This window comes from Actinoplanes sp. NPDC004185 (assembly GCF_053603475.1).
The window spans coordinates 1-55,699 of the sequence record NZ_JBSGFR010000051.1 but is presented as its reverse complement, the minus strand read 5'-3'; the positions used below and the strand labels follow the sequence as shown (position 1 = coordinate 55,699).

51 protein-coding genes and 1 pseudogene (1 of these 52 cut by a window edge) are annotated in these 55,699 nt (G+C 72.4%); 19 read left to right on the top strand and 33 right to left on the bottom strand.

Features of this window, described 5'->3' with window-relative positions:
* The 7 genes from ACWEOZ_RS36725 to ACWEOZ_RS36695 form a co-directional block, all read right to left on the bottom strand.
* Window positions 1-919 carry the 5' portion of a DUF58 domain-containing protein gene (locus ACWEOZ_RS36725; protein ID WP_451915271.1) on the bottom strand. The gene continues 401 nt to the left of window position 1, outside the view, so only the first 919 of its 1,320 coding nucleotides appear in the window; the start codon lies at window positions 917-919; its stop codon lies beyond the left edge, outside the window.
* Window positions 920-926: 7 nt separating this feature from the next.
* Complete coding sequence (locus ACWEOZ_RS36720) at window positions 927-1,901, bottom strand: AAA family ATPase (protein WP_451915270.1); 975 nt, start codon at window positions 1,899-1,901, stop codon at window positions 927-929.
* Entirely contained in the window at window positions 1,898-3,235 is a 1,338-nt protein-coding gene (locus ACWEOZ_RS36715; protein WP_451915269.1) for a DUF4350 domain-containing protein, read from the bottom strand. Before ACWEOZ_RS36715 ends, ACWEOZ_RS36720 begins: the two co-directional genes overlap by 4 nt.
* Complete coding sequence (locus ACWEOZ_RS36710) at window positions 3,232-3,813, bottom strand: DUF4129 domain-containing protein (protein WP_451915268.1); 582 nt, start codon at window positions 3,811-3,813, stop codon at window positions 3,232-3,234. Before ACWEOZ_RS36710 ends, ACWEOZ_RS36715 begins: the two co-directional genes overlap by 4 nt.
* A complete protein-coding gene (locus ACWEOZ_RS36705; RefSeq protein WP_451915267.1) occupies window positions 3,810-4,646 on the bottom strand; it encodes a hypothetical protein in 837 nt (278 codons plus the stop codon). Before ACWEOZ_RS36705 ends, ACWEOZ_RS36710 begins: the two co-directional genes overlap by 4 nt.
* 55 nt (window positions 4,647-4,701) lie before the next feature.
* A complete protein-coding gene (locus ACWEOZ_RS36700) occupies window positions 4,702-7,695 on the bottom strand; it encodes an ATP-binding protein (RefSeq protein ID WP_451915266.1) in 2,994 nt (997 codons plus the stop codon).
* A gap of 119 nt (window positions 7,696-7,814) precedes the next feature.
* Complete coding sequence (locus ACWEOZ_RS36695; RefSeq protein ID WP_451915265.1) at window positions 7,815-8,468, bottom strand: hypothetical protein; 654 nt, start codon at window positions 8,466-8,468, stop codon at window positions 7,815-7,817.
* A 323-nt stretch (window positions 8,469-8,791) separates the two neighbouring features.
* Between ACWEOZ_RS36695 and ACWEOZ_RS36690 the strand changes: the two genes are divergently transcribed.
* The 3 genes from ACWEOZ_RS36690 (at window position 8,792) to ACWEOZ_RS36680 (ending at window position 14,977) form a co-directional block, all read left to right on the top strand.
* Entirely contained in the window at window positions 8,792-9,106 is a 315-nt protein-coding gene (locus ACWEOZ_RS36690) for a CU044_2847 family protein (protein ID WP_451915264.1), read from the top strand.
* Window positions 9,107-9,120: 14 nt separating this feature from the next.
* The gene (locus ACWEOZ_RS36685) at window positions 9,121-13,089 is read left to right on the top strand and encodes a trypsin-like peptidase domain-containing protein (protein ID WP_451915263.1); all 3,969 of its coding nucleotides are present in this window, start codon (window positions 9,121-9,123) and stop codon (window positions 13,087-13,089) included.
* 85 nt (window positions 13,090-13,174) lie between these two features.
* Window positions 13,175-14,977: a bifunctional metallophosphatase/5'-nucleotidase gene (locus tag ACWEOZ_RS36680; RefSeq protein ID WP_451915262.1), complete on the top strand. Its 1,803-nt coding sequence runs from the start codon at window positions 13,175-13,177 to the stop codon at window positions 14,975-14,977.
* Between the two features lie 112 nt (window positions 14,978-15,089).
* Here ACWEOZ_RS36680 and ACWEOZ_RS36675 read toward each other — a convergent pair whose 3' ends face one another.
* On the bottom strand, window positions 15,090-15,992 hold the full coding sequence (locus ACWEOZ_RS36675; RefSeq protein ID WP_451915261.1) for a hypothetical protein: 903 nt from the start codon (window positions 15,990-15,992) through the stop codon (window positions 15,090-15,092).
* Between the two features lie 170 nt (window positions 15,993-16,162).
* Here ACWEOZ_RS36675 and ACWEOZ_RS36670 point away from each other — a divergent pair, with 170 nt between their 5' ends.
* Both ACWEOZ_RS36670 and ACWEOZ_RS36665 read left to right on the top strand, forming a co-directional pair.
* Window positions 16,163-17,455 carry a vanadium-dependent haloperoxidase gene (locus ACWEOZ_RS36670; protein ID WP_451915260.1) on the top strand — a complete coding sequence of 431 codons (1,293 nt, stop codon included), beginning with the start codon at window positions 16,163-16,165 and terminating at the stop codon, window positions 17,453-17,455.
* Between the two features lie 27 nt (window positions 17,456-17,482).
* On the top strand, window positions 17,483-17,812 hold the full coding sequence (locus ACWEOZ_RS36665; RefSeq protein ID WP_451915259.1) for a nucleoside triphosphate pyrophosphohydrolase family protein: 330 nt from the start codon (window positions 17,483-17,485) through the stop codon (window positions 17,810-17,812).
* Between the two features lie 105 nt (window positions 17,813-17,917).
* On the opposite strand, the gene ACWEOZ_RS36660 is transcribed toward ACWEOZ_RS36665, so the two are convergent.
* The 4 genes from ACWEOZ_RS36660 to ACWEOZ_RS36645 all read right to left on the bottom strand — a co-directional run bounded on the left by ACWEOZ_RS36660 (window position 17,918) and on the right by ACWEOZ_RS36645 (window position 20,781).
* Window positions 17,918-19,489 (bottom strand): serine/threonine-protein kinase, encoded by a 1,572-nt coding sequence (locus ACWEOZ_RS36660; protein WP_451915258.1) that lies wholly within the window; start codon window positions 19,487-19,489, stop codon window positions 17,918-17,920.
* A 138-nt stretch (window positions 19,490-19,627) separates the two neighbouring features.
* Window positions 19,628-19,951 carry a YdeI/OmpD-associated family protein gene (locus tag ACWEOZ_RS36655; RefSeq protein ID WP_451915257.1) on the bottom strand — a complete coding sequence of 108 codons (324 nt, stop codon included), beginning with the start codon at window positions 19,949-19,951 and terminating at the stop codon, window positions 19,628-19,630.
* A complete protein-coding gene (locus tag ACWEOZ_RS36650) occupies window positions 19,930-20,202 on the bottom strand; it encodes a YdeI/OmpD-associated family protein (RefSeq protein ID WP_451915256.1) in 273 nt (90 codons plus the stop codon). The genes ACWEOZ_RS36655 and ACWEOZ_RS36650 overlap by 22 nt, the downstream gene beginning before the upstream one ends.
* A gap of 81 nt (window positions 20,203-20,283) precedes the next feature.
* A complete protein-coding gene (locus ACWEOZ_RS36645) occupies window positions 20,284-20,781 on the bottom strand; it encodes a hypothetical protein (RefSeq protein ID WP_451915255.1) in 498 nt (165 codons plus the stop codon).
* Window positions 20,782-21,125: 344 nt separating this feature from the next.
* On the opposite strand from ACWEOZ_RS36645, the gene ACWEOZ_RS36640 reads away from it, so the two are divergent.
* Window positions 21,126-21,494, top strand: coding sequence for an STAS domain-containing protein (locus ACWEOZ_RS36640; protein WP_451915254.1), 369 nt, complete (start codon window positions 21,126-21,128; stop codon window positions 21,492-21,494).
* Between the two features lie 76 nt (window positions 21,495-21,570).
* Window positions 21,571-22,704 carry a serine/threonine-protein kinase gene (locus ACWEOZ_RS36635; RefSeq protein WP_451915253.1) on the top strand — a complete coding sequence of 378 codons (1,134 nt, stop codon included), beginning with the start codon at window positions 21,571-21,573 and terminating at the stop codon, window positions 22,702-22,704.
* Between the two features lie 4 nt (window positions 22,705-22,708).
* On the opposite strand, the gene surE is transcribed toward ACWEOZ_RS36635, so the two are convergent.
* The 5 genes from surE to ACWEOZ_RS36610 form a co-directional block, all read right to left on the bottom strand.
* Entirely contained in the window at window positions 22,709-23,554 is an 846-nt protein-coding gene (surE, locus tag ACWEOZ_RS36630; RefSeq protein WP_451915252.1) for a 5'/3'-nucleotidase SurE, read from the bottom strand.
* Window positions 23,551-24,489, bottom strand: coding sequence for a 1-phosphofructokinase family hexose kinase (locus ACWEOZ_RS36625; protein ID WP_451915251.1), 939 nt, complete (start codon window positions 24,487-24,489; stop codon window positions 23,551-23,553). Before ACWEOZ_RS36625 ends, surE begins: the two co-directional genes overlap by 4 nt.
* 47 nt (window positions 24,490-24,536) lie before the next feature.
* Window positions 24,537-25,559: a methyltransferase gene (locus tag ACWEOZ_RS36620; protein WP_451915250.1), complete on the bottom strand. Its 1,023-nt coding sequence runs from the start codon at window positions 25,557-25,559 to the stop codon at window positions 24,537-24,539.
* Between the two features lie 44 nt (window positions 25,560-25,603).
* On the bottom strand, window positions 25,604-25,915 hold the full coding sequence (locus ACWEOZ_RS36615) for a hypothetical protein (RefSeq protein ID WP_451915249.1): 312 nt from the start codon (window positions 25,913-25,915) through the stop codon (window positions 25,604-25,606).
* A 76-nt stretch (window positions 25,916-25,991) separates the two neighbouring features.
* The gene (locus ACWEOZ_RS36610; protein WP_360548504.1) at window positions 25,992-26,906 is read right to left on the bottom strand and encodes a cation diffusion facilitator family transporter; all 915 of its coding nucleotides are present in this window, start codon (window positions 26,904-26,906) and stop codon (window positions 25,992-25,994) included.
* A 135-nt stretch (window positions 26,907-27,041) separates the two neighbouring features.
* On the opposite strand from ACWEOZ_RS36610, the gene ACWEOZ_RS36605 reads away from it, so the two are divergent.
* Complete coding sequence (locus tag ACWEOZ_RS36605) at window positions 27,042-27,965, top strand: superoxide dismutase (RefSeq protein WP_451915248.1); 924 nt, start codon at window positions 27,042-27,044, stop codon at window positions 27,963-27,965.
* Here the strand turns inward: ACWEOZ_RS36605 and ACWEOZ_RS36600 are convergent.
* Both ACWEOZ_RS36600 and ACWEOZ_RS36595 read right to left on the bottom strand, forming a co-directional pair.
* Window positions 27,962-30,088, bottom strand: coding sequence for a HelD family protein (locus ACWEOZ_RS36600; protein WP_451915247.1), 2,127 nt, complete (start codon window positions 30,086-30,088; stop codon window positions 27,962-27,964). The genes ACWEOZ_RS36605 and ACWEOZ_RS36600 overlap by 4 nt on opposite strands.
* Window positions 30,089-30,253: 165 nt before the next feature.
* Window positions 30,254-31,216 (bottom strand): alpha/beta fold hydrolase, encoded by a 963-nt coding sequence (locus ACWEOZ_RS36595; RefSeq protein WP_451915246.1) that lies wholly within the window; start codon window positions 31,214-31,216, stop codon window positions 30,254-30,256.
* Between the two features lie 187 nt (window positions 31,217-31,403).
* Between ACWEOZ_RS36595 and ACWEOZ_RS36590 the strand changes: the two genes are divergently transcribed.
* Window positions 31,404-32,141, top strand: a complete 738-nt coding sequence (locus ACWEOZ_RS36590) for a carbonic anhydrase (protein ID WP_451915245.1) — start codon at window positions 31,404-31,406, stop codon at window positions 32,139-32,141.
* A 297-nt stretch (window positions 32,142-32,438) separates the two neighbouring features.
* Here the strand turns inward: ACWEOZ_RS36590 and ACWEOZ_RS36585 are convergent, their stop codons facing one another.
* On the bottom strand, window positions 32,439-32,768 hold the full coding sequence (locus ACWEOZ_RS36585; RefSeq protein ID WP_451915244.1) for a hypothetical protein: 330 nt from the start codon (window positions 32,766-32,768) through the stop codon (window positions 32,439-32,441).
* A 252-nt stretch (window positions 32,769-33,020) separates the two neighbouring features.
* On the opposite strand from ACWEOZ_RS36585, the gene ACWEOZ_RS36580 reads away from it, so the two are divergent.
* Both ACWEOZ_RS36580 and ACWEOZ_RS36575 read left to right on the top strand, forming a co-directional pair.
* Window positions 33,021-33,512, top strand: a complete 492-nt coding sequence (locus tag ACWEOZ_RS36580) for a DUF3145 domain-containing protein (RefSeq protein WP_212991880.1) — start codon at window positions 33,021-33,023, stop codon at window positions 33,510-33,512.
* Between the two features lie 261 nt (window positions 33,513-33,773).
* Window positions 33,774-35,510 (top strand): glycoside hydrolase family 3 protein, encoded by a 1,737-nt coding sequence (locus tag ACWEOZ_RS36575; RefSeq protein WP_451915243.1) that lies wholly within the window; start codon window positions 33,774-33,776, stop codon window positions 35,508-35,510.
* Here the strand turns inward: ACWEOZ_RS36575 and ACWEOZ_RS36570 are convergent.
* Window positions 35,503-36,396 (bottom strand): AraC family transcriptional regulator, encoded by an 894-nt coding sequence (locus tag ACWEOZ_RS36570; protein ID WP_451915242.1) that lies wholly within the window; start codon window positions 36,394-36,396, stop codon window positions 35,503-35,505. The genes ACWEOZ_RS36575 and ACWEOZ_RS36570 overlap by 8 nt on opposite strands.
* A gap of 84 nt (window positions 36,397-36,480) precedes the next feature.
* On the opposite strand from ACWEOZ_RS36570, the gene ACWEOZ_RS36565 reads away from it, so the two are divergent.
* On the top strand, window positions 36,481-37,362 hold the full coding sequence (locus ACWEOZ_RS36565; protein ID WP_451915241.1) for an NADP-dependent oxidoreductase: 882 nt from the start codon (window positions 36,481-36,483) through the stop codon (window positions 37,360-37,362).
* A gap of 6 nt (window positions 37,363-37,368) precedes the next feature.
* Here ACWEOZ_RS36565 and ACWEOZ_RS36560 read toward each other — a convergent pair whose 3' ends face one another.
* From ACWEOZ_RS36560 to ACWEOZ_RS36535, 6 genes are all read right to left on the bottom strand, one after another.
* Window positions 37,369-38,757, bottom strand: a complete 1,389-nt coding sequence (locus ACWEOZ_RS36560) for an acyl-CoA carboxylase subunit beta (protein WP_451915276.1) — start codon at window positions 38,755-38,757, stop codon at window positions 37,369-37,371.
* A gap of 203 nt (window positions 38,758-38,960) precedes the next feature.
* Window positions 38,961-40,187: a beta-ketoacyl-ACP synthase II gene (gene fabF, locus ACWEOZ_RS36555; RefSeq protein WP_451915240.1), complete on the bottom strand. Its 1,227-nt coding sequence runs from the start codon at window positions 40,185-40,187 to the stop codon at window positions 38,961-38,963.
* A 1-nt stretch (window position 40,188) separates the two neighbouring features.
* A complete protein-coding gene (locus tag ACWEOZ_RS36550) occupies window positions 40,189-40,431 on the bottom strand; it encodes an acyl carrier protein (protein WP_023359558.1) in 243 nt (80 codons plus the stop codon).
* Window positions 40,432-40,487: 56 nt separating this feature from the next.
* Window positions 40,488-41,438: a beta-ketoacyl-ACP synthase III gene (locus tag ACWEOZ_RS36545; protein ID WP_451915239.1), complete on the bottom strand. Its 951-nt coding sequence runs from the start codon at window positions 41,436-41,438 to the stop codon at window positions 40,488-40,490.
* Between the two features lie 31 nt (window positions 41,439-41,469).
* Complete coding sequence (locus ACWEOZ_RS36540; RefSeq protein ID WP_451915238.1) at window positions 41,470-42,642, bottom strand: acyltransferase domain-containing protein; 1,173 nt, start codon at window positions 42,640-42,642, stop codon at window positions 41,470-41,472.
* Between the two features lie 165 nt (window positions 42,643-42,807).
* Window positions 42,808-43,893: a PucR family transcriptional regulator gene (locus ACWEOZ_RS36535; protein ID WP_451915275.1), complete on the bottom strand. Its 1,086-nt coding sequence runs from the start codon at window positions 43,891-43,893 to the stop codon at window positions 42,808-42,810.
* Between the two features lie 406 nt (window positions 43,894-44,299).
* On the opposite strand from ACWEOZ_RS36535, the gene ACWEOZ_RS36530 reads away from it, so the two are divergent.
* The 4 genes from ACWEOZ_RS36530 to ACWEOZ_RS36515 all read left to right on the top strand — a co-directional run bounded on the left by ACWEOZ_RS36530 (window position 44,300) and on the right by ACWEOZ_RS36515 (window position 46,530).
* Complete coding sequence (locus tag ACWEOZ_RS36530; RefSeq protein ID WP_451915237.1) at window positions 44,300-44,533, top strand: hypothetical protein; 234 nt, start codon at window positions 44,300-44,302, stop codon at window positions 44,531-44,533.
* Window positions 44,534-44,627: 94 nt separating this feature from the next.
* Window positions 44,628-45,191, top strand: a complete 564-nt coding sequence (locus tag ACWEOZ_RS36525) for a TetR/AcrR family transcriptional regulator (RefSeq protein WP_451915236.1) — start codon at window positions 44,628-44,630, stop codon at window positions 45,189-45,191.
* Between the two features lie 47 nt (window positions 45,192-45,238).
* A complete protein-coding gene (locus ACWEOZ_RS36520; protein ID WP_451915235.1) occupies window positions 45,239-45,769 on the top strand; it encodes a sigma factor-like helix-turn-helix DNA-binding protein in 531 nt (176 codons plus the stop codon).
* Window positions 45,766-46,530, top strand: coding sequence for a hypothetical protein (locus ACWEOZ_RS36515; RefSeq protein ID WP_451915234.1), 765 nt, complete (start codon window positions 45,766-45,768; stop codon window positions 46,528-46,530). The genes ACWEOZ_RS36520 and ACWEOZ_RS36515 overlap by 4 nt, the downstream gene beginning before the upstream one ends.
* 2 nt (window positions 46,531-46,532) lie before the next feature.
* On the opposite strand, the gene ACWEOZ_RS36510 is transcribed toward ACWEOZ_RS36515, so the two are convergent.
* Window positions 46,533-47,222, bottom strand: a complete 690-nt coding sequence (locus tag ACWEOZ_RS36510; protein ID WP_451915233.1) for a hypothetical protein — start codon at window positions 47,220-47,222, stop codon at window positions 46,533-46,535.
* A 361-nt stretch (window positions 47,223-47,583) separates the two neighbouring features.
* Window positions 47,584-48,993: a glutamate--tRNA ligase gene (gene gltX, locus ACWEOZ_RS36505; RefSeq protein ID WP_451915232.1), complete on the bottom strand. Its 1,410-nt coding sequence runs from the start codon at window positions 48,991-48,993 to the stop codon at window positions 47,584-47,586.
* 145 nt (window positions 48,994-49,138) lie between these two features.
* Between gltX and ACWEOZ_RS36500 the strand changes: the two genes are divergently transcribed.
* Window positions 49,139-50,506: a glycosyl hydrolase family 18 protein gene (locus tag ACWEOZ_RS36500; RefSeq protein WP_451915231.1), complete on the top strand. Its 1,368-nt coding sequence runs from the start codon at window positions 49,139-49,141 to the stop codon at window positions 50,504-50,506.
* Window positions 50,507-50,531: 25 nt separating this feature from the next.
* Here ACWEOZ_RS36500 and ACWEOZ_RS36495 read toward each other — a convergent pair whose 3' ends face one another.
* Both ACWEOZ_RS36495 and ACWEOZ_RS36490 read right to left on the bottom strand, forming a co-directional pair.
* On the bottom strand, window positions 50,532-51,785 hold the full coding sequence (locus tag ACWEOZ_RS36495; RefSeq protein ID WP_451915230.1) for an MFS transporter: 1,254 nt from the start codon (window positions 51,783-51,785) through the stop codon (window positions 50,532-50,534).
* A gap of 19 nt (window positions 51,786-51,804) precedes the next feature.
* Complete coding sequence (locus tag ACWEOZ_RS36490; protein ID WP_451915229.1) at window positions 51,805-52,830, bottom strand: winged helix DNA-binding domain-containing protein; 1,026 nt, start codon at window positions 52,828-52,830, stop codon at window positions 51,805-51,807.
* Window positions 52,831-52,921: 91 nt separating this feature from the next.
* Here ACWEOZ_RS36490 and ACWEOZ_RS36485 point away from each other — a divergent pair, with 91 nt between their 5' ends.
* Together ACWEOZ_RS36485 and ACWEOZ_RS36480 are read left to right on the top strand one after the other, a co-directional pair.
* Window positions 52,922-53,158, top strand: a complete 237-nt coding sequence (locus tag ACWEOZ_RS36485; RefSeq protein ID WP_451915228.1) for a hypothetical protein — start codon at window positions 52,922-52,924, stop codon at window positions 53,156-53,158.
* Window positions 53,159-53,178: 20 nt separating this feature from the next.
* Entirely contained in the window at window positions 53,179-53,352 is a 174-nt protein-coding gene (locus ACWEOZ_RS36480; protein WP_451915227.1) for a dihydrofolate reductase family protein, read from the top strand.
* 13 nt (window positions 53,353-53,365) lie between these two features.
* Here ACWEOZ_RS36480 and ACWEOZ_RS36475 read toward each other — a convergent pair whose 3' ends face one another.
* Both ACWEOZ_RS36475 and ACWEOZ_RS36470 read right to left on the bottom strand, forming a co-directional pair.
* The gene (locus ACWEOZ_RS36475) at window positions 53,366-55,486 is read right to left on the bottom strand and encodes a methyl-accepting chemotaxis protein (RefSeq protein ID WP_451915226.1); all 2,121 of its coding nucleotides are present in this window, start codon (window positions 55,484-55,486) and stop codon (window positions 53,366-53,368) included.
* A 93-nt stretch (window positions 55,487-55,579) separates the two neighbouring features.
* Window positions 55,580-55,699 (bottom strand): annotated as a pseudogene (locus ACWEOZ_RS36470) (IS481 family transposase); the annotation flags it as partial.

Sequence of the window (55,699 nt, the reverse complement as noted above, 5' to 3'; positions counted from 1 at the left end):
GCGCGGCCATCGAGCTGATCAGGCGGGGGAGCTTGGTGCGGTGACCGCCGCCCTCGACCTTGGCCCGGACCGCCGTGTCCAGCGCCAGCAGGTCGACCCGGTCGTCGGCCTTGGACGCGAGCACGGCCAGCAGCAGGGCCGCGTCGATGGCGGCGTCGAGGCGGGGCTCGTCGCCGATCCGGGCCGCCGACGTGCGGCCGGTGTCCAGCACGCAGATCACCCGGCGGTCGCGTTCCGGGCGCCAGGTGCGGACCACCACGTCATGGGTACGGGCACTGGCCCGCCAGTCGATCGAGCGCACGTCGTCACCGATCACGTACTCGCGCAGCACGTCGAACTCGGTGCCCTGGCCGCGCCCGCGGGTCACCACGGCGCCGTCGAAGATGCGCAGCTTGGCCAGCTTCTCCGGCAGCAACCGGCGGGACGGGAAGCGCGGCAGGACGCGCAGCGTCGACTCCGGCGTGACGGCCTCGTTCCACTTCTGCCGCCGCTGCCGGTACGCGAGCCCGAGCGGCCCGTACGAGCGCAGCGTCACCCGCACCGCCCGCCGGTCACCGTGCCGGGTCGGGGTGAGCGTGGTGGTGAGCTCCTGTTCCTCGCCGGGCAGCAGGTTGAACCGGTGCTCGGTGTTGTCGGCGCCGGCGGACGGCACCCAGCGGTCGCGCAGCCGCAGCCACATCGGCCGCCGCGCGGCGTTGCCCACGGTCAGCGCCATGGTGGTGGTCTCGCCCAGCCACACCGTCGCCTCGCCCGAGCGGCGCAGCGTGACCCCGGTGAGCGGCGCCGCGACCAGCACGTCCAGCGCTGCCGCCACGACGGCGAGCCCCAGCACGGCCGCGGTCAGCAGCCACGGGCCCGGCAGCAGCGCGGGCAGCGGGAGGCCCAGCGCCAGCAGCAGCGCGAAACGCCTGGTGATCACGGTCGGCTCAGCGGGGCGCGGGCACGGCGCCCAGCACGGTCCGCAGCACCGAGTCGGTGGAGACGCCGTCCAGCTCGGCTTCGGCGCGCAGCCGTACCCGGTGGCGCAGGGTCGGGATGGCGAACGCCTTCACGTCGTCGGGCAGCACGTAGTCGCGGCCGCTGAGCCAGGCGCGGGCCTTGGCCACCGCCAGCAGCGCGGTCGTGCCGCGCGGGGACGCACCCAGCTCCAGCGCGGGCGACTCGCGGGTGGCCCGGCACAGGTCCACTATGTACTCCAGCACCGGCTCCGCGACGGCGACCCGGCGGGCGGCCTCGCGGCCCGCGGCCAGGTCGGCGGCGGTCGCCACCGGACCGACCCCGGCGGCCTTCAGGTCCCGCGGGTCGAAGCCGCGGTGGTGCGCCCTGAGCACGCCGAGCTCCTCCTCGCGCTGCGGCAGCGGCACGGTGAGTTTCAGCAGGAACCGGTCCAGCTGCGCCTCCGGCAACGGGTACGTACCCTCGTACTCGATCGGGTTCTGGGTGGCGACCACGATGAACGGTTCGGGCAGCCGGCGGGTCTCGCCGTCGGTGCTGACCGTGCGCTCCTCCATGGCCTCCAGCAGCGCCGCCTGGGTCTTCGGCGGGGTCCGGTTGATCTCGTCGCCGAGCAGCAGGTTCGTGAAGATCGGCCCGGGCCGGAAGTTGAACGCGGCGGTCCGCGCGTCGTAGACCAGCGAGCCGGTGACGTCGCCGGGCATCAGGTCCGGGGTGAACTGCACCCGCTTGGTGTCCATGTCCAGCGCCGCGGCCATCGCCCGCACCAGCAGGGTCTTGGCCACCCCGGGTACGCCTTCGAGCAGCACGTGGCCGCCGCAGAGCAGCGCGATGACCACACCGCCGACCACCGCGTCCTGGCCGATGACCGCCTTGGCGACCTCGGCCCGGAGGCGCTGCAGCGCGTCGCGCGCCGCGATGGCCTCCACTCCTGCGGAAGACGTCACGTCAGATTCCCCTCGTCGGTTCCGTGTTGCCAGTTCTGCTGCCCCGTCACGAAGCGGACCAGGTTCTGCACGGTCGTCGCGGCCCGGGCGAGTTCCTCGTCGCTGTCCTCGACCCCGCCGCTGAGCATGTGCCGTACCTCCAGCACCGGCTGGCCGACGGTGGCCGCGACGCGCTCCGCCACCTCGTCGGCCGGGACGTCCGCGGGCAGCCCGTAGTGCTCGGCGAGCCGCACCCGGGCCGCGCCCTGCAGGGTGGCCAGCGACGTGCTGCGCGCCCCGGCCCGCTGGTAGAGCCCGCCCAGGCCGCGGACGGTCTCGGCGGCCCGGACCCGGACCGGCAGCGGCTCGGCCACGGGGGCACCGAGCCGGCGCGCGGAGGCCGCGGCCAGTGCGAGCGCGGCCAGAGCCAGCAGGGCCAGGGTGGCCCAGACCGCCGGCGGGAAGGCCCGGGCCAGCGGGCTGTCGGAGACGCCGCTGCCGCCGCCCTGGGCCGAGTCGCCCTCGCCGCCGTCCTGCGGCTCACCGGTCGGCTCCTGGTCGGGCCGGTCGCCGTCGGGGCGTTCGCCGTCGTCGCCCTGGTCGTCGCCGTCGGTGCCGGAATCCGGCTGCTCCGGCTCCGTGGGCCGGCCGGCGCCGTCGTCCGGGGCCGGCTCGCGCTCGTGCAGGTCCAGCCAGATCACCGCCGGGTCGCGGGCCAGCAGGCCGCGGGCGAACGCCCGGTTGCCGTGCTCGTCGGCCCGGTCGTTCCGGAACGGGTCGGCCGCGCCGACCAGCGTCAGCGCGACCCGCGCGCTGCGGAACTCCACCAGGCCGTTGTTGTAGCAGCGCACGGCCTGGTAGGCGGAGACGTCGTACCGCAGGCGCTGCACCGCGGCCGGGCCGGCGGCGTTCACGTAATCCGTCGAGCAGCCCGGCTGGGGCGCGGTGGCCGTCCAGCGTGGCCCGTTCACCGGAACGGAAAGACCGGCCTCGGTCAGCTGGTCCTCGCCGGGCGCGACCATGACCACGCGGACCTGCTCGGGCAGCGTGGCCAGCCGTTCCAGGTAGGACGGATGCATCAGCCCGGGGGTGGTGACGAAGAGCGTGACCGGGCCGCCCGCCTCGGCGTCGGCGATCGCGTCGAGGCTGGTGCGGTGCACGGTGATCCGTACCCCGGCGCTGGTCAGGGCGTCGGCGAGCAGCCGCGCGCCGTCGCCTTCATCGCTGGTGGGGGACAGGAAGGAGGCATCGGTCGGGTCCGGCTGCTGCACCACGTGCGCGACCCCGGTCATCGTGGCCAGCCCGGCGACGACAGCCAACGGCAGGGCGAAACGCAGCCAGCGGCGTGACTTCACGACGGGACCCCGCGCATCCGCGTACGGACGTCACCGGTCAGGGCCCGCATGCGTTCGTCGTGGGCCAGCAGGGCGGGGCGGTTGCCGTACCAGATCTCGGAGAACAGGTCGGTGGCCCCGGCGAGCGAACCGGCGACGGCCGGACGCTGCGCGGCCGCGGCCGCCGCGACCTCGGCGGCGGTGTTGCCGGGCAGTGGCGCGACCACGCCGGCGGCGGTGAGGTCGCCGACCACGTCGCGCAACCGCTGCCGGATGGCCTCGGCATAGCGGCCCTCGGCCGCGAGCCGATCGGCCAGCAGCGTGCCGTCGGCCAGCACGACGGTGGGGGCGAACACCGGCTCGACCTTGGTCTTCGCCTTCCGGGCGGCCTTCGGCTTCCGGGTACGCCGCCAGCGCGGCAGCCGCCAGCGGGGCATCCGCAGGCGCGGCATCCGGGGCAGCCGGGTCGGCACCCACGCCGGGTACCAGTACCAGAGCGCGCCGGTCAGCCCGGCGACGGCCAGCAGGAGCAGGAGCAGGACCTGCGGCGGGACGACGTCGAAGACCGCCGCCGCGAACTCGTCCCAGACCCGGGTCACCGGGCGTACACCAGGGCGGCGGAGTCGTCCTCGCCACGGCTGCGGGCCCGGCCGACGGCGATGTCCAGCCCCTCGGTGCGGATCCGCGTCTCCAGCAGCAGCACGGCGGCGACGCAGGCCAGCGCGGAGTAGGCCACGGCGTTGGCGAGCACCCAGGCGGCCGGGATGAGCCAGGTCAGCCAGGCCGGCTCGCCGCCGCTGAGCTGGGTCAGGACCCACACCCACCCGCTGCCCAGCGCGAACCGGATGACGAACCAGGTCAGGTAGGCGCTGAGCAGGGTCCAGAACCCCCGCAACGCGCCGCGCGTGGTCAGCCGGGCCGAGCGCCACAGCGCCCGGAACGGATTGCCGGCGCGGTCGATGACCAGGACCGCGGAGGTGAGACTGAACAGGCCGTACAGGATCAGCCAAGGCACGAACCCGGCGAACAGGGCGACCCCGGCCGCCACACCGAGCACGAGGGCGACACTGACGGTGGACAACGGCCGGGTGCGCGACCAGAGCTCCCGATGGCGTACCACCCGGCCGAGCAACGCCGGGGCAGCGGCGGCCGCGGCGAGGGCCCCGAGCAGCGTGAGAATGACGGTCTCGGTGGCGAACCCGAGCGCGGTGACGATCCACCACTGCCCGAAATGACCGTGCGCCGGACCGTAGTAAGGCGCGGTGACGAAGGCAGCGGCGCGCAACGGCACCAGCAGGGCCTGCTCCAGCAGCCCGAGGACGGCGGCCGTGGCGAGCAGGGGAAGGGCCCGAGCCCGCAGCAGGGCCATGGCGGCGTCCAGCAACTCACCGAGCGTCATCGGACGCAGCGGCAGTTCCGGCTGCGCAGGCATGGCGGCGATCCTACGAGATGCCCGCCGTCCGTGACATCTGCCGGGTCCGCCGGGCTCAACCGGTCCGGGCGCGTTCCAGCACCTCTTCGGCGGTCGGCGGGCTCTGCGGGTGGTACGACAGCGACCACGGCGCCTGCATCTTGACGAACTCGCCGCCCTCGATCGCCGCGTAGAACTGCCCGACCTTGAGCCGGGCGATGTCCGACACGTCGCTGCCTTTGGCCCGGGCGAGCTCGCGGGCGGTGGTGATCTGGGTCGGATGGTTGAGCAGGCCGAAGAACTGGGTGGCGGCGTTGCCGGGAATGCGATTGTGCAGGCCCTTGGGCGCCTGCGTGGCGAAGACGAGGCCGAGGCCGTACTTGCGGGCCTGGGAGGCGAGCACCAGCGTGCTGTGGGTGCAGGCCGTCATCGGCCCCGACGGGGCCAGGGTCTGGGCCTCGTCCATCACCAGCAGCCCGCCGAGCGGACGGTCGCCGGCTGGATTCCGCTTGATCCAGGCGAACAGGGCCAACTGGAGCTGATTGACGAAGCTCTGCCGTTGCGTGTCGTCGGGCAGCCCGACAAAGCTGATCACGGAGACGCGCGCCCGGTGTCCCGGCGAGGGACTGAGCAGCAGACCCGGGTCGACCGGCTCGCCGCCGCCACCGAACAGCGGGTCGTTGATCGCGGTCGCGGTCAGCAGCTGAGCCATCCCGAAGCCGATCTTCTCCGCCTCGGGAATCTGGCTCATGCCCTCGGGCAGCGCACCGAGCAACCCGATGAAACCCCGCAGATCACTGGCCCCGGTACGGGCATAGCCCCGCAACGCCTCCCGCAGCACCGCCTGCCCGAGCTGAGCCTTCGCGGTGGAGCCGTCAACCTTCGCCCGGGGCGCCAGCGCGGCGACCGCCCCGTCGATGCCCGCGGTGAACGCGTCCGCGTCGTCGAGCATCTCCGCGAAGTCGGGCAGCGGCTGGAAGCTGAGGGGCCGTCCGCTCTCCCGGCGGGGCGTCCACACCACGACCTCGGTGGAGCGCAGATACTCGGCGGAACGGGCGGTGTCGGCCGCGTTCCAGCCCGGTGGCGCTGCCGGCCACGGATCACCGAGGCGGGACAGGTCGTTGTTGGGGTCGAGCACGATGGCGGAGACGCCCTGCAGGGCGCACTCCTCGACGAGCCGGCGGATCAGCACGGTCTTGCCCGATCCCGACCCGGCGAAGATGGCGGTGTGCTTGCGCAGGGCCGCGAGGTCGACCCCGACCGGATGCCCGTCATCGAGCGCCGACCCCAGCACCACCCGGCCCGTCGGCTCGGTGGTCGGCTCGGGGGTGGTGGCTTCCCTCACCAGCGGGACGGCGGACTCCTCGTCGGATCCGGCGAACGCCTCCTGGAGGAACTGGATCGAGTCGGCCGGGCGGCGCTCGCGGAACCACTGGCTGAGCTTGTCGTAGCCGAATGCGTCAATGAGCGAGCGCAGGCCGATGAGCTGGCGGACATCCGACTCGGGAAACTCGATGCGCCGGCCGCCCGCTGCCTCCAGCGCCTCGACCACTTCCTTGGTGCGGGCGCCCTTCGACCACTCAGCGTTGCGGAGCAGGAACAATTGGCGTTTGCGCTGGCCACTCACGAGGCCGGCAGCGGTCTGTGCGTTCCGGATGCGGTTGAGCACCGCGATGTGGTGCGAGGCGCTGATCGCGCGGAAAGCCCAGTGCGCCTCATCGTCGGTCGATTCGTCGAGGCTGCGGCGGAGCCGGGCATGCAGCGGCGGCTTGACGCCCGGAGGCGGATCGATGCCGAAAGTGCCCTCCGGTTCGTCGCGGGCACCGATCCAGGCCTGCAGACCGGCGTGCACCAGGGCGGGCACGACCATGTCCTCGGTCGCAGGGGTCAACGCCTGTGCCGGGTCGGCGGCCTTCACCAGCTCGTCGTACCGATTGTTGAAGATGGTGAGCTGGTCGTCCGGGAGCGGGACCCGGTCGACGGGCTTGCCCAGCAAGCCGAGGTCCCGGCGCTGCAGGTGGGACAACTCGTCGACCTTCTCCTCAGCGAGGCACTCCCGGACATGGGCGTCCACGGTGCGCAGCAGCTGACGGGGAGTCATCGACACAGCCTCGGCGAAGGCGGCGGGCGCGATCGGCCAGGTGGGATGCGGGGCAGAAAAACCGACCTCGGCGAACTCGACCGCGAAGCGCTTCGCCACCAGCTCGTATCCGAGATCGGCGGAGGGAATCTGCTTAAGGTTGACCGCTTCCCGGAAGCGGTCCTGGACGGTGCTGGTGGCCTGCGATTTCACCATGCCCCAGACGGTGGGCAGGCAACTGACGACCGACAGCGTGCGGCGAGTGGTCTCGCGCAGCGACATCAGCCCGCCCGCGATGTGCTCCAGCAGCAGCGATCCGCCCCAGTCGGGCTGGTCGCCGCTCTCGCTCGATCTCGCGGACTGGGTGACGAGCGGGTCGATCTGATCGACGGCCATCACGGTCGGACCGGTGAGCGCCAGCAGCCGGGAGACGTCTCGGACCACCTCCTGCGCGGACCGCCGCCCGCGCCGCATGCCCCAGCCCGCCCGCTCACCGGGCTCCACCTCGTCGTTAGAGCACAGGAACTCATAGCCGATGTCCTGTGCCCGGGGATCGTCGGAGGCGTGCAGCACCAGCGCGCGTGCCGTGTCCTGAGCCTCGACGCCGACCTGTCGGTTCAGCTTGCGCACCTGGTCGACAAAGGCGTCCAGCGACGCCCGGGACAGCGACGTGTCGCCGACGACGGCGCGTCGCACACTTCGCGGGGCTCCGCTCTGGTCGGCGAGCCGGCGTAGGAACACCGTCAGCTGGCTGGGCTGATCCTCAGGCGTGCGGGTGAGACCCTCCACTATCGACAACGCCGTGCTGCGCCAGAATGCGCTGGCGTCCAGCAGGCTGATCAGAAAGAAATAGCCGTCGCGGGCCTGGACCTCTTCGCGGACGGAGCCCAGCAGGTGGGTTTTCCCGGTGCCCCGCTCACCGAGTAGGGCGACGCCGACCGGACTCGATTCCCGGTGCTCGGCTGCCTCCGCGAAACCCTGCAGAACCATCTGGAGAGCTGTTTTGTGCAGGCCGGCAACGTGATAAGGGGAATGCCGCCATACGTCATCCGCTGTGGGCGCCCAATTGAACCGCAGTGCCAGCAGCGCTTTTCGCTCGTCGTCGCTGATCATTTGATGACGATGAGATGCTTGTCCTGATCTCCGATGCTGACCGCCGCGGCTCTGTCCGCGTCGGTGAGGGTCTTCTGGTTGTCCTCGGCGAAGATCTGCACGTCGGCGGCGAAGTTCATCTCGCGCAGGGCGTCGTCGACCCGGGCCGTGCTGATGTCGCGGGGCAGTGCCGCGCGGATCCGGACGAGCTTGACCGCGTCACCGGCCGCCCGGGCGACGCTCTCGTAGGCCTTGCGGATCTGCGCGACGACATCATCGCTGGTCAGCTCGGGAGCGGGTGCTGTCGGCGGCTCCACCTGGCCCTGCGGAGCGTAGAAATCGGAAAGTGCCAGTTCGGAGGCCTGCAGATAGTGACGCAGCGCGTCCACCTGGGCGTAGATGGTGGCGCCGGCGAAGCCTGACCGGGGCGGCGGTTCGCTGCCGATGACCTCCAGCGCCCGGTGCCATCCCTTGTCGCTGAGGCTGAGGTGGAGCCGCTGCCCCTCCTTGCGGACGTCGAGGAGGCCGAGCTTGACCAGGCGTTCGCGGCTCTCGCGCTTGAGCTCCAGGCCCCGTTCCTTCTTGAGGTCCGCGTTGGCGATCTCCTGCCCTTCTTTCAGCAGGATCAGCAGCGCGCACGTCTCGACGAGTTTGAGCTTGTCGTCCGACATTCCGGCGCTCCTCAGGTGTACGGCGGCGGTGTCCGGGCGCCATTACGGGCGCCCATGATCACAATGGACCTGGCGATGGGTGCGATTCTGCCGACGCCGGGCACCGCTCGCAAGGTCGACTGTGGTGATTCTTATATCCGACACCGGACGGTATTTTCGATCTTCGGAAATCCAGCCGGGGTGCGGTGTTGGAACGGGTGTTCGGATCGGGTTGTTGCGATCTTGAAAAAGGTGTATTGCTCTTGTCCGCGACGCGTGCGACATTGCCTGCGGCGCCTTTCCCGGCGTTCATGAATGATCTTCACCTGGGGAGGCCGGCGCCGATGTCGTCCGAGGTTGTCCGATATCGCGTCGATGACGAGACGGTGGCCCAGTTCGAGATCGAACCGGTGGAGGGCTTCCGCCCGGCCGGTGCCGGGGACATCGCCGGATCGATCAAGGACTCTGCCGGGCCGGCCCTGGCCGCCGCCCGGGAGCTGCTGGAACAGGTCCGGGAGATGGCCCCGGACGCCGTCGAGGTGAAGTTCGGCATCAAGGTCACCGGAACGGCGAACTGGGTGGTCGCCAAGGCTGCCACCGAGGCCAACTTCGAGGTCACGATGATCTGGCAGCCGCGCGGCCTGGAGCGCCGGAGCTGACCGGGGGCCTGCTCATGATCAAAGCGCCCGCCGACTCCTGGACGGTGGCGATCCATGCCACCGAGACCGACGCCACGCCCCTGGGCACCGGCGTCGTCATCGATCGCAGTCAGGTGCTGACCTGCGCACATGTGCTGCGCGCGGACGGGTCGATGCGGCCCGAGGTCTGGGTGGCGTTCCCCAAGGCACCCGGCGTGGGCTACGCGGTCCGCCGCCATGCCCGGTTGATCGTCGACGGCACTGCGGACAGGAACGTCGACATCGCGCTGCTGGAGCTGGCTGAGCCCGTACCGTCGCCGGTCCGGCCCGCCCGGCTGCGTTGCACCCCGCCGGACCAGCTCGCCGGCCGCTCCTGGTGGGCGTTCGGCTTTCCCGGCGGCAACGAGCACGGCGGCTCCGCCGACGGCACCGTCGGCGATCCCCTCGGCTACGGCCTGATTCACCTGGACACCTCGTCGTCACCCGGGCTGAAGACCGGCTACAGCGGTGGCGCGCTCTGGTCGCACGAGTACGAAGCCGTGGTCGGCCTGATCGTGGCCGCGGGCGACGGCAACGGACACGCCCTGACGCTGCACCACGCCGACCACCAGCTCCCCGAGTTGAAGCTCTCGATGCTGGCCGAATGGCAGGTGGGGGACTCGGACGACGCCGCGCTGGCCGCCTGGGGCTGGACCCTGGCCGGTGACGACGAAGCCGACCGGCATTGGCTGCCCCGGGCCCGGGGCGTGGCCGTGCACACCGAGCGCGGATCCCGGTTCCGGGGGCGCACCGCGGCCCTGACCACGATCAAGACGTGGCTGGACGCGCCCGCGGCGCCGGGCCGGACGCTGGTGGTGACCGGCTCACCGGGGGTGGGCAAGTCCGCGGTGCTCGGCCGGATCGTCACCACCTCCGACCGGGCTGTGCACGCGGCCCTGCCCGAGTCGGACGGGGCGCAGGCCGCGACCGTGGGCTCGGTCTCCTGCGCCGTGCACGCCAAGGGCAAGAGCGCCCTGGAGATCGCCGTCGAGATCGCCCGGGCCGCGGCGGTCGCCCTGCCGGCCGATCCCGCCGACGTGATGCCCGCGCTGCGCAACCGGCTGACCCGGCGTCCCGCCCGGTTCAATCTCGTCATCGACGCGCTGGACGAGGCGGTCTCCCCGGGGCAGGCGCGCAAGCTGATCAACGACGTCGTGCTGCCGCTGACCCGCAACCTCGCCCCGCTCGGCGTACAGGTGGTGGTGGGCACCCGGCGTGCCGACGACAAGGGTGATCTGCTCGCCGAGTTCGGCTCGGCCGCCGAGGTCATCGACCTCGACGGGCCGGAGTACTTCGCCGAGTCGGACCTGGCCGACTACGCGCTCGCGACGCTGACCGGCGCCGAGCGGCCGGACAACCCGTACGCCGACGAACGCGTTGCCGCCCCCGTAGCCCGCCGCATCGCGGCCCTCTCCCACCGGAACTTCCTGGTCGCGGGCCTGGTCGCCCGGGCCCGGGGCCTGCAGGACGCGCACCCCGTGCACCCGGAGGACGTGACCTTCGCGGCCACGGTGGCCGACGCCCTGGACCGTTATGTCGACGGACTGCCGTCCGCCGGCTGGACGCCGGCGCGGCTGGCGCTCACCGCGCTGGCCCACGCGGCGACTCCGGGCCTGCCCATCTCCCTCTGGCGGGTGGCCGTGGAGGCGCTCGGCGGCCAGGTCACCGAGGAGGAACTGGGCTTCTTCGCCCGTACGTCGGCGGCCAACTTCCTGGTGGAGAGCAGCGCCACCACCACCCCGACCTACCGGCTCTTCCACCAGGCGCTCAACGAGGCGCTGCTGATCGGGCGCGGGGACGACGAGCGGTCACTGTTCACTGCCTGGCTCGCGTACGCCCGCCGGACGGGCTGGCCGGCCGCCCCGGAATATCTCCTGAGGTCTCTGCCCCAGCACGCCGTCCGGGTGGGCCTGGTCGACGAGCTGCTCGCCGAGGACGACTACCTGCTGTACGCCCACCTCGACCGGTTGCTGCCCGCCGCCGACGCTGCGGGCACCGAGCTCGGCATCGCCCGTGCCCAGCTCCTGCAGCGGACCCCGCAGGCGTTGCAGGCACCGGCGCTCGAGCGGGCCGCGCTGTTCTCGGTCGTGGAGAAGCTCGACGGCCTGGCCAGCCGCTTGCGCCCGGGGCCCGTGCCGCCGTACGCCGCACGCTGGGCGCGGACGCCGAGGCGGCTGGAACGCACAGTCCTGGAGGGCCACTCCGACGCGGTCTTCGACGTCGCCGCCGTACCGGTGGACGGGCGAAGCCTGCTGGCCTCGGCCGGCGAGGACGGCACCGCGCGCCTGTGGGACCCGCTGACCAGCCAGACCGAGCACGTCATCGACTGCCACGCCGACTGCATCCAGGGGCTGTCCGCGGTGCGGGCCGGCGGAGTCTCGCTGCTGGCCACCGCCAGCCACGACACCACGGTCAAGCTCTGGGATCCGCGCACCTGCCAGTTGGTGCACACGCTGAGCGGTCATCAGGACTGGGTCCGCAACCTGTGCGCGGTGCCGTTGCCCGACGGGCGGGAGCTGTTGGCCTCGGCGAGCGACGACCGGACCGTACGGCTCTGGGATCCGGTCTCCGGCGCACTTGTCCACATCCTGCGCGGACACACCGGCTGGGTCACCGCGGTCTGCCGGATCGGTGAATTCGTCGCCTCCACCGGCTACGACGGCACGGTCCGGCTGTGGCACCCGATCACCGGCGAAGCCCTCGCCGTGTTCACCGGGCATGCCGGTTGGGTGTCCACACTGTGCCCGGTGAACGGCATGGTCGCTTCCGCCGGTTACGACGGCACAGTGCGGCTGTGGGACCCGCGGTCGCGGCAGGAGGTGGCGGTCTTCGACACCGGTGCCGGTCCGCTGACCGACCTCTGCACGCTCGACGTGGACGGCGGGGTGCTGCTCGCGGCGACCGCCGAGGATGGCGTCATCCGGCTCTGGGACATGAGCACCGGGGCGCCACGGCCGCCGATCGAGGGTCACGCGAGCTGGATCAGGGCGATCTGCGAACTGCCGGTCGGTGAGCGCAACCTGCTGGCCACCGCGGGCGACGACGGCACGGTACGGCTGTGGGACGCGTCCACCGGCCGCGCCGAGACAGTGATGGACGGCGGTCGGCTCGGCGCGGTGGCGGCCCTGGCCGAGATCCCCTCCGCGGCCGGCACCCTGCTGGCCACCACGGGCAGCGACGGTACGGTCCGGCTCTGGGACCCCGCGACCGGCGAGCAACGTCTCGAACTCTCCACGCACGGCACCACCGTCACCGACGTCTGCGCGTTGCCGGACGAGGAGACGCACCTGCTCGCGGTGTCCAGCGAGGACCGCGCGGTCCGGGTCTGGGACGTGGACAGCGGGGAGCTGTTCAAGGAGCTCAAGGAGCACCACGAGCGGGTCAACGCCGTATGCCGGGCCGGCCCGCTGCTGGTCTCGGGGGCCGACGACCTCATCGTCCGGGTGTGGGACATCCACAAGGACGCCGCCCGGCCGTTGCTCGGGCACGCGAACTGGGTGACTGCCCTGACCGCGTTCCGGCGCGACGACCGTGACCTGCTGGTCTCCGCGGACAAGAACGGCACCATGCGGCTCTGGGACCCCGCCGGCGAGCTGCTCTGGGAACGGCACGGCCACCATGACGCGGTCAACGCCCTGACCGGACTCTCGGCCGGCGGGCGGGACGTGCTCGTCTCGGCCGGCGCCGACCGCACGATCCGGCTGTGGAACGTGGACGACGGCGCGCCCGCGGGGGTGCTGACCGGGCACACCGCACCGGTGACGGGCGTGTGCCCGGTGACGGTGGGTGGTCGGCCTCTGCTCGCGTCGGCGAGCCTCGACCGCACGGTGCGGCTGTGGGATCCGGCGACCGGCCGGGCGCTTCGGTCCATCCCGGTGCATCACCGGGCGCTGGCCTGCCGGTACGTCGACGGCGTCCTGATGGTGGGCCTCGACCGGGGTCTGCTCGCGCTCGACCTGCGGTGACCTCTCGCCTGGAAATGCATCGGCGGTTATGGTGCCTCGTGGGCGCCCACGAGGCGCGTGCATTTTTCCCCTTGAAAGGTTCCTGATGACCCTTCCCGCAGGCGTCTCGCGGCGTGGCGTTCTCGCCGCCGCAGCTGCCGGTGCCGCCGTCCCGCTCGTGCTCGGTGATGCGGCCGGCGCCGCTCCCGCGACGCGTCCCGGTCACGGCCACCACCCGAAGACGTACGACCTGACCGTGCTCGGTACCTCCGACACCCACGGCAACGTCTACAACTGGGACTACTACAAGGACCTGGAGTACGACGACAGCGCGCACAACGACGTCGGGGTGGCCAAGCTCGCCGCCCTGGTCAACCAGATCCGGGCCGAGCGCCGGGGCAAGGCCACCCTGGTGCTGGACGCCGGCGACACGATCCAGGGCACGCCGCTGGCCACGTACTACGCCAAGCAGGAGCCGATCACCTCGACCGGTGAGAAGCACCCGATGGCCAAGGCCATGAACGTGCTGCACTACGACGCGGTGACGCTGGGCAACCACGAGTTCAACTACGGCCTGCCGCTGCTGAACCTGTGGATCCGCCAGCTGGGCTTCCCCGCGCTGGCCGCCAACGCGCTCGACGCGACGACCAAGCGGCCGGCCTTCACGCCGTACGTGATCAAGAAGGTCTCCCTCGGGCACGGCGCACCGACGCTGCGCGTCGGGATCCTCGGCCTGACCAACCCCGGCGTGGCCATCTGGGACAAGGGCAACGTCGAGGGCAAGCTGGTCTTCGCCGACATGATCGCCACGGCCGCGAAGTGGGTGCCGGTCATGCGGGCCCGCGGCGCCGACATCGTGCTGATCTCCGCGCACGGCGGCGACAGCGGCACGTCGAGCTACGGTCCCGAGCTGCCGAACGAGAACCCCAGCGCGCTCATCGCCGAGCAGGTCCCGGGCATCGACGCGATCCTGTTCGGGCACGCGCACGCCAACGTCCCGCAGCGTTTCGTCACCAACAAGCAGACCGGTGCCCAGGTGCTGCTGTCGGAGCCGTCGAAGTGGGGCCAGCGGCTGAGCCGGATGGACTTCACGCTGACCCGCGACCGCGGCCGGTGGACCATCACCGAGAAGAAGTCCGACCTGCTCAACACCAACACGGTCACCGAGGACCCGCGGGTGCTGGCCGTGGTCAAGGCCCAGCACGCCAAGACCGTCGCGTACGTCAACCAGGTCGTCGCCACCTCCACGGTGGAGCTGACCACGGTCGAGTCGCGGTACAAGGACACGCCGATCCTGGACTTCATCAACAAGGTGCAGACCGAGACGGTGACCGCGGCGCTGGCCGGCACCCCGTACGCGTCCCTGCCGGTGCTCTCGCTCGCCGCGCCGTTCAGCCGGACGGCGGTGTTCCCGCAGGGCGACGTCAAGATCCGCGACGTGGCCGGCCTGTACGTCTTCGACAACACGCTCGAGGCCGTGGTGCTGACCGGGGCCGAGGTGAAGGCTTACCTGGAGTATTCGGCCAAGTACTTCGTGACGCTGCCGGTGGGCGCCACGCCCGACCCGGCGACGATCAGCGACCCGGCGGTGCCGGACTACAACTACGACGTGTTCTCCGGCGTCGACTACGACATCGACATCAGCCGGCCGGTCGGTGACCGGATCACCCGGCTGGAGATCGCCGGTGCCGCGGTCGCACCGGACGCCCAGTTCGTGGTCGCGGTGAACAACTACCGGCGCAGCGGTGGCGGCAACTTCCCCGGCATCGTCAAGACCCAGGTCTACAACGCCCAGCAGGAGATCCGGCAGCTGCTGATCGACTGGGCACAGGCCAAGGGCGAGATCGACCCGGCTGACTTCTTCGTCGCCAACTGGCGCCTGGTCCGCGCGGGCGTCCCGGTCTTCTGACGGAGGTCCGCCACGACAGGGGGCCGTCGTGATCTTCCCCCCGGAACATCACGACGGCCCACCCACCCCATCCCGGCCGGCCACTTCTGCGGCCGGGAATCTCATTCCGGGCTCAGCGACCCGGCCCCGAGTGCCACTGGCCGGCCTCGTCGGCCGTCAGGGTCAGCGTGGCGGTGTGCCCGTCGTCGAGGGTCAGCCGGCACAGGTAGTCACGCATGCCTTCGACGTCACGCTCGCCCACGGGCCGGCACTGCGCCGCGGTGGCGTTGATCCGGGCGTTCTTGAGCTGGCCGTCCCCGACGACGTTGCGCTGCACAGCCTCCAGCCGCTGGTTCTCCTGGAGCTCGGTGATGAGCGGGCCGACCAGCACCGCTGAGGCCACGAAGGAGCAGAAGGCGCCGGCCACGAGGGCGATGACGAACGTGATCCAGTACGGGGCGGTGCTGTTGCGGGTCCGCCGCGCCTGATCGGCGCGGCGCTTGGCCGAGATGGCCCCGAGGATGCCGAACAGCATCGTGAAGACGGCCACCGGCCACACGGCGGGCGCCTCGGCCCGGGAGGCGTGCCTTATCTCGTCGGGGAACGGGACCAGCAGGCCGCCGTACTGCGGCAGCGGCTGCTCCGGCGCGCTCGGACCGGCCTGAGCGGGGGCCTGCCCGGCGACCGCCCACGGCGCGGCCGGCTGTCCGGCGACCGCCCACGGCGCGGTCGGTGCGGCCGCCTGCTCGGCGGTGGCCCGGGGCGCCGGCGGGGCGGGCGCCTGTCCGGCGGTGGCCCACGGCGGTGCGGTCGGATAGGCCGAGGGCGGGGGAGAGGCGGCGGCTTGCGCCGGACCGCCGGGCTGCGGATACGGTACGGGCTCCGGGTAGCCGGCCGCGCCCTCCTGCGGGTACGAGACGGCCGGGTAGCCGCCGGTCGGCTGCTGCGGCGGATATTGCGCGTAGCCCGTTGTGAACTGGGGATAGTCCTGGGGCGCGACCGAGTTCTCGGGGCCGGGGGGAACCTGAGTGGTCATGCGGGGCCTTTCCGGGGGCGGCTCGGGAGCAGTGCCGTGCCAGAGCCCTACCCATCGGCCCACCGCCGCCGGACTTGAGAACACTCGCCCGCGCCGCGTCGTGTTCCCGACTCATTCGATGGACATCGATGGGGGGAGGAGGAAGGTCGAGCGGTATCGGGAGGCGCATCATGCGAAAATTCTTGGTCGCGGCGACAGCCGGCCTGCTCTGCGCGGGCCTGACCACCCCGGCCCGGGCCGACAGCGGCCCGGCGGCCGGATTGGACGGGGTGCGAGCCTGGAACGAGGCGGCATTCCAGGCGGTACGCACGACCCGGGCGAGCGACGCCGACGCCGCCCGCTGGTACGCGATGCTCAACGTGGCGATGTACGACGCGGTCAACGGCATCGTGGCCGGCCGTGGGGAGCCGGCCCGCCACTCCGCGCTGATCCCCGGCCCGGGTCCGCGCGCCGCCGACCCGTACGCGGCGGCGGTGTCCGCGGCGCACGCGGTGCTGGTCGCGGTCGACCCGGCCCGGACCACGGCGTACGACACCCAGCGGGACGCCGACCTGACGCGCGTTCATCCCGGACCCCGCCGCACGGCGGGCGCCCGGTGGGGTGACGAGGTCGGCCGGGCGGTCGTGCAGGCGCGGGCCGACGACGGCTCATCACCGGTACGCACCCAGCCGGCCGGGACCGGACCGGGGGTGTTCCGGGCGGAGTGGTCCGGGGTGCAGTACAGCCACGTGCGCCCGTTCGCCGTCCGGGACCCGGCCGCGTACGTGCCCGACCCGCCACCGCCCCTGGCAAGCGTCGAGTATGCGGCCGCGTTCGCCGAGGTGGCAGTGCTGGGCGACGCCGCCGTGCCGGCACCGGAGTTGCTGGCGACATACCAGTTCTGGTCGGTCCCGACCGGCTCCGACCAGCCACCGGGCGAATGGTTGCGGATCGCGCTGACGGTCGGCGGCGATCTGTCACTGGCCCAGGGCACCAGGATGACGGCGCTGGTGAGTATGGCGCTGGCGGACTCCACCGTGACGACCGTGCGGACCAAGGAGACGTACCGGCACTGGCGGCCCACGACGGCCATCCGCGAGGCGGACACCGACGGCAACCCGCTGACCACGGCGAACCCGACGTGGTCGGCGCGGGCGGGTTCCGTGGGAGGCAGCCCGGAGTGGACGTCGGGGCACAGCTCGTACAGCAACGCGGCGGCTGTGGTGCTGGCCGGCTTCTTCTGCTCGGACAATGTGCGCTTCACGCACGTGAGCGACACAGCGCCGGGTGGGCAGGCGCGCAGCTATCCGAGCTTCTCGGCGGCCGCGGCGGAGGCTGGACGGTCGCGGGTGTTCGGCGGGCAGCATTTCGCGTTCAGTGACCGGGCCGGCCAGGGGATCGGCCGAGGAGTCGGTGATGAGGTGCTCGCCACCCGGCTGCTGCGGGTCCATGGGGCCACCCACGTCGGCTCCTGTCCGCGCTGATCACCGGCGTGGCCATAATGACCCACCATGGACCTGGACGAGTACCAGCGCGGTGCCCTCCGCACCGCCGCTCCCCGTGACAAGAAGAACGAGCTGCTCCACCTGGTCCTGGGCCTGGTCGGCGAGTCCGGGGAGATCGCCGAGAAGTTCAAGAAGTGGATCCGCGACCTGGACAGCGACGAGTCCAGGATCGACCGGGCCGACCTCACCAAGGAACTTGGTGACGTGCTCTGGTACGTCGCGGTGCTGGCCGACTACCTCGACCTGTCGCTGGGGGACATCGCGACGGCCAACCTGGCCAAACTGGCCGACCGGCAGGATCGCGGCGTGCTGAGCGGCAGCGGCGACGACCGCTGAACCAGGATCCACCCGCGATCGGCTGCCGGTCTGCTTCGCCTGCCTGCGTCGCCGGTCACCCGGTGGGCGGGCGGCCGGGAAGCCGTGGTGGCCCCGGCGGAAGCGTCAGTTGTTGCCGCTGCCCGTGCCGCCGCCGTCCTCGCCGCCGCCGCCACCTTCCGGTGGTGGCGGCGTGGTCGTGGGCGCCGCCGGGGTGGTGGTGGCCGGCTCGGTCTGGGGCGGCGTTGTCGTCTTGTCCGGAGTCGGTGAGGTGGACGTCGAGGCCGACGTCGACACCGACTTGCTGGGGGACGGCTTCACGGTGGGCTTCTGGGTGTTGGCCGGCGGGTTCACCGGGCGGGGGCCCCGGGTCGTCTCGGTCGGCTCGACCGGCGCTTCGGTCTCGTCCTCGGCTGTGGTCGTCTCGGACGGCACGATGGTGTTCGGCTTCTGGTCCGCGCCGGCGTCGTCGCTCTGCAGGGCGATGGCCAGGGCCAGGCCACCGGCCAGGATGAACAGCCCGATCACGGTGAGCAGGACGGCGAGCTCGTTCCTCGTCCGGCCGCGTCTGCGGGGCGGGGCCTGCACCGGCGGCGCGGCTTCGAGCAGATTGCGCTGGCCCGGCATGGTGCGGCGGGGCGCGGCCGGACTCATCGGCCTGGTCAGCGAGGTGCCGCTCATCGACGTGCCGGTCTGTCCCAGGCCGGTGCCGGTCAGGCCCGCACCGCCGAGTGCCGCACCGCCCAGTCCCGCTCCGGCCAGGCCGGCACCACCCAGAGTCGTGCCGGTGGTCGCCGGGCCGTGCATCGTCGGGCGGCGCAGGGCCGTGCCCGTCATGGAGGTGCCGGTCTGGGAGCGCCAGTCGAGCGCGCCGGCGGCGGCCAGGGCGGCCGCGGCGAACTCGGCGGCGTCGGCGAACCGGTCCTCCGGGTGCTTGGCCATCGCGCGGCTGATCAGCTCGCGGACGGCCGGCGGCACGGTGGTCTCCGGCAGCGGCTCGGGGTCGTCCTCCAGATGGCGCAGCGCCACCTGCAGAGCGTTGTCACCGTCGAACGGCGGGTGACCGGCCAGGCAGTGGTAGGCGACGGCGCCCAGGGCGTACACGTCGGTGGCGGGGGTGACGTTGCCCTTGGCGACCTGCTCGGGCGCCATGTACAGCGCCGTGCCGACGATGGCGTTGAGGCCGGTCACGCTGGTCACGGCGGCGGAGCGGGCCACGCCGAAGTCGACCAGGATCACCGTGCCGTTGGGCTTGACGATCAGGTTGCCCGGCTTGACGTCGCGGTGCACGGTGCCGTTCTCGTGGGCGGCGTGCAGGGCCTCGGCCGCCTGCGCCACGATCGACATGGTCTCGGCGACGCCCAGGCGGCCCTGCTCCTTGAGCCGGGCCGACAGAGGCTCGCCGTCGACGTACGCCATCACGAGGTACGCGCAGTTGTCCTCGTCGTTGGCGTCACCGGCGCTGTAGTCGTACACCTCGACGACGCCGGGGTGCCGGAAGGCGGCCATCATCCGCGCCTCGCCGTAGAAGCGGGCGGCGAACTCCGGGTCGGACAGCATGGCGCTGCGCAGCACCTTGACGGCGATCGTGCGGCCGAGCACCACGTCGGTGCCGCGCCACACGTCACCCATGCCACCCGTGGCGATGCGCTCGTCCAACCGGTAGCGGTTGTCCAGGAGACTTCCCGAACTGAGCACCAGCGGACCTATCTACTCGGGTGTCGCCACGGACGGATGACGCGGAACGGGGGCCCGGCTGCGAGCCGGGGCCAACTGTACAGATTCACGTCACCTCCAGGCGAGGTCGGTCGGTTGCCGGCGCGGGGCGGAGCCGGCTCATCGGCGGGTCAGCGGTGGCACCGTCCGGCCCGCCGCGGAGTCGGTGATCAGCTGGTCGAGGCGCCGCTGCCGGGTTTCCTCCCGTTTGGCGCTGACCACCCAGTGCACGGCGGCCCGGCGGTAGGACGCGGACTGCGCCGAGAACCACTTCCATGCCGCCTCCTCGCCCTCGAACCGGGCAGTCTGCTCAGCGTCGGGCACCGCGTCGGCGGGCTGCTCGTACGAATACACCGCCACCCGTTCGGGCTTGCGGGACTCGAAGGCGTGCAGCCCGGCCGGATGCATCAGCCCCGCCGCGGTCAGCTCGGCGATCTTGGCCACGTTGATCGCGCTCCACACGCTGCCCTTGCGCCGGGGGTGAACCGGACCTGGTAACGCTCGTCGTCGATGCGGCGCCCGATGCTGTCGATCCAGCCGAAGCACAGCGCCTGCTCGATCGCCTCGGTGTGCTGCACCGTAGGCCGGCCGGTGTGCTTCTTGTGGTAGCCCACCAGCAGCTCGGGCGCGTCGGCGTGGTGCTCGAGGAACCAGGCACGCAGCTCGGCGGCATCGGCGAAGAACACGGGCTCCATGGCGAAGAGCCTAGGCGCGGGGTCCGACAGAAAACAGCGACCGCCGGGCGGCAAAGGGCTCCGTCCGGCGGCCGCCGCCGGTCAGTTGTCGTAGGTCGGTGTGACGACTACCACCGCGTCGGGCTCGGACTCGGCCAGCTCCAGCTGTTCGTTCTCCGCCTGGCGCTCCAGCGCGGCCCGGGCGGTGGTCGCGGCGGCCCAGCCCAGCGCGACGCCGAGCAGGCCGGCGCCGATCAGCAGGCCCCAGGGCAGGCCCGGCTTGCGGCCGGCCAGCGCGTTCGCGGCCAGGTTGGCGCGCTCGTAGGCCTCGTCGCTCACCTCGGCGAGCTTGGCGGCGGCCTTGTCAGCGAGCTTGCTGCTCTTCTTGCCGGCCTTGCCGGCGAGCTTGCCGCTCTGCTTGCTCGCCTTGTCGGCGAGCTTGGTGGCGGTGGCCGCGGCGACCGCCGCCTTGGCGCTCGCCAGGTCAGCGGTGTGCTTGCCGGCGTCCTTGGCGCTCTCGCCGGCGCCCGCCATCGCGGACGACAAGTAGTCCCAGGCCTGCGCGGCTGTGCGCTCGGCAGTGTTCTTACGAGAGAGCATCTCCTCGGTACCTCCTGCGATCGCCGGTGCCGGCGGGTGGGTCGTCGACTTGTCGAACGTGCCCAAGCGCCAAGAAAAGCAAACGTACCGGTGAACGGGCGACGTCAGTCGGATGTGGACAGCGTCACGTCGGTTAAAACGGTGGACATCGCTGGGTACGCTTGCGTCGGTTCACACGGGGCACACACAGGTGCCTGCCAGGTTCACGCACTACGGTTCGAGCAGTTTCACCGAACCCGACGGGGGTAGTCATCGCCGCCCCCGACGACAGCGGCATCAGGTACGGCCGCCGTCGTGCAGAGGAGAAGACGCTCGGGGCAACCCGGGCGGGTGGAGGTAGTGGCGTGACGCTGTCGATAACGACGTCGACACTCCCCGCGGGGGTGGTGGATATCTCCCCAGCGGGTGAGATCGACGTCGAGAACGCGTACGAGATCAAGGACGCCGTGGCGAGTCAGCTCGCCGCCGGGCGTCCCGAGCGCATCGAGCTCGACATGCACGGCGTGACCTTCATCGATTCCGTCGGCATCAGTGCCCTGGTCGCGGCGTTCCAACTGGCCAGCGTCAGCGGCGTCAAGCTGGTCGTCACGCGTCCCAGCCGGTTCGCGCACCGCCAGCTCTGGGTCACCGGCCTGCTCGGCCTGTTCGGCGCACCGCAGCCGTGCGCGGAATGTGACGAGCCTTCTCATCAGCCCCTCGTGTCCGGCGCCTGACCGCGAGTGATCATGGAAGTTAAGCCTTCCTGAGGCGGCTTGTCCGGGTGCTCCGCGGTAGGGGATAGTGCCCTGCGTGGCGAAACTTCCGATGGGCACCGCCATCCTCCGGCGATATGTGCTGATCGGTGCCATCGGCCAGGGCGGTGTCTCGACCGTCTACTCGGCCGTCGACGCCCGCCAGGGCCGCAAGCTGGCGGTCAAAGTGCTGGCCCCGAGCCTGGCCGACGACGTGCAGGCCCGCGAGGACGTCCGGCGCGAGGCCCTGATCACCGACCGGCTGCGGCACCCGAGCGTGCCGCGGGTCTTCGAGTACGGCGAGGCGCCGCTGCCCGACGGCAGCGTGGTGCCGTACGTGGTGCTGGAGTTGCTGGCCGGGGTGCCGCTGACCGAGCGGCTGGCCCGGGGGCGACTGGAGTGGCCGGAGGCCGTCCGGATCGCTGCCACCGCCGCTGACGTGCTGGCCGTGGCCCACCGGCGGGGCGTGGTGCACCGGGACCTGACCGCTCGCAACATCATGGTCAGCCCGGCCGGGATCAAGATCATCGACTTCGGGCTGGCCACGGCCGCGCTGCGCAACCCCGACTCGGGCGCGCACCCGGTGGTGCTCCGCCGAGGCGGCCCGCGCGGAGACGGCATCCGTAGCTCTCCCAGCGCCGTTGTGCATGGCGGCCTCCAGCGCGGTGCGGCCCGCCACGCCGAGCCTGACCGCCGAGCGGCAAGGCACGGCGCGGGCCTGGATCACGGCGCGCAGCGGCCCGAAGGCCCCAAGCACGGCGCCCGGCCAGAAGGCCCCAAGCACGGCGCGCGGCCAGAAGGGCCCAAGCACGGCGCGCAGCGGCCCGGCGGCCCCAAGCACAGCAGCCCGGAGCACAGCGACGACCACGCGGCCCTGCCCTCGCATCCCAAGACGGCGTTCGCCCGCCCCGCCGATGACGTCTACACCCTCGGCGTGCTGCTCTACGAGATGCTCACCGGCCGGTCCCCGTACCCTCCGGCGGTCGCGGCCATGATCGTGGCCGCCGGCCGGGCCGGTCACCTCGCGCCGACGCCTGTCCTGGCCATCCCCGGCCTGCCGCCGCCGCTGCGGGACCTGGTCCGCGCCTGCATGGCGAAGCGCCCCGAGGACCGCCCGGCGAGCGTCGACGTCGCGCTGGACCTCTGGCGGATCCTCGACGGCGCCGGACTGCCCGAGCCGTCGGTCAACTGAGGCGTCAGATCGCCGGCGTCTGCACGACGATCGACTCGAGGTTGAACTTCACGTCGGTGGCCTCGGCCGGTGACCGGATCGGGGTGACCACCGCGAAGCCCTCGGCCAGTGCGGCCAGGTCGGTGCCCGGTTCCAGCGGCTCGTCGGCGGCCTGCACCGCGGTGCGGACGAAGCCCTCGCCGGCCTCCGCGATGCTCATCTGCACCTGACCGAATCTGGCCAGCGTGGCCCGGCGCAGCCCGCGGATGCCGTCCACGTGCAGGTCCGGCACGTTGAGGTTGAGCACCGTGCCCGGCGGGGTGTGGGTCAGGGTGGGCAGCAGTTTCATCGCCAGGCCGGCGGCGCTGTCCCAGTGCCGGTTCTCGTCGTCGGCGTGCTCCAGGTCGGCGATGGCCTGGCCGCCGCTGGCCGCGGTGCCGTTGGCGGGGGAGAGCACGTCCAGGGAGACGGCGAGGCCGTGCAGTCCCGCGTGCGAGGCCGTCAGCGTGGCGCCGACCGTGCCGGAGTGCACGACCGCCGCGCCCGCGTTCGCGCCGCGGTTGATGCCGGACAGGACGATCTGCGGCGGCGGGCCGAAGGCGTCGCGCAGGGCGAGCAGCACGATGAAGGCGGGGGAGGCCGCCACCGCGTACGCGGGCACGTTGCGCACCCCGGGCAGCTCCCGTTGCGACACCACGATCTTGCCGTTCTTCTCCACCGCGGTCATGGCGGCGCTGGTGCCGCTGGCCTCGGTCAGCGGGGCCGCGACCACGATGTCAAGGCCCTGACGGGCGGCGGCCCGGGCCAGGTGCCGCAGCCCGGGCGCGTCGATCCCGTCGTCGTTGGTGATGAGGATCCGTGGCGTCGTCATACCGGCACCTTCGTGTCGACGGGCGTCAGTCTCACCCGCTCGGTCAGCACCTGGACGGCGTCGATGCGCCCGGTGCCGAGCCCGTGGCGGGTCACGTTGAGGGCGCCGGCCGCGGCGCCCGTGCGTACGGCGTCACACAGCGTGCCGCCCTGGGCGAGCACCGCCGCCACGCCGGCGGTCATCGAGTCGCCGGCCCCGCGGGACTCGGCGGCCACCATCTTCGGCATGTCGACCTCGTACACCTGGTCCTCGATCAGCGCCAGCGCGCCCTCGTCGGCCCGCGAGACCAGGGCCGTCTCGGCCCCGTCGTCGTGCAGCTTGTGCAGCGCCCGGGTCAGCGACTCGGTGGAGCCGTCCTTGACCATGCCGTCGCGGATCAGCTCCTCGTGGCTGACCTTGACCACGTGCGGGCGTGCTTCGAGCGCGGCGGCGAGGTGGGCCGCGGACAGGTCGACGATGACCTTGCAGCCGTTCGCGCCCAGGTCGGTGGCGAGCCGCCGGTAGATGTCGGCGGGCACGACGGACGGGTGGGCGGGCCCGCTGAGCACGGCGATGCCCGCCCGCAGCCCTTCGGCGAGCGCGAGGCTGTACAGCTCGTCCATCTCGTGCCGCGACAACGGCTGGCCCGGGTCCTCGGCCAGCTCCTCGCGCTTCCCGCTGCGCCGGTCGTGGACGTACCAGCCGGTGCCGGAGTCGCGCTTGATCGTCTTCAGCGTCACGCCGTGGAACTTGAGCAGGGGCTCCAGCACCCGTCCGACCTCGCCGCCGGTGGCCGAGCAGAGAGTGACCTGCGCCCCCAGCAGCGTGATCATCCGGGCCTGCCAGACGCCCTGCCCGCCCGGGTGCACGTGCAGCTCCGCCTTGTCGTGCTGCTGCTCGAGCGTCACGGTCAGCTGGGGCGCAGGCACGAACACCATGACGCCTTTGTGGCTCATGGGCACAGTCTTACGGACGGGCCCGCGCCGCGGGCGTGATCGCTGATTTAGGCGGCCGGCTTGATCCCCAGCACGGCGCCGTTGGCTCCCGGTGCGTCGAAGGGGACCGTGCGGACCTGGCCGAAGCCCGCGCCGGTCAGCCAGCCGGCATACTCCGCGTCCGAGTAATTGCGCCCGCCCACGGTCTCGACCAGCATGTTCATCCCCATCAGGGCAGCCGGGGCGGGTCCGGTGCGGTCCGCGTCCAGCAGCAGCTCGGAGATGATCACCAGGCCGCCGGCCGGCAGGGCGGCGTAGGCCTTGGCCAGCAGCTCCCGGTTGGTCGCCTCGTCCCAGTCGTGCAGGATCATGCTGAACAGCACTGTGTCGTGGCCGCCCGGCAGTGCGGCGTCGGTGAGGAAGTCGCCGGCCCGGGTGGTGATCCGGTCGGCCAGCCCGGCCAGCTCGATCTTGCCGGCGGCGATCTCGACGACATGCGGGAGATCCAGCACGGTGGCGGTCAGGTCCGGCTGCTGCCGGCAGAGCTCGATCGGGTACGCCCCGGAGCCGCCACCCACGTCCAGCAGCCGCCGCCGCCCGGCCAGGTCCACCGCACCGCCCAGCGCCCGGGCGGTGAAGATCGACGTGGAGTACATCGCCTCCCAGAACGTCGCCAGCAGCTGCGGGTCGGCGGTGGTGAACATCGACTCCTGGGTGTCCGGATCCCAGGTCAGCGGCCGGTCGGTGCGCAGCGCCTCGCCGATGCGATGCCACGGCAGATAGGTGCGGCGGTCGCAGTAGGTGACCTGCCCGCCGAAGTAGTACGGCTTGCCGCGGACCAGGAACTCCTCGGCCAGGGCGGTGTTGCGGTAGCCCGCGCCGGCGCGTTCCAGCAGCCCGAGCGAGGCGCAGGCGGTGAGCAGCAGGTCGGCGGGGCGTTCCGGCAGTCCCAGCTCCGGTCCGGCGCCGGCGACGGTCAGGGTGCGACCACCGGCCAGCCGGGTGAACAGGTCGAGTTCGACGGCGGCGGCGAAGGTCTTGAAACTCCAGAAGCCGGTGACGAGGTCCATCAGCGGTGTCGGCGTCAGCATGACGCAGATCATGGCAAAGGGGTGCTCGTCGCGCTCCCGGGCAGTTATCGGGCGGCGGCCTCGGTCAGCTCGCGTAGCGGCGTGACCAGCGTCGGATCGTTGCGCAGCAGATCCTCCATACGGACCCGCCACTTACCGGCCTCGACGTCGACGGTGAACCGGTCGTCGTCGCTGCTCTGCACCGACGCTTCGAGCAGGCGCTGGCGGGTGTTGGCGAGTTCGCCGTACACCTCGGTGCCGAGGCGGCTGAGCACCCGGCCGGCGTACGCGTCGTAGCCCGGCCCGGCGGCCATCCGGACGAAGGCGCGAGCGGCATCCCAGGCCACCCGGGGCTGGTGGATGACGGATTGCGTCATGGCGATCCCCTCTGTGGTTGGCGTCACAAAGAGTGTAGGGAGCCCGGCGCCTTTCCGGGGTGCTTCGAACGGCTTGCTACCAACCCGCCGGGGTGCACGGGCCGCCCGCGCCGACCGGTTCCACCTGCAATGTCGCGTGATCGATGGCGAAGTCGTGGTGGAGAGCCTCGCGGGCGGTGGCCAGCACCGTGCCGAGCTCGGCGGTGGGCTCCAGACTCAGGTGGGCCGAGGCCACGTCCATGCCCGAGGTCAGTGTCCAGACGTGCAGATCGTGAACGTCGCAGACGCCCGGCACGGCGGCCAGCCGGGACCGCACGTCGCCCACGTCCAGGCGTTCGGGGGCGGCCTGCACCAGGATGCGGACCGCGGCGCGACCCAGGGCGAAGGTGCGGGGCAGGATCGACAAAGCCACGACCACGGCGACGATCGGGTCCGCGTACGACCAGCCGGTGACCGCGATGATCGCGGCCGCGACGATGACGCCCGCCGAGCCCAGCAGGTCGCCCAGCACCTCCAGATAGGCCCCGCGGACGTTGAGGCTCTCCTTGGCGCCGGCCCGCAGCAGCAGGAAGGCAACGATGTTGATCAGCAGACCGCCGGTCGCCACGATCAGCATCGCGCCCGCCGGCACGTGCGGGGGATCGGAGAAGCGTCGCACGGCCTCGATGAGCACATAGATCGCGACGCCGGTCAGCAGGAGAGCATTGGCCAGGGCAGCCAGCACTTCGAGGCGGTAGAGCCCGAAGGTGCGCTGCGAATCGGTGGCGGCCCGGCCGGCGGCGTGGATCGCGGCCAGGGCCATCGCGATGCCGAGCACGTCGGTGAACATGTGGCCGGCGTCGGAGAGCAGAGCCAGCGAACCCGTGGACAGGGCGGCTGCCGCCTCGACCAGCATGAACGCGGCCAGCAGCCCGGCCGCCCACCACAGGCGGGCGCGGTGCCGCTCGCCGGCGCGCAAGGCCTGGCCTCCGTGGTCGTGCCCGGCTCCCATGAGCCCTACCTTCCGTCGCCGCGCTGGGCCTCGGCCAATATATGTTCACATCGCTATGTATGCAACTTGAACGTGAATGCCATTCCGCGGGTACAGAGGGGTGCCAGAAAGTTCCCACCTGGAAGGAATCACCCCTTGTCCAGAGGCACTCTCGCACTCGTCACCACGGCAGCCCTGGCCGTGGTGCTCGGCGCCGCTCCCGCCGAGGCCGCTCACCGCGGCGGCTCCCTGCAGTCCACCATCCAGCTGCCGAACGGCTTCCAGCCGGAGGGCATCGCGATCGGTAAGGCCCCGTACGCGTACTTCGGCTCCCGGGTCGACGGCGACATCTACCGGGCCAGCCTGCGCACCGGCCGCGGTGAGGTCATCAGCCAGGGCCCGGGCACGCAGTCGCTCGGTCTCAAGATCGACAATCGCGGGCGGCTCTTCGTCTCCGGCGGCAGCGGCGGCGACGCCCGCGTGATCAACGCCGCCACCGGGGCGGTGCTCAAGTCCTACACGCTGCAGACCGTCCCGTCGTTCATCAACGACGTGACCCTGACCGGTGGCGCGGCCTGGTACACCGACTCCACCAACCCGGTGCTGTTCAAGCTGCCGCTGGGCCGGCACGGCAAGCTGCCCGCCGAGGTGGTCCGCGTGCCGCTGACCGGCGACATCGCCTACCAGACGGGCAACAACGCCAACGGCATCGCGCCGACCCCCGACCGGCGGGGGCTGATCATCGTGCAGTCCAACACCGGCAAGCTCTTCCGTACGTCGTACAGCGGGCGCACCACGGAGATCGACCTGGGTGACGAGTCCGTGCCCAACGGTGACGGCCTGTGGCTGCGTGGCAGCACCCTCTACGTGGTGCAGAACAGGCTCAACGTGATCGCCCGGATCCAGCTCGACAAGCGCGCCACCAAGGGCACGGTGGTCAGCCGCACCACCGACCCGCGCTTCGACGTGCCCACCACCATCGCGGAGTACGGCAAGTACTTCTACCTGCCGAACGCCCGCTTCACCACGCCGGCCACGCCGGACACCGCATACACCGCGGTCGGGGTCGAGCGCCCCTAACGAGCCGCGCCGTGCCAGTCGCGGGTCCCCACCGTCGTGAGGCGCTGGGTGGCCCGCGACAGGGCCACGTACAGGGTCCGGGTGCCGCTGGCGTCGACCGCGATCTCGGCCGGCTCGACCAGCACCACCGCGTCGTACTCCATGCCCTTGGCCTGCAACGCGGTGACCACCTGGATCCGCTCGGGCAGCCCGGCCACCCACCCGGCCATCTCGTCGCGGCGCAGCACCGGCGTGATCACGCCGATCGTGCCGTCGACGTCGGAGAGGTGCTTCTCGGCCGCCTCGCGGACCGCCTCCGGCAGCTGCGCGGCCCCCACGAGCAGGTCCACCGGCTCCACCCCGGTGCTGCGCACCGCCGACGGCAGCGGCAGGTCCGGCATGATCGTGCGGATGACCCGGGCGGCGACCGCGAAGATCTCCGACGAGTTGCGGTAGTTGGTGGTCAGCGAGTACGTGTTGCGGCGCCGCGAGCCCAGCGCCCGGTCGCGGGCCCGGTCCAGCTCCTCGGCGTCGCCGGACCAGGCGGTCTGCGCCGGGTCACCGACGATCGTCCAGGACGCGTACGCGCCCCGCCGGCCGATCATCCGCCACTGCATCGGGGTCACGTCCTGCGCCTCGTCCACCACCACGTGGGCGTAGTCGCGGTAGTCCTCGTCGCGGACCACCTGCGCGCGGCTCAGGGCCTGGCGGTCGGCGTACGTGCTGACCTCCTGCACCCCGTCGCGTACGTGGAAGGGGTTGTTGCTCCGCTTCTTCGACGGCTGCCGCGGGCGGCCCATCAGCTCGTCCAGCTCGTCCAGCAGCGCCACGTCGGCGATCGTCGGCCCGTGCTCGGCCAGCCCGTCGAACGAGCCCTGCAGCAGCGCGATCTCCTCCCGGGACAGCAGCCCGTTGGCGTACCCCCGCAGCCGGGCCGGCTCGGCCAGCCAGCGCAGCACCCGCATCGGGGTGAACCGCGGCCACCACGCCCGCAGGAAGTCCCGGAAGTCGGTGCGGTCGGCCAGCTCCGCCTCGAACTCCTGCTTCTCCGGCAACGTCTTGACCGAGCCCTTGGCCTGCGTCCACAGCGCGTCGAAGATCCGGTCGAAGCCGGTGCCGCGGACCTCGTTGCGGCGGGCGCCCCGCGGCAGCGCCTTGCGCCGGATCCGCTCCAGATCGCCGGCGTCCAGGCGCAGCAGGGCACCACGATAGAGCAGCCGCAGCTCGGTCGGGGCGCCCGGCACCGCGTCGTGGGAGGCGCGCTCCAGCACGCGGCGCATCCGCAGCGAGCCCTTGAGCGCGGCCACCGCGGTCGGGTCGGTGCGGGTGGCGTCGTACCCCGCGACCAGCGAACCGAGCGAGCGCAGCGTCGCGGTGTCCTCGCCCAGCGACGGCAGCACCGTGGCGATGTAGTCGACGAACACCCCGGACGGGCCGACCACGAGGATGCCGCCGCCGGCGAACCGGCTCCGGTCGGAATAGAGCAGGTACGCCGCCCGGTGCAGCGCCACGGCGGTCTTGCCCGTGCCCGGACCGCCGGTGACGATCGTCACACCGGACGCGGGGGAGCGGATCGCGTCGTCCTGCTCACGCTGGATGGTGGCGACGATGTCGCGCATGCCCCGGCCGGTGGCCTTGGAGAGACTGGCCAGCAGGGCGCCGTCACCGACCACCCGCATGTCGGCGGGGGCGGCCTCCGGATCGAGCAGGTCGTCCTCGATGTTGGTGACCCGCTCGCGCGTCGACTGGATCATCCGGCGCCGCACCACACCCAGCGGGTCGGCCGGGGTGGCGCGGTAGAACGCCGCCGCGGCGGGCGCACGCCAGTCCACGACCAGCGACTGCGACTCCTCGTCGCGGATGCCCATCCGGCCCACGTAGTGCACGGCGCCGCTGGTCAGGTCCAGGCGGCCGAAGACCAGGCCCTCGTACTCGGCGTCCAGGGCGTGCCGCCGGCGGGCCCGGTGGAACACCATGGCGTCCCGCTCGACCAGAGCGCCGAAGGTGCCGACGCCGGCGAGCTGATAGCCCTCCTTCTCGGCCCGGGACGCGTCCTGGCGCAGGTCGGCGAGCCGGGCGTACACCCGGTCGACGTGCTGCTGCTCGACGGCGATCTCCTGCTGCAGGACGGTGGCGTCGCTCAAGTCCGTTGTGCTCCCCGCTGGTGCTCCGCGTGCTCTTGCCGCCGCCCGGCACCGGCGCCAGGGGGCAATCGAACTTACTCCTGTTGCGGCACCCGCGTCGACGGCGGCACGCCCTTCCGCGCCCGGGACCGTCGGCTTCGCGTCGGAGCGGCTCGACCGGCCGGGTCACGCCGCCTGGTCGTAGCCGGTGCGGCGGGCGCGGACCGGAGCGCGCCTCCGGGTTTTCCGGGCCGCGCGGGTGCTCCTGGCCGCGCGGTCGACGACGGCGAGCAGGGCGGCCGAGACCTCGGCCGGGCGTTCCATCATGAGCATGTGGCCGGCGCCCTCGAACACGGTCAGCTCGGTGCCGTCCAGCGCCCCGGCGATCGACTCGGCGCACGGCGGCGGGGTGAGCCGGTCCCGGTCGCCGACCAGGGCGGCGGCCGGCACGTCACCGAGCGCGGCCAGGGTGTCCAGCCGGTGCTGGGCGCCGACCGAGGCCCGGAAACCGCCGATCGACCGCAGCGAGGCCCGCCCGAACGCCGACATGGTGACCTCCAGGTCGCCCGGCTCGAAGTCGTCGCCGAAGAGCAGCCAGCGCACGGTCGGGCGCAGCACGGGCAGCATCGCGTTGTGCGGCCGCCACGCACCGAGCCGGGCCAGCAGACCGGCGCCCGCCTCCTCGGCGGCCCGCAGCACCGGTGTGATGGTCGTGGGCAGGCCGTAGCAGGTGTGGGTGGCGCCCTCGGCGGTGGTCGAGACGAAAACCAGCCCGGCCACCCGCCCGGCGAACTCCTGCGGGTACGAGTCGGCGAACTCCATGATCGTCATGCCGCCCAGCGAGTGCCCGACCAGCACGATCGGCCCGGCCGGGGCGTACTCCCGGAGCACCTCGGCGAGATCGTCACCGAGCTGGGCCAGCGTGGCCGAACGCAGCCGGGTCGGGGAGGAACGGCCGTGCCCCCGCGCGTCGTACGCGACCACCCGGGCGTCGACCTGCTCCAGCGCCTTGCTCTGGTGATGCCAGGTCCGCCGATCGAGACACCAGCCGTGCAGCAGCACCACGGTCACCGGTGCGTCGGCCCGGCCACTGGTCTCGACATGCAGCCGTACGCCATCGGCGAGGGTGAGCTCCGACCGCTCGGACATGGGCACCTCCGTGATTCGCACGGCCCCGTTGTACCCACGGGTAATAAGCATCACGCGCGAAAGAGTGAAATGCCAGACCTATGGAAGATCGTGCGCCGGGCCCGGCTCGTCCCAGCCGGTGGTCGGAGCGACGTGATCTGCCTCGCACAGGCTGTCCCCGGCTGGTGACTCGTAGAGAATCAGACCCATGACGGCTTCCTCACCTGCGGAACAGGCAGCGCCGGTGCACCCGGCCGCCCCGAGTGCATCGACCATGGCCGGAGCGGTCCCGGCCGCGGGACCCGAGCCGGCGGGCTCGGACACCCTCCTCGGCAGCGACGCGCTGGAAGCGCCTGCGCGGATCGCGCGGCCTGACGACGCGCTCGCGGAGCTGATCGCCGGCAACCGCCGGTTCGTCAGCGGCCGGCCACTGCACGGCCATGACGTGTCGGCGGCGGCCGCGGCGTCCGGTGGGCAGCTCCCACACGCTGTGGTCCTGGGCTGCATCGACTCCCGGGTGCCGTTGGAAGCGATCTTCGACCAGACGTTCGGCTCGATCTGCGTGGTCCGCTCCGGCGGCCACGTGGTGGACCGCGCGGTGCTCGGCTCGATCGGCTTCGCCGTGACGGCGCTCAACGTGCCGTTGATCATGGTGCTGGGTCACGTCAGGTGCGGTGCCGTGGACGCCACGGTGACCGCCCTGCGGGCGGGAGACCGCCCGGACGGTGACGTGGGCTATCTGGTGGACGAGATCGAGCCTGCGGTGCGGGCGGTCGGGCTGGACGACCCCGACGTGGCGGCCAAGGCGATGCGCGCCCACGTGGCGCGGACGGTGCAGCGGATGCAGGAGCTGGCGGGGGTGTCGGGGGCGATCGCAGCGGGCAAGGTCGGGGTCGCGGGGGCGGTCTACGACCTGGATACCGGTCGGGTGGAGCTGCTCGGCTGATCCAGGCGGTCCGGGCGGCGTCCGGGGCTTCTGGGCGGCTTGGCGCTGTTTCGCCCAGAGATGCCGGACCCGGTGTCTGCGTCGCTCGCTTGGCTGCGCTGCCCTGTTCGGCTGCGCCGCCGTGCGTCGTGCTGGTCCATGATCGTGGCCGCGTGGTGTCCCGGCCGCCGGAGAAGCGGCTTCAGTCCGCCCACTCTGACCGCCCACCCGCTGATCAACTTGTCTTGATCTTCAGCAGACGCAAAAAGGCGCTCCCCGGACCACCCGGTCCGCGGAGCGCCTTTGAAACGGCGTTGCTCAGCTCTCGAAGACGCCGGCGTCCACGAGGCGCTTCTCGGTCGCGCCCCAGCCGTGCTGCGGGAACGAGGCGTCCAGGCCCTCGATCTCGGCGCGGATCTTGGCGCCGTGCCCGGCCGCCGCGAGGGAGCGGATCTCCTCGACGAAGGCGTCCGAGTCGGTGCGGAGGTGGTTGGTCTTGCCGTTGGTCAGGTTACGCACGTAGGCGAAGCGCCCTTCGGCGAGCGGGATGAGGTACTTGAACTCACCCAGCACGCTCAGGGCCCCGCCCTGACCGGCCTGGCCGGCGCGGACTGATGCGCGGGCGGTCTTTGAGGTGTTGCTGGCCACGGCGGTACTCCTAGCTAGGTATTCCTCGGCAAAGTTGTCGGCAGAAAATGCCGCAGCCAGCCTACACGAACCCGGCATGGCCGTGCCGCCGGACGGGGTTCGGCCGTTAGGTCAGGTGTGCCTCGACGGCCATTCACATGTCGATATTGCGGTTTCTCTGGCGCACCATCCGTACCACCCGGCATCATGGAGCACGATCAACCGCGGTCGAGGTCGTAGGGGAAGACGCACCTCGGTCTCCGGGAGGTCACCGTGCCAACGTGTGGCGTCGTATACGTCCACTCGACCCCACTCGCCGTGTGCCAGCACGTCGAGTGGGCGATCGCGCGCGTCCTGACCGCGCCGGTCAATCTGCACTGGACGGCGCAGCCGGTAGACCCCGGCATGCGGCGTTCCGAGTGCAGCTGGACCGGACGGCCCGGGACTGGCGCCGAGCTGGCTGCTGCCCTCCGGCAGTGGCCCATGATCCGTTTCGAGGTCACCGAGGAACCGAGCCCCGGCGTCGACGGGGAGCGTTTCATGCACGTCCCGGGCCGCGGACTGTTCCGCGGCACCATCGGGGCGTCCGGTGACATCCAGATCGGTGAGGATCGGCTGCGGGCCATCATGGCCGCGGCCAAGGCTCCGGAGGCGCTTTCGCATGCCCTGGAGAAGGCGCTGGGGACGGCGTGGGACGCCGAGCTCGAGCCGTACCGCTACGCCGGGGACGGTGCGCCGGTCACCCTGCTCACCCGGGTGGGCTGACCCGACGCCCGGTGACGGCCCTGCGTCACCTGGCTGAACCATGGGCAGGGGGAACCGCGGCAAACGCCGTTCCGTGCTGGCCTGACCGGCGGGCCGCGCAGTCCGATCGCAGCGACTGCTCGTGCGCCCGGGACGAGACCCGGCCGGAACCTCCCCGGACGGCACGTCGTCGGTGGGGTCCACCCGCGCGTTGTCAAGGGGGTGAGCCTGCGCCCGTTCCTGGGGTGGACCGGTTTGTCTCCGCGCTCGGGAGCTGATCGAATGACAGCCGTGAAGAGGGCGTTTCGCGTTGCTGTGGCCGTACCCGTGGCTTTGTTACTGCTGGCCGGGTGCGGCCGCAGTGATGCGCCACAGCAGCCGCGACCCGCTCCGGGCTCCGCGTCACCGGCCGCTTCGGTGCCTTCCCTCAGTGCCGCCCCGACCGGCGATCCCGCTGCCCGGGCGCGCGAATCCGTCAAGACCTTCACCGACGCCCAGCTGGCCGGCCAGGTGCTGATGCCCTACGCCTACGGCGACACCGCCGACCGGGTCGACGAGACGGCCGCCGCCGGCAATCAGCGGATCGCCGGCGTGAACACTCCGGCCGAGATGGTCACCAAGTTCGGCCTCGGCGGGCTGATCCTGGTCGCGTTCACCCCGGACGACCCGACCGGCGCCACCAATCCGGCCACCAATGTCGACGATCCGAAGCAGGTCCGGGCGCTGACCGACGGCCTGCAGCGGGCGGCGACCGGTCTGCCCGGTGGGGCGCCGCTGCTGATCGGCACCGATCAGGAGTACGGCGTGGTCACCCGGGTCAAGACCGGCGTGACGCTGCTGCCGTCCGCGATGGCGTTCGGGGCGGCGGGCAAGCCTGAGCTGACCGAGGGGGCCTGGCGGGCGGCCGGCACGGAGCTGGCCGCGATGGGGATCAACCTCGACTTCGCCCCGGTCGCCGACACGCTGGGACCGCAGGGCAGTTCGGTGATCGGCTCGCGCTCGTTCGGCGCCGATCCGACGGCGAATGCCGCCCAGGTCGAGGCTGCTGTGCGCGGGATCCAGGGTGCCGGGGTGACCGCGGCGCTCAAGCATTTCCCTGGTCACGGGCACACCACCGGGGACAGCCACGACGACCTGCCGGTGGTCGCGCAGAGCCGGCCGAAGTGGGAGAGCGAGGACCGGCCGCCGTTCGCCGCCGGGATCGCCGCGGGCGCCGGCGTGGTCATGTCCGGGCATCTGGACGTCGAGGGCCTGGACAAGGGGGTCGCCGCGACGTTCTCCCGCAAGATCATGACTGAGGTCCTGCGGGGTGAGCTGAAGTTCGGCGGGGTGGCGATCACCGACGCCATGAACATGCCGCCCGCGATGAAGTGGCCGGCGGGCGAAGCGGCGGTCCGTGCGCTGAACGCCGGGAACGACATCCTGCTCATGCCGCCGGATCTGGCCGGTGCGCGGGACGGCATCCTGGCCGCGCTCAAGGATGGCAGCCTCAAGCGGGAGCGGCTCGTCGAGGCGGTCACCCGCGTCCTCACGCTCAAGTTCCGTACCGCCGCGCAGGTGCGGCCGGAGCTGTCCGCGCTCGGTTCGGCCGAGCACGTGCGGGCGGTCGGCGCCGCCGACGCGGCCGCGATCACTCTGCTCAAGGGCCCGTGTTCCGGGCCGCTGGTGTCCGGGCCGGTCACGGTCACCGCGTCCGGCGGCCGGGAGGCCGCCCGGGTCACCCTGGTCAAGGCGTTGCAGGACGCCGGCGTCAAGGTCCAGGCCGCGGGGGGCACGGTCGTGCACCTCGTCGGGTACGGCGACCGGCAGACCGACCTGAGTCCGGACGCGACGATCACCGTCATCATGGACACTCCCCAGCTGCTGGCCGGGTCGCGATCACCGACGCTGCTCGCCACCTACTCGTCCAGCCCGCTCGCGCTGACGGCCCTGGCCACGGTCCTGGCCGGCCAAGCGCCGGCGCCGGGCAGGTCCCCGGTGGCGGTCGGCAAGCTGGCCCGCAGCGCCTGCGTCAAGTGAGCCGTCGGAAGCGTCCCGGAGCTGACCCGTGCCGGCGCCGGAACGCGGTGGCGAAGGCGAACTCGGAGGCGTAGCCGACCCTGTGCGCGATGGTGGCCACCGTGGCATCCGAGTCGCGCAGCAGCCGGGCCGCCACGGTCATTCGCCACCAGGTCAGGTAGGCCAGCGGTGGCCGGCCGACCAGGGCGTTGAAGCGACGGGCGAAGGGCGCTCGGGACAGGCCGGCGTGTGCCGCGAGGGTGGCCACCGTCCAGGGACGGCCGGGTTCCTCGTGCATGGCGTGCAGGGCGGCCGCGGTCACCGGGTCGCGCAGGGCCGCCGCCCAGCCGGTCGGTGCGGCGGGCTGTGCGGCGTACCAGCGGCGCAGCAGGAAGAGCAGGAGCATCTCCAGCAGCGCGGGGACGACGGCGTCCGTGCCGAGGCGGGGTTGTTCCAGCTCGGCGGTGAGCAGTCCGACGGCGGCATGCAGTTCGTCGGTCGGGCTCAGGTGGATCACTTCCGGCAGCTCGTGGACCAGCGGGTGCACCTGGGCCGGGTCGATCTCGTACGCGCCGCAGAGGGTGACCACCTCCTGCCCGTGCGGCTGCGACCGGGGTTCCGCGGAGGGTGTGCCGGGATCCGTGCACGGGGCGGGCACGGCGTCCGGCCTGTCGGCGAGAGCATGCGCCCGACCGTGCGGCCTGAACACGACATCCCCGGCGTGCAGCCGAACCGGCGCGGCGCCGCCGGGCGGAAGCAGCCACGGCGACCCCCGCAGGACCACCTGAAATCCCATCGCCCCGGGCACCTCGGCGAATTCCTGCGCCCACGGCGCATCCCACCCCAGCAGCATCGACCGGGGCCGCCCGGTCCGCTGCACGGCGAGCACATCACTGAGCACATCCACTGCCGCACCCCCGAGACGATCGCGAAGGTTTCCAGGACTGGAAAGCATAGGTCGTCCTCACCGTCCCACCTATGGTCGGTGGTCATGAGAGCTGCGCGCATCCACGAGTACGGCGGCCCGGACGTCATCCGCGTCGAGGACATCCCCCAGCCGCTCCCGGGACCCGGCGAGGTGCTGATCCGCGTGGCCGCCACGTCCCTGAACCCGACCGAGGCCGCACTGCGTTCCGGCCGGCTCGCAACGATGCTGCCGGTCGTCCTGCCGGTGACCCTGGGCTGGGACGTCGCCGGGACCGTCGACGGCGACCCGGTCCTCGGGATGCTCGACATCGGCGCGGCCGCCGAGTTCGCGGTGGCGCCGGCCGCGTCCCTGGTCCGGGCCCCGGCCACCGTGCCGCTGGCCGACGCGGCCGCCCTGCCGCTGGCCGGGATGACCGCCTGGCAGACCGTCACCGAGCACGCCGCCGTCACCCCGGGCGAACGCGTCCTGGTCAACGGCGCCGGCGGCGGCATCGGCGGCTTCACGGTCCAACTCGCCAAGCACGCGGGCGCGTACGTGCTGGCCACCGCCAGCCCGCGCAGCGCCGCGACGGTCCGGAGCCTCGGGGCCGATGAGGTGCTCGACTACACCGCCGGCCCGTTGACGGTCGGGGAGCCGGTCGACGCCGTGCTGAACTGCGCGGCGATCGACCCCGCCGCCGCGGCCGCACTCGTGCCCCTGGTCCGGCGGGGCGGCCGGATCGTCACCGTCGCCACGCCGATCGAGTCGTCCGCGTCCGTGACCGCCCGGCACATGGTCACCCGCAACGATCCGGCCGACCTGGCCACGCTGGTGCGGCTGGTCGACGAAGGTGTGCTGCGGCTGGTGATCACTGACCGCCGTACGCTCGGCGACCTGCCGGAGCTGCACCGGCGCGCGGAATCAGGGGGCATCCACGGCAAGATCATTGTGACGCCGTCGCGCTGAACGGGGTCAGAGCGGGATGTTGCCGTGCGCCCCGCGGGCCGCCGGGGCCGCGGCCAGGGCTTCCGCGATGCGACGGCGGGTCTGGTCCGGCGTGATCACGTCGTCCACCACGCCGATCTCCAGGGCCCGGTTGACCCCGCCGGCCGTGTGCAGCTGCTCCTCGACCAGCGTCTCCCGGAGCGCCTCGCGCTGCTCGTGCGGGGCCGCCGCCAGCCGCTTGCGGTGCAGGATGTTCACCGCCGCGCTCGCGCCCATGACCGCGATCTCGGCGGTCGGCCAGGCGAACACGGCCGTGGCGCCCAGCGCGCGGGAGTTCATCGCGATGTACGCGCCGCCGTACGCCTTGCGGGTCACCAGCGTCACCCGCGGCACGACGGCCTCGGCGAACGCGTGCAGCAGCTTCGCGCCGCGGCGCACCACGCCGTCCCACTCCTGGCCGAGGCCGGGCAGATACCCGGGCACGTCCACCAGCACGATCAGCGGTACGCCCAGCGAGTCGCACATCCGCACGAACCGCGCCGCCTTCTCGGCGCTCGACGCGTCCAGGCAGCCGCCGAGGCGCAGCGGATTGTTGGCGATGACGCCGACCGTACGGCCACCGAAGCGGCCCAGCGTCGTCGACACGTTCGGCGCCCACTTGGCGTGCAACTCCACGCCGGGCTCGTCGAGCAGGGCCCGGACCACCGGCTTCACGTCGTACGCCCGGTTGGCCTGGGCCGGCATGGCCTGGGCCAGGTCGTGGCCCGGCGTGCTGCCCGCCGCGACGTCCGCCGGGGTGAGCCGGCCCTGCCGGCCGAGGAGGACGGTCAGCTTGCGTGCCTCGCCCAGCGCGCTCTCGTCGTCCTTGGTGGTGATGTGCACGACGCCGGAGCGGCGGCCGTGCGGCTCGGGACCGCCGAGGCGTTCCATGTCGACCTGCTCGCCGGTGACGCTGCGGACCACCTCGGGCCCGGTCACGAAGATCCGGCCGGCCTTGCTCATGATCACGACGTCGGTCAGCGCCGGGCCGTAGGCCGCGCCGCCGGCGGCCGGCCCGAGGACCACAGAGATCTGCGGTACGCGCCCAGAAGCGCGCACCATCGCCGCGAAGATCTGCCCCACCCCGTCCAGCGCGACTACGCCCTCGGCCAGCCGCGCCCCGCCGGAGTGCCAGAGCCCCAGCACCGGCACCCGCTCGCGGACCGCGGTGTCGATCGCATCGACCACATGCCGGCAACCCTCGACACCCATCGCACCGCCCATCCGGGTGGCGTCGGTGGCGAAGGCGATCGCCGGCGTGCCGTCAACCTCACCCCGGGCCCACAGCACGCCCGAGTCGTCCGCCGGGGCGAGCAACCGCAGGGAGCCGCTGTCGAACAGCGCCCGCAGGCGAACCTGCGGATCACGGGTGTCGATGGTGGGATCGGCGGGCGAGGAAGTCGTGGTCACAGCGCGTCTCCTTACGGTTCACCGCGCGGGGTGAGGAACCGGACCGGTCACCGCGTGGATACGAGCCAGACTGCGCGGCGCGAGACGAGACCGGGTCGCCGCGCGGAATGAGAACCGGCCGGTCACCGCGCGGCGTGCAAACCCGACCGCGCGGTGACCAGCCGGATCGGTCAGGCGCGGGTGAAGACCAGGGCCACGTTGTGCCCGCCGAAGCCGAACGAGTTGTTCAGCGCCGCCGGGATGTCGAGCTGGCGGGCCTTGTGGGCGGCCACGTCGAGCGCCAGCTTGTCGTCCGGGTCGTCCAGGTTGATCGTCGGGGGGACGACGCTGTCGCGGATCGCCAGGATCGTGGCGATCGACTCCAGGGCGCCGGCCGCGCCGAGCAGGTGCCCGGACATCGACTTGGTGGAGGTGAGGACCGGGTGGTCGCCCACCGCCGTGAGCAGCGCCGCGATCTCCGTCATGTCCCCGGCCGGGGTGGAGGTCGCGTGCGCGTTGACGTGCACGATGTCGGCCTTGGTCAGGCCCGCGTCCTCGATCGCCCGACGGATCGCCCGGATCGCGCCGGCGCCCTCGGGGTGCGGCTGCACGATGTCGTAGCCGTCCGAGGTGATGCCGGCCCCGGCCAGCCGTGCGTAGATCGTCGCGCCGCGGGCGATGGCGTGGTCGGCGCGTTCGAGGACGAGCGCTCCCGCGCCCTCGCCGAGCACGAAGCCGTCGCGGCCCTTGTCCCACGGCCGGGAGGCCTTCTCCGGCTCGTCGTTGCGGGTCGACATGGCCCGCATCGAGGCGAAACCGGCGATCGGCAGCGGGTGGATCACGGCCTCGGTGCCGCCGGCCATGACCACGTCGGCCCGGCCGGACCGGATGATGTCCAGGCCCAGCGACAGCGCCTCGGCGCCGGTCGCGCAGGCGCTGGCCATCGAGTGGACGCCCGCCTGGGCGCCGAGCTCGAGACCGACCCAGGCGGCGGGGCCGTTGGGCATCAGCATCGGCACGGTGTGCGGGCTGACCCGGCGCGGCCCGGAGGCCTCCAGGATGTCGTCCTGGTTGAGCAGGGTCTGCGCACCGCCTATGCCGCTGCCGAAGCTCACGGCGAAGCGCTCCGGGTCGAGCCCGGAGTCCTTCAGGCCGGCGTCGGCCCAGGCCTGGTGGGCGGCGATCAGCGCGATCGCCTCGGAGCGGTCCAGCCGGCGCAGCTTGACCCGTTCCATCACCTCGGACGGGTCGACGGCGAGCTCCGCGGCGATGCGGACGGGCAACTGCGCGGCCCACTCCTGGGTGAGGGCTCTCACCCCGGAGCGGCCGGCGAGCATGGCGTCCCAGGTGGACGCGACGTCCCCGCCGAGCGGGGTCGTCGCGCCGAGCCCGGTGACGACGACGTCAGTGGTGCTCATGTCAGTGGTTCGCCTCGATGAAGGAGACGGCGTCGCCGACGGTCTTGAGGTTCTGCACCTCGTTGTCGGGGATCTTGACGCCGAACTTCTCCTCGGCGGCCACCACGACCTCGACCATGGACAGCGAGTCGACGTCCAGGTCGTCGGTGAAGGACTTCTCCTCGGCGACGTCGTCCGGGTTCACCCCGGCGACCTCCTCGAGGATCTCGGCGAGGCCGGAAGTGATCTCAGCGCGGGTTGCCATGTTCGGTGGTTCCTCTCGATGGTGGGGAAAACTCGCGGGCCGGACTGCTGCCGGTCTTACGGGCAGCGGATGACCTGACCCGCGTACGTGAGGCCGCCGCCGAAGCCGAAGAGCAGGACCGGGGCGCCCGAGGGCACCTCGCGGCGCTCGACCAGCTTGGACAGGGCCAGCGGCACACTCGCCGCGGAGGTGTTGCCGGACTCGACCAGGTCCTTGGCGACGACGACGTCCGGGCCGAGGCCCAGGCGCTTGACGATGCCGTCGATGATGCGGGTGTTGGCCTGGTGCGGCACGAAGGCGGCGAGCTCCTCCGGCCGGACGCCGGCCCGCTCGCACGCCTGCAGGGCGAACGGCGCCAGCGCGGTGGTGGCCCAGCGGAAAACGATCTGGCCCTCCTGCTGGATGTACGGCTGCCAGCCCTCGATGCGCAGCACGTCGCCCTTCTCCGGGGCCGAGCCCCAGAGCACCGGGCCGACGCCGGGCTGCTCGCCGTCGGGGACCGCGGAGACCACCGCCGCGCCGGCGCCGTCACCGAAGAGCACGGCGGTGGTGCGGTCGGTCCAGTCGGTGACGTCGGAGAGCTTCTCCGCGCCGATGACGATGGCGTTGCGGCTGGCGCCCGCCCGGATCGCGTGGTCGGCGGTGCCGAGGGCGTACGAGAAGCCGGAGCAGGCGGTGTTCAGGTCCATCGCCGCCGGGGCGGTGATGCCCAGCCGGGCGGCGACGCGGGTCGCGACGTTGGGGCAGCGGTCGATGGAGGAGCAGGTGGCCACGACCACCATGTCGATGTCGGCGGCGCTCAGCCCCGAGCCCGCCAGGGCCTTCTCCGCGGCGAAGGTGGCCATGTCGGCGACCGACTCGGCGTCGGCGACCCGACGCTCGGCGATGCCGACCCGGTCCCTGATCCACGCGTCGTTGGTGTTGACGATCTTGGCGAGGTCGTCGTTGGTGACGATGCGCGAGGGCTGGTAGTGGCCCATCGCGACGATGCGGGAACCCGCGGTCATCGTGTTGCTCCTTCGTTCGCGACGGACGTGGTCACTGCTGGTGCCCGCCGATGCGGGCCACCGGCTGGCCGGGGGCCACCGGGTCGTCGTGGTGGGCGAGCCACTCGGTGAGGACCCCGGCGGCGTGCGCGGCGACCTCGACCGGCCCCTGCCGGGTGGTCACCCGGCCGATGACCTGGCCCTGCCGCAGGTCCACGCCCTCGGCCAGGCCCTCGGCGGGCTGGAACAGCCCGGCGCTGGGGGCGACCACGACCCGGAAGAGCGGGGCGGGCTCGTGGGTGGAGGCGGTGCCGTGCCGGGCGATGAGGTCGCGGGCGGCGGGCAGGTCGTCCGGGGTGTTGAGGGTGACGATCTCGGGGGCGTTCTCGCCCTTGAGCTCACGCTTGGCCAGCCCGGCCAGGGTGCCCGCCGGGGGCAGCTCGATGATGCCGGTGACGCCCAGGTCACGCAGGTTGCGCAGCACCAGGTCCCAGCGGACCGGGGCGGTGACCTGGCGGACCAGGCGCCGCAGCATCTCGCGGCCGTGGTTGACGGCGGCGCCGTCCAGGTCGGACAGCAGGATCCGGACCGGGTCGGCGACCGGTACGCCGGCGGCGACGGCTCCGAGGGCCTGCTCGGCGGGCGCCATGTACGGCGTGTGGAAAGCCCCCGCGACCTGCAGCGCGATGACCCGGGCCCGGGCCGGCGGCTCGGCGGCGAACTTGGCCAGCGCGTCCAGGGCGCCGGCGGCGACGATCTGACCGGCCCCGTTGCGGTTGGCCGGGTAGAGCCCGTGGCGCTCGATCGCGGCGACCACCTCGTCGGCGTCGCCGCCCAGCACGGCGCTCATGCCGGTGGCCTCCAGCGCGCAGGCGGCGGCCATCTCGCGGCCGCGGACCCCGGCGAGGGTGATGGCGGACTCGGCGGACAGCACCCCGGCGAGGGCGGCGGCGCCGAGCTCACCGACGCTGTGCCCGGCGACCAAGGCGACGTCGTGCAGCGGCAGGTGTTCGGCGGCCAGCAGGGCGGCCGCGACGAGCAGCGGCTGGGTGCGGGCGGTGTCCTTGATGGCGTCCGCATCGGCCTCGGTGCCGAGGTGGATCAGGTCGACCCCGGAGAGTGCGGACCACCAGGTCAGCCGGGCCTCGGCGCCGGGCAGGGCGAGCCATCCGGAGAGGAAGCCGGGCTTCTGGGAACCCTGGCCGGGCGAGAGTACGGCGAGCACGGAGTCGACTCTTCCGGATGCGAGGTCGTTCCGGGGTTGCTGCACGGGACCAAACCCTACGACCGGCGTTGTAGCTTTCCTACAAACACCCCCGTGTTTCGCCCAGATTGGGCATGATATCGGGGCTCTTCAGGCGGTGCGCGAAGGACCGCGCAACCCGGTGATTTAGCTCGCAGGATCGAGGCGCCCGATGGTCAGGGCCATCCGCAGCGCGAACGCGTCCCGGCCGTCCAGCGGCGACAGGCTGGTCACCTCGGCGACCCTTTTGAGGCGGTACCGCACGGTGTTCGGGTGCACGAAGAGCTCGCGGGCGGCACTTTCCAGCACGCCGCCGGCGGCGAAGAAGGCGTCGAGCGTCTCCAGCAGCCCGCCGCCCGCGCGCGACAGTGCGCCGTACACGTCGTGCCGCAGCGCCCGCCGGGCCTCGGAGTCCCCGGCCATGGCCCGTTCGGGCAGCAGGTCGTCGGCGGCCACCGGGTTCGGGGCGCCGGGCCAGGCGCGCGCCGACCGGAAGCCGGCCAGGGCGGCCCGGGCCGACTCGGTGGCCTGGTCCAGCGAGGGGACGGCCGGGCCGACCACGATCGGTCCCTCGCCGAAGCTCGCGGCCAGGTGCCCGGCGGCGACCAGCGGGTCGGCGACGCCGCCGAGCACGACCACCAGCCGGTCGCCGTGCACGCCGCCGATGACCTCGACCCGGGCCCGCCGGGCGGCCCGGTAGACGGAGTGCAGCACCGCGGTGATGTCCCCGCCGGGGGTGCGTCCCACCACGACGGCCACCGGTGGCGCGTCAGCCCAGCCCAGGGCGGCGGCCCGGCTGGCCAGCACGTCGGAGGAGTCGCCGCGGAGCAGGGCGTCGACCAGCAACGCCTGCAGCCGGGCGTCCCAGGCTCCGCGGGACTCGGCGGCGCGGGCGTAGACCCGGGCGGCCGAGAAGGCGATCTCGCGGGAGAACTTGAGGATGGCGACCGCGAGGGCCTCCTCCTCGCCGGCTGCGGCCAGGCTGGTCACCTCGGCCTCGGCCACGTCGATGGTGACCTTGATGAGGGCGACGGTCTGGGTCAGCGTGATCGAGCGGGCCAGGGCGCGCGGGGCGGCGGCGAAGACCTCGTCGGAGATCTCCTGGGTGCCGGCCGCGGTGCCGCCCGAGCGCAGCCACTCGACCAGCGAGCGGACGCCGGCCTGGGCGACCAGCATGACCCACGAGCGCTGGTCGGCCGGCAGGGCCCGGAACCAGGGCAGGGTCTCGTCCATCCGGGCGACGCTGGCGCTGGCCAGAGCCCCGGCGCGGCGCTCGACCCGGCGCAGGGTCGCGGCCAGCGGGGGGCGTTTCGCCGTACCGCCGGGTTTCGCCTCCTCTGCCACCCGGCCAGCCTGTCACGACCGGGCTCGCGGGCGGGCGCCGGTGCCTGGCATGTCTTTCCATGGCCGTGACCTGCCTGCTGGCTGTACCGTTCCGCGCGGCTGCCGAGCTTTCTTCATGTGAACCCTTTGGGTTATTTGTCCGATATAGCGGTGCGCCTTCACCGCGATTTCGGTCGGTGACCTGGCAGGGTGTCCTCCTAGCACCGCACGACTCGTGCGTGCGAGGTCTCATGACGGGCGGCGCGGTGCCGATGAGACCGGGTGGTCCGAACGGCGGGCAGGAGAGGGGGCAGGGATGACGGAACGCGAGGACGGCCAGCTGTACGCCGAGGCGGAGCAGGTCGCCGCGGAGGAGCCGTTTCCCTCGGTCGCGTCTTCACAGGCCACCGAGGAGCCGGTCGACGACATCCCGCACCGGGTCGGCTGCCGCACCGAGCTGCGCGGCTGGGCCGGTGCCCACCTGCACGGCGCGGTCCGGCCCCGGCGCCGGGCCGTGAGCCGGGGGCGTCCGCCCGGCCGCTGGTGCTGAGGAAGGGTCCCGCTCACCCTCGTGGGTGACTGACTGCGGTGTGGCGGGCTGGTTCCGGCCCATCGCCCGGCTGGTCTCGGCACCGTGTGTGTCCGTGGACGACAAGAGACGACTCATCCTCGACCAGGCCCTGGCCCTCGTCGACGAACACGGCCTCGGTGCCATGTCCATGCGCGCCGTCGCCGAACGGGTCGGGCTCACCTCCATGGCCCTCTACCCGTACGTCGGTGGCAAGGACGCCCTGCTGGACGGGCTCGTCGACCTGCTGCACCTGGAGCTGGGCACCGAGTACGGCGAGGACCCCGCCGACATCGACTGGCGGCAGCGCCTGCGGGCCCTGGGCCGGGCGGTACGGGCGTTGTCCCGGGCGCACCCCGGCGCGTACCCGTTGCTGCTGAACCGCCGCTCGGCCGGCGCCTCCGCCTCCTGGCTGACCGCGGCGCTGCGCGGCTGCCTGCACGACGCCGGCGTGCCGGGGGAGCAGGTGCCGCGGCTGACCCGGATGATCTGCGCGTTCCTGCTCGGCTACACCGTCGGTGAGGTGACCGGGGGCCTGCCCGCGGACGAGGCGGCCTGTCACGAGGACGCCGCGGGGGAGTTCGACGCCGACCTCGACGACCTGGTCCGGCTGGTGGAGGTCACCGTTAGCGGCACGTGAGGCCGTTCCGCATCGCCGCCCGGGTGGTGTGGCCTATAAAGAGGCTTATGTCCGACGGGTACGTTCTGGAGCGGTACATCCAGCTGCGCCGCGCCGCGTTCCTGATGTGCGGCGACTGGGCGCTCGCCGACGAGCTGGCCCGCACCACGCTGGCCCGGGTGCTGGCCGATCCCGACATCACCGAGCCCGACCTGTGGGCGTACGCCGATCTGATGGCCGCCTTCAAGAAGCCCCGCGGCCGGCGTGAGCACGTCTTCGTCGCCCCGGAACCCCCGGAACCGGCCCTGCTCACCGAACCGGTCCCGGCCGACCGGGGCCCGGGAGGCGGTCAGCTGCAGCTGGCCACCGCGCCCGCCGAGGTCGACGCCGTGCACACCGTGCTGGTGCTGGACGCGCTGCACGGCCTCAGCCCACGCTGCCGGGCCGTGCTGGTGCTGCGGCACTTCTGCGGGCTGGCCATCGACGAGACCGCCGACGCCCTCGACCTGGACGACAGCAGGGTGCTCGCCTTCGAGACGGAAGGGCTGGGCGCCTTCGCGGGCCTGCTGGCCGCCGCCCGGCCGGTGGACGCCCGATGAGTGCGCTGCTCACGGCCGTGCTGGAGAAGGCCTGCGAGAGCGAGCCGCCGCCCGGCGACGCGGTTCCGGACATCAACCGGCGGGCCGGCCGGCTGCGCCGCCGCCGGGCCTGGCGCGTGGTGCTGGCCGGCCTGGTCGCGGTGGCCCTGGTCGTGCTGCTGGGCTTCGTCCTCACCAACGTCCTGCTGCCCGGGCACAAGGCCCGCTCGACCGCCGCGGTGCCCGTCCCGCAGCCCCGCCCGTCCGCCGTCCTCGACCCGGTCCTGAGCGTGCTGGCACCGCCGGTGGACGCGAAGGGCTACCGGATCGTGCCGCGCCCGCCCAGCACCGGCAACGGCTGGCGGCAGTACGCGGTGCTGAACGCCGACGGGGAGCCGCGGGGCCTGGTCGAGGTCGCCGTCTACGACGCGCCGGCCGGGCTCTGCCTGCCCGTGCAGGCCGAGCCGGAGGCTTGCGCGCTGCCCGACCGGACCCGGGGCGGCATCGAGTACGCGCGCTACGCCGAGACCGGCGACGTCGACTGGCAGGTGCACGAGGTGATCGCCCGCCGGGTCGTCGACGGCCGCACGGTGGCGGTGATGGCCACCGGGGAACGGGGCACCGGCAGTGCCGAGCTGGGCGAGCCCCCGCTGACCACGGTGGAGGTGGCTCAAGCGGCCACGAACCGGCGCCTGCCGGACGCCTTCGGGGTGGGCGAGCGCTGCAACGCGCCCGCCCCCGCCTGCCCGATCCTGCGGGTCCCGGTGCGTCCGGCCGGTTGAGGTCAGACCCGGCGGCGGATCAGGTACGCGATGCCGCCCAGGCCGAGCAGGATCGTGAGCAGGACCGCGCCGTTGAGCAGGTACAGCCGGCGCATGTCGGCCAGCACGTCGTTGACGCCCTCGACCGGGTCCAGCTCCTCGGCCTGCACCTCCTCGCCGATGCCGCCACCGATGCCGCCGCTGACCACGTCCGGCTTCTCCTTGAGCGGCACGCCGCTCAGGCGCAGCGACTCGGACATGGTCAGCCGCCCGTAGAACCAGCCGGGCGTCTTCTTGCCGGACGGCTGCTTCGCCGGCCGGAACGCCCGCGGGCCGCCGGCGGCGTTCGGGTAGAGCTCGTAGATCTGGTGGGGCTTGTCCTTGATCAGCACGGTGACCGTGAACTTGGGGCCGAGCTTCTTCGCCTCCGGCTTGGAGGTGGTCGGCGGCGTGGTCGCCAGCCAGCTGACCTCGCTGAGCAGCTGCTTGAACAGGTCCGGCCGCTCACTCTGCTGCACCGTCACGGTGTCGCCGGGGAACTTGCCGGCGATCTGCACCGCCGTGGGCTTGGCCGGCGCCTTGGGCGCGGCGAGCGCGGCCCCGGCGGTGAGCCGGTCCGGCGCGGCCTGCGCGGCGCTGGGTGCGGCAACTCCCGCGCTCAGCGCGACACCCGCCGCAAGAACTCCGGTCGCCGACAGCAATCGGGCGATCACCCCTTGAACCACCGTCCGGCCTCCCCGCCCCGTGGATGACATACGTGCGCCGATCGGAACGGCGCGCCCGGAAGGGACCCGTCGCCGGCACGGCCCAGTCCTCACAGCCTCCCCGCAGATCGTCTCGGCCGCATCTCGGAACGGGACGAATTGGAGCTATCTGGGATCGACTGCATCGGTGGACCTTGGCCGCTGATCAGCGGGCGAATAGTACCCAGCGAGGGCAAGCCGAGGGGGTTCCGGTCACCCGTGCTGCTGACGTTCATACCCCTTTGACGGGCTGAACTGGCCAGGACGTTGCCTGGTGAGGTACGCGCGCGCCGTCATCGGAGCGCGCGCGTACCGAAATGGTCACGAAACCTCAGGCCAGGCGGGACCGGGCCGCCGCCAGCCGGGCCAGGGTCCGCTCGCGGCCCAGCACCTCCAGCGACTCGAACAGCGGCAGACCGATCGTGCGGCCGGTCGTCGCGACGCGTACGGGTGCCTGGGTCTTGCCCAGCTTGAGCCCCCGCTCCTCGCCGACCCGCTCGAGGGCGGCCTTCAGCGGCTCGGCCGACCACGTCTCCAGCGCGCCGAACGCCGTGACGGCGGCGTCCAGGATGTCGCCCGCGCCCTCCTTCATCGCCTTGTTCCACGACTGCTCGTCGCGGACCGGCTCGGCCAGGAAGAGGAAGTCGACGTAGTCGACGATCTCGCTGAGCACGGCGATGCGGGTCTGCGCCAGCGGCGCCACCGCGGCGAAGACGTTGGAGTCGAACGCCGACGGCTCCCACGGCGGGGCCGGGATCGTGTCGGTGCCGCCCAGCCAGGGCGCGCACACCGCGGCGAACTCCTCGCTGTCCAGGGCCCGGATGTAGTCCCCGTTGAACGCCCGCAGCTTCTTCACGTCGAAGAACGCGGGGGAGTGGCTGACTTCCTCGAGCCGGAACTCCTCCTCGACGACCGACCACGGCACGATCTCGCGGTCGCCGGAGGGCGCCCAGCCGAGCAGCATCAGGTAGTTGCGCATGGCGGCGGCGAGATAGCCCTCGTCACGGTACGACTCCAGGGCCACCTTGTCCCGCCGCTTGGAGAGCTTCTGCCGCTTCTCGTTGACGATGACCGGCACATGGCCCCACACCGGGGGCTTGACCCCGAGCGCCTCCCAGAGCAGCTGCTGCTTCGGGGTGTTGGGCAGGTGCTCCTCGGCCCGGATGACGTGGGTGATCCCCATCGTCATGTCGTCCACGACGTTGGCCAGCAGGAAGACCGCCGAGCCGTCGCTGCGGGCGATGACGAAGTCCTCGAGCAGTTTGTTCTCGAAGGTGGGCTCGCCGCGGACCAGGTCGACGACCACGGTCTCGCCCTCGTCGGGCGTGCGGAAGCGCAGTGCCCGTCCCTCGCCGGGGCCCAGCGCCCGGTCGCGGCAGAAGCCGTCGTAGCCGGTGTGCGTGTTGCCGGTGCGGGCGATCACGTCGTCGCGGGTGCAGTCGCAGTAGTAGGCGCGACCCTCGCCGTAGAGGCGGGTCGCGGCGGCGGTGTGCTCGGCGGCGTACGTCGACTGGTAGTAGGGGCCCTCGTAGGAGCCGCGTTCGATGCCGATCCAGTCGAGCGCCGAGAGGATGCCCTCCGTCCATTCCGGACGGTTACGGGCGGCGTCGGTGTCCTCGATCCGCAGGACGAAGACGCCACCGTTCTGCTGGGCGAAGATCCAGTTCTGCAGCGCCGAGCGGGCACCGCCGACGTGGAACATTCCGGTCGGAGAAGGGGCGAAGCGTACGCGTACTGTCACCCGACCAGCCTACGGCGCTTGTCGAGCCCCTTGTCGGCGACCTTTTATCACGTCTTATATTGACGACTATTAGTTAACCTTCTTAAACTTCAGCCGCCCGATGTCACCCCCGACGGCGCCCCCACGCCGGACAGAGAGGTCCCTGATGAAGAGAAGACTGGCTGCCGCAGCCGCCGCGGTCGCCGTGGTGGCCGCCAGCGCGATCGCCATGCAAGGCACGTCCGAGGCCGCTGTGCTGCCCAACAACTTCAAGAGCGTCGGCTACATGCCGTCCTGGGCCGGCAGCGTCACCAGCATCCAGTACAGCAAGCTCACCCACATCAACTACGCCTTCGTGCTGCCGAACGCCAACGGCACCCTGCAGGCCGTCCCGGACCCGGCCAAGCTGCAGTCGCTGGTCTCGCTCGGACACCAGAACAACGTCAAGGTCGGGCTGGCCCTCGGCGGCTGGAACGACGGCAACGACTCGGCCTTCGAGGCGCTGGCCGGCAACTCCGGCGCCCGCACCACCTTCGTCAACGCCGTCATGGGCCTGGTCGGCCAGTACAACCTGGACGGCATCGACATCGACTGGGAATACCCCGACCCGGGCACCTCGGGCACCAACTACACGGCCCTGATGCAGCAGCTCAGCACCGCCCTGCACGGCCAGGGCAAGCTGCTCACCGCGGCGGTCGTCTCCGAGGGCGGCACGGCCAACGGCGTGCAGCCGGCGGTGTTCGGCCTGGTCGACTGGCTCAACATCATGGCGTACGACGGGGGCAGCCCGCACGCCAACTACGACTGGTCGATCGCCAGCGTCAACTTCTGGAAGGGCCGCGGCCTGCCGGCGAGCAAGGCGGTGCTCGGCGTGCCGTTCTACAGCCGTCCCGGCTACAAGACGTACGCGCAGATCGTCGCCACCAACCCGGCCTACGCCAACCAGGACTGCGCCACGATCGCCGGCGTGCAGGAGTGCTACAACGGCCTGCCGACGATCCGCCGCAAGACCCAGTGGGCCATGGCCAACGCCGGCGGCATCATGAACTGGGAGCTCTCGCAGGACGCGACGGGCGCCAACTCGCTGGTCAGCGCCATCTACTCGACGGCGACCGGCGGTGGCACGCCGACCACCCCGCCGCCCTCGGGGCGCACCGGCCGGATCACCGGCATCGGCGGCAAGTGCGTCGACATCGCCGCGGCGTCGTCGGCCAACGGCACCGCCGTGCAGCTCTACGACTGCAACGGCAGCGCCGCGCAGAACTGGACCGTCGCGACCGACGGCACGCTGCGCGGGCTGGGCAAGTGCCTGGACGTGGCGGCGGCCGGCACCGCGAACGGCTCGCTGGTGCAGATCTACGACTGCAACGGCACCGGCGCCCAGCAGTGGCAGGCGCAGAGCAACGGCACGCTGCGCAACCCGGTCAGCAACAAGTGCCTGGACGCGTCGAACAACAGCTCGGCCAACGGCACCCGGCTGCAGATCTGGGAGTGCTTCGCCGGTACGAACCAGCGCTGGACCCTGCCGGCGTGACAGGTGATCCGCGCGGTCCGCTGAGTCAGGGGACCGCGCGGATCCGTACCACCAGGACCGCGCCGAGCAGGGTGACCGCCGCGGTCAGCGCGTACAGCGTGGAATAGCCGCCCAGGTGGGTGACCAGCGGCGCCGCGATGGCCGGCCCGAGCACCTGCGGCGCGGCCGTCGCGATGTTGATCACCCCGAGGTCCTTGGCCCGGTCCACCGCGGCCGGCAGCACCTGGGTGATCAAGGCCGTGTCCACCGCCAGATAGACGCCGTAGCCCGCCCCCAGCAGCACCGAGGCGACCAGGGCCACCGGCCAGGTCGGCCAGAGCGCCAGCAGCAGGGCCGCGATCGCGATGACCACCCCGGACCACACCACGAAGATCTTGCGACGCCCCGACCGGTCGGAGAGCCGGCCGCCGACCACCGCCGTCGCGACCATGCCCGCCGTGTAGAGCAGGATCATGACCAGCAGCCCGGTGTCCGGGTCGGCCAGCCGGAGCTGGTCGGTGAGGAAGTACAGCAGGTAGAGCGTGCCCAGGGCGTTGCCGAGCTGGACCAGGAACCGGGTGCCCCAGGCCCAGCCGAAGTCGGGATGCTCCCGCAGGACCCGCCACAGCCCGGTCCGCGAGCGCGGCCGGCCCGGCCCGGCGGGCAGCGGATCGTCCGGGGTGAGCAGCGCGAACGGTACGGCCAGCAGCAGCAGAACGCCGGCCATCACCAGGTAACCGGAGGCGACGCCGGTGACCACGGCGGTGACCAGCACCGCGCCGAGCACCAGGCCGAGCGCCTGCGGCATACCGATCCAGCCGGAGACCATGCCCCGCTGCCGCACCGGCACCCGGTCCGGGACCGCCGCGGTCAGCGTGGCCAGCATGATGTTGAGCCCGAGCTGGACGCCGGCCCAGCCCAGCGCGACCCCCGCGAGGTGCCGCTGACCGGCCAGAGCCACCAGCGACAGGGCGGCGATCAGGGCGCCGGCCAGCGTCCAGACGTGCCGGCGACCGTACGACCGGCCGCCGAGCCGCAGCCGGGTCCGGTCGGAGTACAGGCCGGCCAGCGGGTTCACGATGATCGCGACCAGCGCGCCCAGGGCGGTGACCCAGCCCAGCGCGGCTTCCTTGCCGACGATGCCCAGCTCGCTGATCTGTTCCGGGAGCAGCACCTGCACCGGCGTGAAGAAGGCCATCCACAGGCCCAGGTTCGCGGCGGACAGCAGGGCGACCCACGAGCGGTGGACCGGCCGTACGGGCTCGGCCAGCGCGGCGGGCGCGTCCTGCGTGACGCTCATCGGACCCCCGGAGCGGGCTTCAGCGGATGACGGACCCCTCGGGCAGGGACCGCCGGGTCGCGGCGGACAGCGGAGCGAACGGCGTGACGACCGGGTGGCCGTCGGTGAGCTCCCACACCCCCTCGATGCGGCCGTTCACCACCAGCGTGGGGGAGATCCAGCCCTGCGGCCGGGAAACCGCCGACTTCGGCCCGCTGCTCACCGTTTCGAGGCGGCGCAGGCTGCCCACCACGTACGGGTCGAAGGCCGGCAGCAGCAGCACCGTGTCCTCGCCACCCGCGTCCGGCGCGTCGACCGGCAGGAAGCCCTCGTCCCCGACGGGCCGCAGCCGGTCGGCCAGCCGGGCGAAGGACTTCTTGGCCAGTGGCGGCTTGAGGTCGAACCAGCGGGCGAACTCGGCGGCGTCGGCCGGCCCGTACGCGTCCAGGTGACGCAGCACCAGCTGGTCGATCGCGTCCTCGGCGGGCACCGGCTCCCAGTCGCCCAGCCAGGCCCGCGGCGCCACGAAGGTCACGTGCCGGCCCCGGGGCGGACCCGAGCAGAGCAGTCCGCGGAAGGCCAGGGGCTTGAGGATCGCCCCGAAGCCCTGGATCAGCGGCCCGCGCAGGTCCTCGTGCCCGGTGGCCTCGATGATCGCGCCGGCCAGTTCCTCCCGGGTCAGCGGCGTGGCCCCCAGCAGGCCGGGCAGCGCGGCGATGATGTCGCTCATCTGCTCCGCCGTCACGCCGTGGAACTTGAGCCACGAGCCGGTGGTCTCGCGGGTCCGGGTGCTCATCGCGGCCACCCAGAGCGGCAGGTCGGCCGCGGGCAGCAGGTGCAGCGTGCCCCGCGCGGCCCACGTCCGGACCAGCGACTTCTCCTGGTACAGCGCGCCTTCCAGATCCGGCTCGGGGCCCAGCCGCAGGGTCGCCGAGGCCAGCGCCGAGGAGGCGACCTGGGCGTGCAGGCCGCCGACCCGCCGGGCCGCCGCGACCACGTCGCCGGCCTTGGTGCTGCCGAGGTGGTGCCGGTCGATCCGGCGCCGCAGGATCTCGTCGGGCTTCATGCGCTGCAGCGTCGCATGGTGAGGTGGCGCGGCGGGACCCGCTGAGGCAGGCTCAGCTGTTCGATCGCCACAACACGGGAGGCCGGCAGGCATGGGAAAGATCATCGCGGTGGAGTACGTGACCCTGGACGGCGTCTTCGAGGAGCCGGCCTGGAGCGGGCCCTACTTCAACGACGAGCTCGGCAGCTGGCAGAACAGCAACCTGATGGAGGCCGACGCGCTGCTGCTGGGCCGGCGGACGTACGAAGGTTTCAAGGCTGCCTGGCCGCAGATGGAGGAAGCGACCGGCGACTTCGGCAAGTCAAGACCGACCCCGCTTCGCTGCTGATCAACGGCAGCGCCTCGCTGGTGAACCTGCTGACCCGGCACAACCTGATCGACGAGTACCGGATCATGGTCTACCCGGTGGTCGTGGGCGAGGGCCGCAAGCTGTGGGATGAGGGCACCAAAGTCGCGCTGAAGCTGAGCAGCACGTTCACCACCACGACCGGCGTCCAGGTGCTCACCTACCTGCCGGCCTGACCGCTGCTCGCGTTCAGACGGTGAAGCGTCCCACCAGGCCGGTCAGCCGCCGGGCGGTCGCGTTCAGCTCGTCGGCCGCCTGGTGGGAGACCGCCACCGTCGATCGGGTGCTGTCCACCGCGCCGCTGACCGCGGTGATGCCGACCGCGATGTCCCGGCTGCCGGTGGCCACCTCGCTGATGTTGCGGGCCATCTCCGCGGTCGTCGCGGCCTGCTCCTCGACCGCTGCCGCGATCGCCGTCTGATAGTCGTTGACCTGGGCGATGGTGGCGGTGATGGCGTTGATCGCCTCGACCGCGCGGGCGGTGTCCCCCTCGATCGCGGCGACCCGGGCCGTCACGTCGTCGGTGGCCCGGGCCGTCTCCTGGGCCAGCTCCTTGACCTCGCCGGCCACCACCGCGAAGCCCTTGCCGAGGTCGCCGGCCCGGGCCGCCTCGATGGTGGCGTTCAGGGCGAGCAGGTTGGTCTGCTCGGCGATGCTGGCGATCAGCCGGACCACGTCGGCGATCTTGGTGGTGGAGACCCGCAGCTCGTCGATCACGCCGCTGGCCGTCTCGGTCAGCCCGACGCCGTCGCGCCCGGCCCGGGCCGCGTCCTGGGCGTTGCCGGAGATCTCGCCGATCGAGGCGCCCATCTCCTCCGCGCCGGCCGCGACCGTCTGCACGACGTGGCTGATGCCCTCGGCGGCCACGCTGGCCGCGCCGGCCTGGCCGGACGCGTCCTCGGCCGAGGCGGTCAGCTCGCTGCCGGTGGCGGCGACCTGCCCGGCGGACCGCGAGACGCCGTCGGAGGCCCTGGTGACCTCGACCATCACCTCGCGCAGCTCGGCCACGGCGGTGTTCAGGGCCGTACCGGCCCGGCCGATCTCGTCCTGGGTGCTGGGCGGCACGGAGGCGGTCAGGTCCCGCTGGGCCAGCCGGGCCAGGGCGGCGGTCAGGCCGCCGAGCCGGCCGGAGATGCGGCGCGCCTGCCAGGCGGCGAAGAGGCCGCCGGCCAGGGCCAGCAGCAGGGCGGCGATGAGGAACGCGGTCAGCATGGCGCGCCGCCCGTCGCGGACCGCGTCCACCGCGCCGGAGGCGTCGGCGTCGAAGCCACCGACGGCGATCGCCCACGAGTACGGCGCGTAGTAGGCGACCGTCGTCGTCGTGGGACCCGCGGCCGCGCCCCCGGAACCCGGCAGCCGGTAGGTCCTGCGCCAGGTCGCTCCGCCTTCGAGCTGGGGCGCCTGGGCGACGATCTCCTTGACGTACTCGGTGCCGGCGGCGTCCGTGGCGGCCAGGTCGGTCCGCCCGACCGCCCCGTCGAGGCTGGAGGCGATGACCCGCCCGGTGTCCGCCTTCGCCGTGCTGTAGACGCTGACCCAGCCGTTCTCGCGGACCGAGGTGGCCGCGATCGCGTCGGTGAGGTTCTTGAGGGCGGCCGCCTGCTGCACGCCGACGTAGAGCGCGCCGATCACCCTGCCGGAGGCGTCCTTGACCGGGTCGTACGCGGAGATGTACCAGGTGTCGACCACCTGGGCCACGCCCCGGTACGGCTTGCCGGCCTTGATCGCGGCGGCCACGGCGTTCGGCGTGCCCTCCGCGGTCACCGCGGGGATGAACGTGCCGATGGCCCGGTTGCCGGTCTTGGCCCGGACGTTGGTCGCCACCCGCAGCAGGTCGCCGGCGTCGTTCATCCGCTGGAAGACGGTCACCGTCCCGCCCAGCAGCGTCTGCACGTCGTCGACGAACGGCGTCGTCTTCTTGACGTCGGTGTTCTGGCCGAGCCACTGGCCACCGACCGTCGCGCGCGGCAGCCTCACCGACTGCTTGGCCTGCGACAGCTGGTTGGTCGCGGTCCAGGTCGTGGTGTCGCCGTCCAGGCGCAGCCCGCCACGCTGCTTGAGCAGTGCGTTGGCGGCCTGCATGTCGCTGTCCACGCCGCCCTGCACCTCGTCGCCGACCGAGCTGACCAGCCGGGTCACGTTGGCGGTGGTCTGGTCGAGGTCCTCGGCACTGAGAGTGGCCACCGCGGCGCCCGTGTGGTCGGCGAACGCGTCGCTCTGCCAGGCGCCGACGCCCACGAGGACGGCCGCGGTGCTGACCACCCCTCCCAGACCGAGCGCGAGCAGTTTGTGGCTGATCTGGAACCCCATGTCCGGCCCTTCGGCCCGATCCGGACATGTCTGAGGATCTGGCACAGAAAAAGGGGAGCCCCGCGGGGCTCCCCTTTCTCCGTCGTCCGATGCCTAGCTGTACTGACCCGTGAGGTTGGGGACGCGGCTGGCGGGTGGTAGGCCGTTGAGTGCGGTGTGTCCGCGGTGGTGATTGTAAAAGTGGATCCACCCGGGCAGGGCTTGGCGGCGTTC

What these genes read in the sequence shown, in the direction of transcription:
- ACWEOZ_RS36705 (WP_451915267.1), bottom strand. Translation starts at nt 4,646, where the DNA reads ATGCCTGCGCAGCCGGAACTGCCGCTGCGTCCGATGACGCTCGGTGAG.
- ACWEOZ_RS36700 (WP_451915266.1), bottom strand. Translation starts at nt 7,695, where the DNA reads ATGGTTCTGCAGGGTTTCGCGGAGGCAGCCGAGCACCGGGAATCGAGT.
- ACWEOZ_RS36695 (WP_451915265.1), bottom strand. Translation starts at nt 8,468, where the DNA reads ATGTCGGACGACAAGCTCAAACTCGTCGAGACGTGCGCGCTGCTGATC.
- ACWEOZ_RS36690 (WP_451915264.1), top strand. Translation starts at nt 8,792, where the DNA reads ATGTCGTCCGAGGTTGTCCGATATCGCGTCGATGACGAGACGGTGGCC.
- ACWEOZ_RS36685 (WP_451915263.1), top strand. Translation starts at nt 9,121, where the DNA reads ATGATCAAAGCGCCCGCCGACTCCTGGACGGTGGCGATCCATGCCACC.
- ACWEOZ_RS36680 (WP_451915262.1), top strand. Translation starts at nt 13,175, where the DNA reads ATGACCCTTCCCGCAGGCGTCTCGCGGCGTGGCGTTCTCGCCGCCGCA.
- ACWEOZ_RS36675 (WP_451915261.1), bottom strand. Translation starts at nt 15,992, where the DNA reads ATGACCACTCAGGTTCCCCCCGGCCCCGAGAACTCGGTCGCGCCCCAG.
- ACWEOZ_RS36670 (WP_451915260.1), top strand. Translation starts at nt 16,163, where the DNA reads ATGCGAAAATTCTTGGTCGCGGCGACAGCCGGCCTGCTCTGCGCGGGC.
- ACWEOZ_RS36665 (WP_451915259.1), top strand. Translation starts at nt 17,483, where the DNA reads ATGGACCTGGACGAGTACCAGCGCGGTGCCCTCCGCACCGCCGCTCCC.
- ACWEOZ_RS36650 (WP_451915256.1), bottom strand. Translation starts at nt 20,202, where the DNA reads ATGGAGCCCGTGTTCTTCGCCGATGCCGCCGAGCTGCGTGCCTGGTTC.
- ACWEOZ_RS36645 (WP_451915255.1), bottom strand. Translation starts at nt 20,781, where the DNA reads ATGCTCTCTCGTAAGAACACTGCCGAGCGCACAGCCGCGCAGGCCTGG.
- surE (WP_451915252.1), bottom strand. Translation starts at nt 23,554, where the DNA reads ATGACGACGCCACGGATCCTCATCACCAACGACGACGGGATCGACGCG.
- ACWEOZ_RS36625 (WP_451915251.1), bottom strand. Translation starts at nt 24,489, where the DNA reads ATGAGCCACAAAGGCGTCATGGTGTTCGTGCCTGCGCCCCAGCTGACC.
- ACWEOZ_RS36620 (WP_451915250.1), bottom strand. Translation starts at nt 25,559, where the DNA reads ATGCTGACGCCGACACCGCTGATGGACCTCGTCACCGGCTTCTGGAGT.
- ACWEOZ_RS36615 (WP_451915249.1), bottom strand. Translation starts at nt 25,915, where the DNA reads ATGACGCAATCCGTCATCCACCAGCCCCGGGTGGCCTGGGATGCCGCT.
- ACWEOZ_RS36610 (WP_360548504.1), bottom strand. Translation starts at nt 26,906, where the DNA reads ATGGGAGCCGGGCACGACCACGGAGGCCAGGCCTTGCGCGCCGGCGAG.
- ACWEOZ_RS36595 (WP_451915246.1), bottom strand. Translation starts at nt 31,216, where the DNA reads ATGTCCGAGCGGTCGGAGCTCACCCTCGCCGATGGCGTACGGCTGCAT.
- ACWEOZ_RS36590 (WP_451915245.1), top strand. Translation starts at nt 31,404, where the DNA reads ATGACGGCTTCCTCACCTGCGGAACAGGCAGCGCCGGTGCACCCGGCC.
- ACWEOZ_RS36575 (WP_451915243.1), top strand. Translation starts at nt 33,774, where the DNA reads ATGACAGCCGTGAAGAGGGCGTTTCGCGTTGCTGTGGCCGTACCCGTG.
- ACWEOZ_RS36565 (WP_451915241.1), top strand. Translation starts at nt 36,481, where the DNA reads ATGAGAGCTGCGCGCATCCACGAGTACGGCGGCCCGGACGTCATCCGC.
- fabF (WP_451915240.1), bottom strand. Translation starts at nt 40,187, where the DNA reads ATGAGCACCACTGACGTCGTCGTCACCGGGCTCGGCGCGACGACCCCG.
- ACWEOZ_RS36550 (WP_023359558.1), bottom strand. Translation starts at nt 40,431, where the DNA reads ATGGCAACCCGCGCTGAGATCACTTCCGGCCTCGCCGAGATCCTCGAG.
- ACWEOZ_RS36545 (WP_451915239.1), bottom strand. Translation starts at nt 41,438, where the DNA reads ATGACCGCGGGTTCCCGCATCGTCGCGATGGGCCACTACCAGCCCTCG.
- ACWEOZ_RS36535 (WP_451915275.1), bottom strand. Translation starts at nt 43,893, where the DNA reads ATGGACGAGACCCTGCCCTGGTTCCGGGCCCTGCCGGCCGACCAGCGC.
- ACWEOZ_RS36530 (WP_451915237.1), top strand. Translation starts at nt 44,300, where the DNA reads ATGACGGAACGCGAGGACGGCCAGCTGTACGCCGAGGCGGAGCAGGTC.
- ACWEOZ_RS36520 (WP_451915235.1), top strand. Translation starts at nt 45,239, where the DNA reads ATGTCCGACGGGTACGTTCTGGAGCGGTACATCCAGCTGCGCCGCGCC.
- ACWEOZ_RS36515 (WP_451915234.1), top strand. Translation starts at nt 45,766, where the DNA reads ATGAGTGCGCTGCTCACGGCCGTGCTGGAGAAGGCCTGCGAGAGCGAG.
- ACWEOZ_RS36500 (WP_451915231.1), top strand. Translation starts at nt 49,139, where the DNA reads ATGAAGAGAAGACTGGCTGCCGCAGCCGCCGCGGTCGCCGTGGTGGCC.
- ACWEOZ_RS36495 (WP_451915230.1), bottom strand. Translation starts at nt 51,785, where the DNA reads ATGAGCGTCACGCAGGACGCGCCCGCCGCGCTGGCCGAGCCCGTACGG.
- ACWEOZ_RS36490 (WP_451915229.1), bottom strand. Translation starts at nt 52,830, where the DNA reads ATGAAGCCCGACGAGATCCTGCGGCGCCGGATCGACCGGCACCACCTC.
- ACWEOZ_RS36485 (WP_451915228.1), top strand. Translation starts at nt 52,922, where the DNA reads ATGGGAAAGATCATCGCGGTGGAGTACGTGACCCTGGACGGCGTCTTC.
- ACWEOZ_RS36475 (WP_451915226.1), bottom strand. Translation starts at nt 55,486, where the DNA reads ATGGGGTTCCAGATCAGCCACAAACTGCTCGCGCTCGGTCTGGGAGGG.